51 protein-coding genes (1 of these 51 only partly in view) are annotated in these 57,138 nt (G+C 70.1%); 25 read left to right on the top strand and 26 right to left on the bottom strand.

Annotated elements, in window-relative coordinates:
* The 4 genes from QH470_RS33475 to QH470_RS33460 all read right to left on the bottom strand — a co-directional run.
* Positions 1-221, bottom strand: the beginning of a protein-coding gene (locus QH470_RS33475; protein ID WP_280276387.1) for a DUF899 domain-containing protein. 565 nt of this gene lie to the left of the window's left edge; only the first 221 of its 786 coding nucleotides appear in the window; its start codon is at positions 219-221; the stop codon falls past the left edge of the window.
* Between the two features lie 28 nt (positions 222-249).
* Complete coding sequence (locus QH470_RS33470; protein ID WP_280276386.1) at positions 250-582, bottom strand: ArsR/SmtB family transcription factor; 333 nt, start codon at positions 580-582, stop codon at positions 250-252.
* Positions 572-1,006, bottom strand: coding sequence for an SRPBCC domain-containing protein (locus QH470_RS33465; RefSeq protein ID WP_280276385.1), 435 nt, complete (start codon positions 1,004-1,006; stop codon positions 572-574). Before QH470_RS33465 ends, QH470_RS33470 begins: the two co-directional genes overlap by 11 nt.
* A 76-nt stretch (positions 1,007-1,082) precedes the next feature.
* Positions 1,083-1,463, bottom strand: coding sequence for a DUF1761 family protein (locus QH470_RS33460; protein WP_280276384.1), 381 nt, complete (start codon positions 1,461-1,463; stop codon positions 1,083-1,085).
* 74 nt (positions 1,464-1,537) lie between these two features.
* On the opposite strand from QH470_RS33460, the gene QH470_RS33455 reads away from it, so the two are divergent.
* Positions 1,538-2,158 carry a TetR/AcrR family transcriptional regulator gene (locus QH470_RS33455; protein WP_280276383.1) on the top strand — a complete coding sequence of 207 codons (621 nt, stop codon included), beginning with the start codon at positions 1,538-1,540 and terminating at the stop codon, positions 2,156-2,158.
* A gap of 106 nt (positions 2,159-2,264) precedes the next feature.
* Here QH470_RS33455 and QH470_RS33450 read toward each other — a convergent pair whose 3' ends face one another.
* From QH470_RS33450 to QH470_RS33440, 3 genes are all read right to left on the bottom strand, one after another.
* Positions 2,265-3,098 (bottom strand): alpha/beta fold hydrolase, encoded by an 834-nt coding sequence (locus tag QH470_RS33450; RefSeq protein ID WP_280276382.1) that lies wholly within the window; start codon positions 3,096-3,098, stop codon positions 2,265-2,267.
* Between the two features lie 129 nt (positions 3,099-3,227).
* Complete coding sequence (locus QH470_RS33445; protein ID WP_280276410.1) at positions 3,228-3,953, bottom strand: cation efflux transmembrane domain-containing protein; 726 nt, start codon at positions 3,951-3,953, stop codon at positions 3,228-3,230.
* Entirely contained in the window at positions 3,953-4,291 is a 339-nt protein-coding gene (locus QH470_RS33440) for an ArsR/SmtB family transcription factor (protein ID WP_425302829.1), read from the bottom strand. Before QH470_RS33440 ends, QH470_RS33445 begins: the two co-directional genes overlap by 1 nt.
* 107 nt (positions 4,292-4,398) lie before the next feature.
* Here QH470_RS33440 and QH470_RS33435 point away from each other — a divergent pair, with 107 nt between their 5' ends.
* Positions 4,399-4,767 carry a hypothetical protein gene (locus QH470_RS33435; protein WP_280276380.1) on the top strand — a complete coding sequence of 123 codons (369 nt, stop codon included), beginning with the start codon at positions 4,399-4,401 and terminating at the stop codon, positions 4,765-4,767.
* 1 nt (position 4,768) lies between these two features.
* Here QH470_RS33435 and QH470_RS33430 read toward each other — a convergent pair whose 3' ends face one another.
* Both QH470_RS33430 and QH470_RS33425 read right to left on the bottom strand, forming a co-directional pair.
* Positions 4,769-6,118, bottom strand: coding sequence for a DoxX family protein (locus QH470_RS33430; RefSeq protein WP_280276379.1), 1,350 nt, complete (start codon positions 6,116-6,118; stop codon positions 4,769-4,771).
* On the bottom strand, positions 6,115-6,690 hold the full coding sequence (locus QH470_RS33425; RefSeq protein WP_280276378.1) for a M15 family metallopeptidase: 576 nt from the start codon (positions 6,688-6,690) through the stop codon (positions 6,115-6,117). Before QH470_RS33425 ends, QH470_RS33430 begins: the two co-directional genes overlap by 4 nt.
* A gap of 89 nt (positions 6,691-6,779) precedes the next feature.
* On the opposite strand from QH470_RS33425, the gene QH470_RS33420 reads away from it, so the two are divergent.
* Complete coding sequence (locus tag QH470_RS33420) at positions 6,780-7,475, top strand: response regulator transcription factor (RefSeq protein ID WP_280276377.1); 696 nt, start codon at positions 6,780-6,782, stop codon at positions 7,473-7,475.
* 10 nt (positions 7,476-7,485) lie between these two features.
* On the top strand, positions 7,486-8,547 hold the full coding sequence (locus QH470_RS33415) for a sensor histidine kinase (RefSeq protein ID WP_280276376.1): 1,062 nt from the start codon (positions 7,486-7,488) through the stop codon (positions 8,545-8,547).
* Here the strand turns inward: QH470_RS33415 and arsB are convergent.
* The gene (gene arsB, locus QH470_RS33410) at positions 8,530-9,642 is read right to left on the bottom strand and encodes an ACR3 family arsenite efflux transporter (protein ID WP_280276375.1); all 1,113 of its coding nucleotides are present in this window, start codon (positions 9,640-9,642) and stop codon (positions 8,530-8,532) included. The two genes, QH470_RS33415 and arsB, sit on opposite strands and share 18 nt — an antisense overlap.
* Complete coding sequence (locus QH470_RS33405; protein ID WP_280276374.1) at positions 9,639-9,977, bottom strand: ArsR/SmtB family transcription factor; 339 nt, start codon at positions 9,975-9,977, stop codon at positions 9,639-9,641. Before QH470_RS33405 ends, arsB begins: the two co-directional genes overlap by 4 nt.
* Positions 9,978-10,074: 97 nt before the next feature.
* On the opposite strand from QH470_RS33405, the gene QH470_RS33400 reads away from it, so the two are divergent.
* The gene (locus tag QH470_RS33400; protein WP_280276373.1) at positions 10,075-10,275 is read left to right on the top strand and encodes a hypothetical protein; all 201 of its coding nucleotides are present in this window, start codon (positions 10,075-10,077) and stop codon (positions 10,273-10,275) included.
* On the opposite strand, the gene QH470_RS33395 is transcribed toward QH470_RS33400, so the two are convergent.
* The 3 genes from QH470_RS33395 to QH470_RS33385 all read right to left on the bottom strand — a co-directional run bounded on the left by QH470_RS33395 (position 10,276) and on the right by QH470_RS33385 (position 11,487).
* Positions 10,276-10,650 (bottom strand): SHOCT domain-containing protein, encoded by a 375-nt coding sequence (locus QH470_RS33395; protein ID WP_280276372.1) that lies wholly within the window; start codon positions 10,648-10,650, stop codon positions 10,276-10,278.
* A gap of 120 nt (positions 10,651-10,770) precedes the next feature.
* Positions 10,771-11,052 (bottom strand): SHOCT domain-containing protein, encoded by a 282-nt coding sequence (locus tag QH470_RS33390; protein WP_280276371.1) that lies wholly within the window; start codon positions 11,050-11,052, stop codon positions 10,771-10,773.
* Between the two features lie 15 nt (positions 11,053-11,067).
* Complete coding sequence (locus QH470_RS33385; RefSeq protein WP_280276370.1) at positions 11,068-11,487, bottom strand: DUF6325 family protein; 420 nt, start codon at positions 11,485-11,487, stop codon at positions 11,068-11,070.
* A gap of 244 nt (positions 11,488-11,731) precedes the next feature.
* Between QH470_RS33385 and QH470_RS33380 the strand changes: the two genes are divergently transcribed.
* Positions 11,732-13,426, top strand: coding sequence for a SulP family inorganic anion transporter (locus QH470_RS33380; RefSeq protein ID WP_280276369.1), 1,695 nt, complete (start codon positions 11,732-11,734; stop codon positions 13,424-13,426).
* Positions 13,427-13,438: 12 nt separating this feature from the next.
* Here QH470_RS33380 and QH470_RS33375 read toward each other — a convergent pair whose 3' ends face one another.
* From QH470_RS33375 to QH470_RS33350, 6 genes are all read right to left on the bottom strand, one after another.
* The gene (locus QH470_RS33375; protein WP_280276368.1) at positions 13,439-13,609 is read right to left on the bottom strand and encodes a LapA family protein; all 171 of its coding nucleotides are present in this window, start codon (positions 13,607-13,609) and stop codon (positions 13,439-13,441) included.
* A 296-nt stretch (positions 13,610-13,905) separates the two neighbouring features.
* The gene (locus QH470_RS33370) at positions 13,906-14,202 is read right to left on the bottom strand and encodes a hypothetical protein (protein ID WP_280276367.1); all 297 of its coding nucleotides are present in this window, start codon (positions 14,200-14,202) and stop codon (positions 13,906-13,908) included.
* Positions 14,203-14,334: 132 nt separating this feature from the next.
* On the bottom strand, positions 14,335-14,478 hold the full coding sequence (locus tag QH470_RS33365) for a hypothetical protein (protein WP_280276366.1): 144 nt from the start codon (positions 14,476-14,478) through the stop codon (positions 14,335-14,337).
* A gap of 124 nt (positions 14,479-14,602) precedes the next feature.
* Entirely contained in the window at positions 14,603-15,499 is an 897-nt protein-coding gene (locus QH470_RS33360; protein WP_280276365.1) for a hypothetical protein, read from the bottom strand.
* Entirely contained in the window at positions 15,496-15,759 is a 264-nt protein-coding gene (locus QH470_RS33355; protein WP_280276364.1) for a hypothetical protein, read from the bottom strand. Before QH470_RS33355 ends, QH470_RS33360 begins: the two co-directional genes overlap by 4 nt.
* Positions 15,760-15,957: 198 nt before the next feature.
* Complete coding sequence (locus QH470_RS33350; RefSeq protein ID WP_280276363.1) at positions 15,958-17,634, bottom strand: CocE/NonD family hydrolase; 1,677 nt, start codon at positions 17,632-17,634, stop codon at positions 15,958-15,960.
* A 262-nt stretch (positions 17,635-17,896) separates the two neighbouring features.
* On the opposite strand from QH470_RS33350, the gene QH470_RS33345 reads away from it, so the two are divergent.
* On the top strand, positions 17,897-18,250 hold the full coding sequence (locus tag QH470_RS33345) for a glycine zipper domain-containing protein (RefSeq protein ID WP_280276362.1): 354 nt from the start codon (positions 17,897-17,899) through the stop codon (positions 18,248-18,250).
* A gap of 6 nt (positions 18,251-18,256) precedes the next feature.
* Here the strand turns inward: QH470_RS33345 and QH470_RS33340 are convergent, their stop codons facing one another.
* Entirely contained in the window at positions 18,257-19,906 is a 1,650-nt protein-coding gene (locus QH470_RS33340) for a hypothetical protein (protein WP_280276361.1), read from the bottom strand.
* Between the two features lie 95 nt (positions 19,907-20,001).
* Positions 20,002-24,027 carry a hypothetical protein gene (locus QH470_RS33335; protein WP_280276360.1) on the bottom strand — a complete coding sequence of 1,342 codons (4,026 nt, stop codon included), beginning with the start codon at positions 24,025-24,027 and terminating at the stop codon, positions 20,002-20,004.
* Positions 24,028-24,261: 234 nt separating this feature from the next.
* Here QH470_RS33335 and QH470_RS33330 point away from each other — a divergent pair, with 234 nt between their 5' ends.
* From QH470_RS33330 to QH470_RS33300, 7 genes are all read left to right on the top strand, one after another.
* Complete coding sequence (locus tag QH470_RS33330) at positions 24,262-25,320, top strand: NAD(P)H-dependent amine dehydrogenase family protein (protein ID WP_280276359.1); 1,059 nt, start codon at positions 24,262-24,264, stop codon at positions 25,318-25,320.
* Positions 25,313-25,924: a TetR family transcriptional regulator gene (locus QH470_RS33325; RefSeq protein WP_280276358.1), complete on the top strand. Its 612-nt coding sequence runs from the start codon at positions 25,313-25,315 to the stop codon at positions 25,922-25,924. The genes QH470_RS33330 and QH470_RS33325 overlap by 8 nt, the downstream gene beginning before the upstream one ends.
* 95 nt (positions 25,925-26,019) lie before the next feature.
* Positions 26,020-26,307 (top strand): hypothetical protein, encoded by a 288-nt coding sequence (locus tag QH470_RS33320; protein ID WP_280276357.1) that lies wholly within the window; start codon positions 26,020-26,022, stop codon positions 26,305-26,307.
* 30 nt (positions 26,308-26,337) lie between these two features.
* The gene (locus QH470_RS33315; protein WP_280276356.1) at positions 26,338-28,866 is read left to right on the top strand and encodes an ATP-binding protein; all 2,529 of its coding nucleotides are present in this window, start codon (positions 26,338-26,340) and stop codon (positions 28,864-28,866) included.
* Positions 28,863-29,084, top strand: a complete 222-nt coding sequence (locus tag QH470_RS33310) for a hypothetical protein (RefSeq protein ID WP_280276355.1) — start codon at positions 28,863-28,865, stop codon at positions 29,082-29,084. The genes QH470_RS33315 and QH470_RS33310 overlap by 4 nt, the downstream gene beginning before the upstream one ends.
* Before the next feature lie 57 nt (positions 29,085-29,141).
* Positions 29,142-29,588 (top strand): Zn-ribbon domain-containing OB-fold protein, encoded by a 447-nt coding sequence (locus QH470_RS33305; protein ID WP_425302828.1) that lies wholly within the window; start codon positions 29,142-29,144, stop codon positions 29,586-29,588.
* Complete coding sequence (locus tag QH470_RS33300; RefSeq protein WP_280276354.1) at positions 29,581-30,783, top strand: lipid-transfer protein; 1,203 nt, start codon at positions 29,581-29,583, stop codon at positions 30,781-30,783. Before QH470_RS33305 ends, QH470_RS33300 begins: the two co-directional genes overlap by 8 nt.
* 18 nt (positions 30,784-30,801) lie before the next feature.
* Here QH470_RS33300 and QH470_RS33295 read toward each other — a convergent pair whose 3' ends face one another.
* From QH470_RS33295 to QH470_RS33285, 3 genes are read right to left on the bottom strand one after another with little or no spacing between them, the layout of a single operon-like run.
* Positions 30,802-32,064, bottom strand: coding sequence for an MFS transporter (locus tag QH470_RS33295; protein ID WP_280276353.1), 1,263 nt, complete (start codon positions 32,062-32,064; stop codon positions 30,802-30,804).
* A gap of 10 nt (positions 32,065-32,074) precedes the next feature.
* Complete coding sequence (locus QH470_RS33290) at positions 32,075-33,139, bottom strand: amidohydrolase family protein (RefSeq protein ID WP_280276352.1); 1,065 nt, start codon at positions 33,137-33,139, stop codon at positions 32,075-32,077.
* A gap of 33 nt (positions 33,140-33,172) precedes the next feature.
* Positions 33,173-34,312, bottom strand: a complete 1,140-nt coding sequence (locus tag QH470_RS33285; RefSeq protein ID WP_280276351.1) for a hypothetical protein — start codon at positions 34,310-34,312, stop codon at positions 33,173-33,175.
* Positions 34,313-34,576: 264 nt separating this feature from the next.
* On the opposite strand from QH470_RS33285, the gene QH470_RS33280 reads away from it, so the two are divergent.
* Positions 34,577-37,510: a helix-turn-helix transcriptional regulator gene (locus QH470_RS33280; protein WP_342228479.1), complete on the top strand. Its 2,934-nt coding sequence runs from the start codon at positions 34,577-34,579 to the stop codon at positions 37,508-37,510.
* Positions 37,511-37,618: 108 nt separating this feature from the next.
* Positions 37,619-37,957: a hypothetical protein gene (locus QH470_RS33275; protein WP_280276349.1), complete on the top strand. Its 339-nt coding sequence runs from the start codon at positions 37,619-37,621 to the stop codon at positions 37,955-37,957.
* On the opposite strand, the gene QH470_RS33270 is transcribed toward QH470_RS33275, so the two are convergent.
* On the bottom strand, positions 37,939-38,733 hold the full coding sequence (locus QH470_RS33270; protein ID WP_280276348.1) for an acyl-[acyl-carrier-protein] thioesterase: 795 nt from the start codon (positions 38,731-38,733) through the stop codon (positions 37,939-37,941). The two genes, QH470_RS33275 and QH470_RS33270, sit on opposite strands and share 19 nt — an antisense overlap.
* Positions 38,734-38,853: 120 nt before the next feature.
* On the opposite strand from QH470_RS33270, the gene QH470_RS33265 reads away from it, so the two are divergent.
* From QH470_RS33265 to QH470_RS33225, 9 genes are all read left to right on the top strand, one after another.
* The gene (locus QH470_RS33265) at positions 38,854-39,543 is read left to right on the top strand and encodes a hypothetical protein (protein WP_280276347.1); all 690 of its coding nucleotides are present in this window, start codon (positions 38,854-38,856) and stop codon (positions 39,541-39,543) included.
* Between the two features lie 66 nt (positions 39,544-39,609).
* On the top strand, positions 39,610-40,350 hold the full coding sequence (locus QH470_RS33260; RefSeq protein WP_280276408.1) for a DUF4328 domain-containing protein: 741 nt from the start codon (positions 39,610-39,612) through the stop codon (positions 40,348-40,350).
* Between the two features lie 108 nt (positions 40,351-40,458).
* Positions 40,459-43,005 carry an ATP-binding protein gene (locus tag QH470_RS33255; protein ID WP_280276346.1) on the top strand — a complete coding sequence of 849 codons (2,547 nt, stop codon included), beginning with the start codon at positions 40,459-40,461 and terminating at the stop codon, positions 43,003-43,005.
* Between the two features lie 115 nt (positions 43,006-43,120).
* A complete protein-coding gene (locus QH470_RS33250) occupies positions 43,121-43,300 on the top strand; it encodes a hypothetical protein (protein ID WP_280276345.1) in 180 nt (59 codons plus the stop codon).
* Complete coding sequence (locus QH470_RS33245; protein ID WP_280276344.1) at positions 43,297-45,462, top strand: linalool dehydratase/isomerase domain-containing protein; 2,166 nt, start codon at positions 43,297-43,299, stop codon at positions 45,460-45,462. The genes QH470_RS33250 and QH470_RS33245 overlap by 4 nt, the downstream gene beginning before the upstream one ends.
* Complete coding sequence (locus tag QH470_RS33240) at positions 45,459-46,670, top strand: cytochrome P450 (protein WP_280276343.1); 1,212 nt, start codon at positions 45,459-45,461, stop codon at positions 46,668-46,670. Before QH470_RS33245 ends, QH470_RS33240 begins: the two co-directional genes overlap by 4 nt.
* 388 nt (positions 46,671-47,058) lie before the next feature.
* Positions 47,059-48,462: a hypothetical protein gene (locus QH470_RS33235; protein ID WP_280276342.1), complete on the top strand. Its 1,404-nt coding sequence runs from the start codon at positions 47,059-47,061 to the stop codon at positions 48,460-48,462.
* Positions 48,459-50,024 (top strand): WXG100 family type VII secretion target, encoded by a 1,566-nt coding sequence (locus QH470_RS33230; RefSeq protein WP_280276341.1) that lies wholly within the window; start codon positions 48,459-48,461, stop codon positions 50,022-50,024. Before QH470_RS33235 ends, QH470_RS33230 begins: the two co-directional genes overlap by 4 nt.
* Positions 50,025-50,033: 9 nt before the next feature.
* Positions 50,034-57,138 (top strand): hypothetical protein (locus tag QH470_RS33225; RefSeq protein ID WP_280276340.1); only part of this gene is annotated, 7,105 nt, incomplete at its 3' end.

The raw sequence follows: 57,138 nt of genomic DNA, 5'->3' as shown, positions 1-57,138 counted from the left end.
CGGTAGATGATCAGCTGACGGCGGCCTCGAAAGAGGTCGAGCAGGCTCATCGGGCCTTCGGGCCCCCGGAACGAGTACTCCTTCTCGACTGCCACCCACGGCATCCGGCGTCGTTGCGCCGCCAGCGCGTCGTGGGCCCGCATCACTTCCTTCTCTTTCGTCAGCAGCCGCAGGCGCGCTGCCTCCCAATCGTGCTGTGAGACGATCGGCGGTGTCTTCATGGTGAAACTCCTGGTTCGGATCCGTGGATCAGGATCGGTCGAGGCTGTTCTTCAACGTGTCGAGTGGGCCGTCCCAGTCGCGCGCGAGCGCAGCGAGAAATTGTTGCGCCACCCGCATCGGCGCGGAACGCAATCGGTAGCGCACCCGGCGGCGCTCGCCCGGTTCGGCGGTCACCAGACCGGCCTCGGACAGCAGCGTCAGATGTTTGGCGATCGCCTGCCGGGTGATCGGCAGCCGGGCGGCCAGGTCGGTCGCCGTGGCGGGCCCGGCGGTCGCCAGTGCGGCGAGGATCGTGCGCCGGCTCTGGTCTGCCAGCGCCACGAAGACCTGTTCGGCAATCGCCTCCTGGTCAGGCCGCATCGAGGTAGTCGGCCAGCTCGCCGAGTTCGTTCTGCCAGCCGCGCGTATTGCCCTCGAACGCCGATTTGTAGGCGTCCTCCGCGAGCTGTGCGAAACCGGACTCGACCACGGTCAGCCGGGTACCGGTCGCTACCGGCTCGAGCGTGAACTCCACGTACGTGCGGCGGGGATCGTCCTCGGAAAGGCCGAAGATCTGCCAGGTGAACCCGAAGACATAAGGTTCCTCCACGCGTTCCACCCGCATGTCCGCTGTGTGTCCTGCCTCGTCCCAGCGCATCCACGCCTGACCGCCCGGCCGGAGCTCGATGCCAGCCGCGTTGCCGGCCCAGCTGCTCAATCCCTCGGCGGTGGTCAACGCCGCCCAGACCTTCGCCGGCGGATGTGCCAGCTCGATCGTCCGCTCGATGCGATCGGGAAATCCCATACCCACCTCCATTAGTAGCAACTTGTTGGTTGCGATAATATTGCAACCAACAAGTTGCGTCAATGGCTTGCGGGATTCAGAGAAACAGCCCGAGGACGACGCCGCTGAGGACAAGCTTGAGGACCCAGTCGGTCATGTGCACCAGGGCGGTCGGGATCGGAACGTTCTCGTGGACGATGGCGCCGGAGAGGATGGTCACGGGGATGATCGCCACGATCGCGCCCAGTGCCGCTCCGGCCCCGAGGCCGTGCCGGTCACCGGCGACGAGCAGTGTCGCCAGCACCGCGGCCGTCACCAGACCGCGCAGCAGCACCGACGCCATCTGCACCGGCACCCCGATTCCCGGACGCGGAGTGCTCGTCCGCGACACGAGCGCGGCCACCGGCGGCGCTGCGTACAGCACCGCACTGAGGGCGAACGAGACGATCGCCGCGACGACGACACCTGCAACAATCATGGCCGGCTCCTTAAGTACGATGTAGTACTAAATTAGGCCGCGTGTTCGGTACTGTCAAGTACTAAAGTGGGGCCATGAACTCCGCAGGTGGACGTCGCGGCCGACCGTCCGGGAAGACGGGCGCCGAACTGCTGGCCGTTGCCCGAGAGGTGTTCCTGGAGCGCGGTTTCGCGGGCACGACGATGGATGAGATCGCTTCGCGCGCAGGGATTTCCAAGGCCTCGCTCTACCGCGAACACCCGTCCAAGGCCGGGCTGTTCGCCGCGGTCGTGGAGCACTGGACGGCTGCGGGCCGTCATGCCCTGCGGCCCGCGCTCGCACATCTCGAGGCCGCCGAGGATATCCGCGAAGGGCTGATCGCCTGGGCGCGAACCCTTTCGGCCGGTGTGCTCTCCCCGCCCGTGGTGGAGATGCGCCGACTGGTCACCGCCGAGGCGGCCCGACAGCCCGAAGTCGGGGCGGCCTATCTCCACAAGAGCTGGATCAGGAACATCGGCGACCTCGCCACGACCCTGCGAACCCTCGACGCCCGCGGCGTACTGCGAATCCCCGACCCCGGCACTGCCGCCGAGCAACTCACCTGGCTGGTCGTCGGCGCACCACTGAACGCCCGAATGCTCGACGCCACAGCACCTCTCACCGACACGCCCGACGCGTCGATCGACCTGTTCCTGGCCGCCTACGGCCGGGCGTAACCCCTCGCCGGTTGACGACCGCCGCTCCGAGTCCACGCCGGACGCGCATCGACCGAGTGATGGGTGCGAGGCAGGTCGTCGCCGAGTCGTCGGTGTCGGTGGTTTGTCAGTGCGTGTGGCCGTATCGCCGGAGGAAGTCGGTGACGGTGGCGGCGTAGTCCTCGGGGCGGGTGAGTAGTAGCGAGTGTCCGCCGTCGGGGAAGGCACGCCATTCCGCGCCGGGGTGTAGATCTTGCAGGCGCCGGGTGTGCTGGGCGGTGATGAGCGGGTCGTCGTCGGCCTTGATGAACAGGACCGGTCCCTGCCAGGCCGGGCCGGACTGCCACTCCGGGAGGCGCCGGGCGGCGTCGAGCAGCCGGAGGTAGGAATTTATCGCGCCCTGGTGACCGCCGGTGCGGGTGGCTGCGTCGACCCGGTCGATCCAGAACTCGGCCTCGGTCGCGTCGCTCCACGTGGCGCGCAGCGATTCGCGGATCGCGGCCGATGTCTTGTCCCAGGGCGTGTTCCGGGTGCGGGTGAGCGTGGCTTCCAGGCGAGTGATGTCTTCGGGGCCGTAGAGACCGGTGCCGGTGAAGGTCAGCGACCGCACCCGGTGCGGTGCGCGTCGGGAGAACACCTCGGCGAGCATGCCGCCGGCGGATTGGCCGATCACGTGCGCGGAGTCGATGTGCTCGGCGTCGAGGATCGCGAGGACACCGGCCGCGAGTTCGTCGAGAGTGACCGGTCCGGGCGGGTAGTCCACGGCGAGGGCGCGGAAGCCCGGCCGCAGGGTCGGGGTGAGGTCGAGCCAGCTGATCGCGATCCCGGCGCCCCCGGCCAGCAGCAACACCGGTGTGCCGTCGCCACCGACGTAGTAGGTCCAGTCCTCGCCGCCGGTGTGCAGGGTCCGGGTGTCGTGATCGCGGTCGAACGCGGCGGCGCGCTCGAGGATGGAGGTCATCGCGGGCTCCAGAGGTCGAGTCGGTGTGTCGGATCGCGCCTGCAGGGGCGCAGCCTCGAACCATATGCACACATTGCTATAAACGCAATGGATTGGCGGGTGCGGTCCGGCCGTCCTGGTGCCGGTCGGTCAGTGGTTGCAGCAGTCGCAGTCGTGCCCCGCCCGCTCCTGCTCGCCGGTCGCGGCGAGTGCGCCGGGCGCCGGGCAACAGGTGTCGCCTCTCCAGGCGTTGATGCCCTCGCGGACGGCGATGGCGGCGATGACCAGCGCGGCGATCGGGTCGGCCCAAGTCCATCCGAACAGGCTGTTGAGTAGCAGCCCGATGAGCAGTACCGCGGAGAGATAGGTGCAGAGCAGGGTCTGTTTCGAGTCGGCGACCGCGGAGCGGGATCCGAGTTCGCGCCCGGCCCGGCGTTGCGCGGCCGAGAGCACCGGCATGATCACCAGACTTGCTGCGGCCACACCGATTCCGATCGCCGAGTGCCGGGCTTCGCCGACGCCGAGCAGCCCGCGGATCGAGTCGACGGTGACGTACAGGGCGAGGGCGAAGAAGGAGAACGCGATGACCCGCAGCGCCACTTTCTCCCGCGCTTCGGGGTCGCGGCCGGCGAACTGCCACGCCACCGCCGCCGCGGAGGACACCTCGATCACCGAGTCCAGGCCGAAACCAACCAGCGCGGTCGACGACACCCGCGCGCCCTCGGTCAGCGCGATGACGGCCTCGACGACGTTGTAGGAGATGGTCGCGGCGACGAACCAGCGGATTCGCCGCGCCAGCAACGCCTTTCGCGCCGCCGACGGCCCGGAGACCTGGACCGCCGAAGGCGGGGACGGCATCCCCAGCGGCGCCGACATCAGCAGCACCCCGCGCTGTCCGAGTCCGGGCAGCACGCCGGATCGACCGCCAGCACCAGTCCGAGCAGATCCTCCAACGCGGCCGCGATACGCCGATCGGCTAGTTCGTAACGACTGCGCCGCCCTTCGGGAACTGCGACGACCAGCCCGCACCCCCGCAGACAGGCCAGATGATTCGACAGAATCTGCCGCGACACCCCGATCCGCTCGGCCATCTCCGACGGATAGGCCGGACCGGTGCGCAGACTCAACAAGATCTGGGTGCGGGTCGGGTCCGATAACGCGTGCCCGAACCGAGCCAGCGCGTCGCGCTGCATTACTGCTTCCACGCCTCCCATAATACAGATTCGCGTGTATTCATCGTTATGTGAACTATCCGTCGGCTTCGCCGTAACCGATCGGCTCCGGCGGCCGATCACAGGATGACCCTTCGAAAGGACAACGAATGAGAAAAGCGACGATCGCCGCCACGCGAGTCGCGGCCGGCGTCATGTCGGTTGTGGGATTCGCCGCCGTCATCGGCGCCGGTACGGCGCACGCCGCACCGCAGGACTGTGCCGTCACGCGGGACCTGTTCGGCGCGACAGCGACATGTTCCGACGCCGACGCGCCCGCGGGCCGGGAGTACACGCTGGTCGTCGAGTGCTTCGGCCTGCACGGCGTGCCGAACGCTTTCCCGCTCATGGCCATCGGTCCGTACCGGGGCTCCTGGGGTGGTTCCTTCGCCCCCACCGGCCAGGGCGCGGCCACGTGCCTGGGACCCACCAGCCTCGGGACGACCACCAACGCGTACGTAGCGATATACCGCGACTGACCTAGCCGAAGTACATATTGCCCTGGACCCAATGGAACCCGCGGCTGCGGAGTGTGAAGCTGTCCGGATCCACTCGCTGCAAGGTGATTTCGATCGGGTGGTCGTTCAGCGTCCCGCGCAGTAGCAGCCGGTCCCGGGTGGGTCGCTCGACGGACAGTGTCGCGAATACCGGCCGCTGCCCGGCGTTCTCGCCGGTCGTGTCCGTCCCCGAGGCGAGTTCTAGTTGCCGATCGGGGCCGAACTCGGCGCGCACCGGCACCAGCTCGCCGTTCATCCGCTGATAGGCTGCTTGCTCCGGATCGTCGAAAACCAGTCGCTGCCAACGGTTCTCGTCGGTCGTCAGGGGCGGCACCGGCTGCCCGTCGAGGGCGAAGTCCCGCACGTCCCAGATGCCGTACAGCTCGGATTTGGGGCTGGCGGGGCCGTACTGCTCCTGCCAGACCACCCACCGGTCATAGCCGCTGCCGAACGCCACCCAGAGACCGAGGGCGACCTGAAACCACAGCGCGGCACGGTTTTTCCGGTTGTCGGCGAACAGCGCGGGTTGGGTCAGCGGGGCACAGGCGCGTTGCCGCACGAACACATCGGCCAGCCGCCGCAGATACGGCGCGAGCAGCACCAGGCTGATCAGCAGCAGATGCCCCGCGAGCAGCTTCTCCGGAATATCGAACGTCATGTTCAGCAGGAGGACCTGAGCCATGCTCGCCAGGCTCACCGCAGCGCCCAGCACCGCGGTCCGGGGCACGAACAACAGCAGCCCCGCCACCACTTCCGCCCCGCCGAGGGCCATCTCGTACGGATAGGAGCTGCCGACCTGCAACCACAGCACCGAGGCCGGGCTCATCTCGCCGTACGGTCGCAACAGTTGCGCCAGCGAGGGCGCGGGCATCTGCGTGGGGATCAGCTTGGCCATCCCGAACCCCAGCATCTGCCCACCCAGGCACAGCCGCAGGAACAAGGCGAACCAGGCCCGCAGACGAGGATGGGCGGGGCGGCGGTCGACGATCGTCCACACCGCGGTGACCACCACGGCGACGACCAGAACGCAGAACACCAGCACCCAGATGGCCGCCTGATCCCCGGCTCCGGAATTCTCGTTCAGCACCGCGTCGACCCCGAACACCGTCCGGCCCACCCAGCCGGTGACGGGATCGATCGGGAGCATGGGCCACGGCCCGACGTATCGGCGGATCCAGCGACCGAGAATGCCCAGCAGCGTGAACGGGATCAGCGTGAGCAGTAGGCAGAACAGGCCGAAGTAGACGACGCAGAAGCGAAACCCGATCTGCGACAGCGGATTCCGGACGGACGGCGGGGCGACTGTTCCGGCGGCGGGTGCGTCGGTGCTCACTGCTGCATCCTCGGGTCCTCGGTGGGATCGGCGTACTCGGCGGGGCAACCGTGCTCATCGGCTCGGGGCCGCAGTTCGAAATGCCAGGGTTCGTTGGCATAGATCTGGCACAGCCCGTACCCGGCGCCGTGCCTGGCCAACCAAGCCGCGGCCTCGGTAGGCCCGATGTCGACCGCCTCGCCCGAGACGTGCGCGGACTTGTCGGGCGCGGCCACCCAGCGCGCGGCTTCCTCCGCCGAGCCGTACTTCGAGACCGCCTCGCGCAGCAGGCGTCCCTGGGCTTGCGCGGAACGCCAGCCGCTGTTGACGACGAACGTGACCCCGTCGTCCGCGGCATCGGTCGCGGCCCAGCGCAGCGCGGCGAGCAGATCGGCGTCGAGGTTGGCCACGGCCGGGTCTTCGTCGTCGAAGACCGACACGCCCGGAGAACTGTCGTCCGATCCCGCGGTCGAGAAGGGTAGGTACTGATAGACGAGGACACCGGCAAGCACCGCGCCGACGGCCACCAGGGTGGCGAAGGTGGCCGATCCGGTCCGCCGAGCCACCGTTCGTGCTGGTCCACTGTGGTTCATGGCCTCAGTCAAGACAGCGCGGCGTTGCCGGCACGTATGTGGTTTTCGATACGCCGGCGATATTCCCCGGCTGGAAGAATCGAGAGGCTATGCGCGTACTGATCGTCGAGGACGAACCCTATCTGGCCGAAGCGGTCCGCGACGGCCTGCGCCTGGAAGCGATCGCGGCCGACATCGCCGGTGACGGCGACACCGCTCTGGAGCTGTTGAGCGTCAACGCCTACGACATCGCGATCCTCGACCGTGACATCCCGGGGCCTTCCGGCGACGAGATCGCGAAACGTATCGTCGCCTCCGGCAGCGGCATGCCGATTCTCATGCTCACCGCCGCCGACCGGCTCGACGACAAGGCGACCGGGTTCGGGCTCGGCGCCGACGACTACCTCACCAAACCCTTCGAACTCCGAGAACTCGTGCTCCGGCTCCGAGCGCTCGACCGCAGGCGAGCCCACAACAGGCCACCCGTGCGGGAGATCGCGGGCCTGCGCCTGGATCCGTTCCGCCGCGAGGTCTACCGCGACGGCCGCTACATCGCGCTGACCCGGAAGCAATTCGCGGTACTCGAGGTTCTCGTCGCTGCCGAAGGCGGCGTCGTCAGCGCCGAGGAACTACTGGAACGGGCGTGGGACGAGAATGCCGACCCGTTCACCAATGCCGTGCGCATCACGGTCTCGGCGCTGCGCAAACGTCTCGGCGAACCGTGGATCATCGCGACTGTGCCCGGCGTCGGCTACCACATCGGCATTCGGCCGGATACCGGGCGGGACGGAGACGACCGTGGATAGAGCGCCCGGTGTGAGCGTTCGGCTGAAACTCACCCTCAGCTATGCCGGATTCCTCATGCTCGCAGGCACTTTGCTGCTCGCGGCCGTGTTGGTCTTCTATCTGTACTTCTTGCCCGCCGGTTGGATCCACACCACCGGCAATTTCTGGATCAACCGCTCGCTTCTGATCCGCGCCTTCGCTCCGTTCATGGCTTTCGTGCTCGCCTGCCTGCTGATCTTCGGCCTCGTCGGCGGGTGGGTGCTCGCCGGGCGGATGCTCACCCCGCTGGCCCGCATCACCGATGCCACCCGCATGGCCACGGACGGATCGCTCTCCCACCGCATCCGGCTACCGGGCCGCCAAGACGAGTTCCGCGAACTCGCCGACGCCTTCGACACCATGCTCGCGCGGCTCGAAGCACACGTCGCCGAACAGCAGAGGTTCGCCGCCAACGCCTCTCACGAGCTGCGCACGCCGCTGGCGATCACGCAGACGCTGCTCGATGTGGCCCGCAACGATCCGCAGCGTGACACCGGCGAACTGGTGGCGTTGCTCCACGCGGTCAACACCCGCGCGATCAACCTCACCGAGGCCTTGCTCCTGCTCAGCCGCGCCGACCGGATGACCTTCGCCCGAGATCGCGTCGACCTGTCCCTCATCGCGGAAGAAGCCACCGAGACGCTGCTTCCGCTCGCGGAGAAACGCGGCCTCACCATCGAGACCTCCGGCGAGATCACGCCCGCGATCGGCTCACACGCACTGCTGCTGCAGATGACGACGAACCTGGTGCACAACGCGATCGTCCACAATCTGCCCGAACACGGCACCGTGTGGGTCACCACCGGCGCTCACCGTGAGACCGCGGTGCTGACCGTCGAGAACACCGGCGACACGCTCACCCCCCACATCGTTTCCACACTGGTCGAGCCGTTTCAGCGCGGCACCCAACGCGTCCGCACCGACCACGCGGGCGTCGGCCTCGGCCTGGCGATCGTCAAGAGCATCACCCGCGCGCATTCCGGCACCCTCACCCTCACCCCCCGCCCCGCCGGAGGTCTTCGTGTCACCGTGCAACTACCGGCCCACGCCTGAGCGATCGCTGCCGGCACATGCGCCAGAATGTCGGGTCGTGTTGTGCGGGAATCGTTTTCGCAGAGCCAGGGAGACGTAGACGAGGGCGACGAGGACGGGTACTTCGATGAGGGGGCCGACGACTCCGGCGAGGGCTTGGCCGGAGGTGGCGCCGTAGGTGGCGATCGCGACGGCGATCGCGAGTTCGAAGTTGTTGCCCGCCGCGGTGAACGCCATCGTGGTCGTGCGCTCGTAGCCCAGGCGCAGCACGGCGCCGAGAAGGTAACCGCCGCCCCACATGACCGCGAAATAGATCAGCAGCGGGACCGCGATACGCACGACGTCGAGGGGCCGGGCGGTGATCTGATCGCCTTGCAGGGCGAACAGGACGACGATGGTGAACAGCAGCCCGTACAGCGCCCACGGGCCGAGCCGGGGCAGCACCGCCGTCTCGTACCAGGTTCGGCCCCTTGCCTTTTCGCCGATGCGGCGGGTGGCGTACCCGGCCAGCAGCGGGATACCGAGGAAGACCAGCACCGATCGGGCGATCTGCCAGGGCGAGGCGTCGACGGTGGTCTGCGGCAGGCCCAGCAGGCCGGGCAGCACCGAGAGGTAGAACCAGCCCAGCACCGCGAACATGACGACCTGGAACAGCGAGTTGAGCGCGACGAGCACGGCGGCGGCTTCGCGGTCACCGCACGCGAGGTCGTTCCAGATGATCACCATCGCGATGCAGCGAGCCAGGCCGACGATGATCAGCCCGGTCCGGTATTCGGGCAGGTCCGGTAGCAGCAGCCAGGCCAGGGCGAACATCAGCGCCGGTCCGAGGAGCCAGTTCGAAACCAGCGATCCGGCCAGCAGACGGCGGTCGCCGGTGACCGAGCCGAGGCGGTCGTAGCGGACCTTCGCCAATACCGGGTACATCATCACGAGCAGTCCGGCGGCGATCGGCAGCGAGATCCCATCCACCTGCACCGCCGACAAGCCGTCGCCCAGGCCGGGAATCAGACGGCCCAGCAGCAAACCGGCGACCATGGCCACCCCGATCCACACCGGCAACAACCTGTCGAGCGTGGAAAGCTTTCCGGCCACCGGTTCGGGGGCGGTCGTTGTCACGCGATCACCGACCCGGCCTCGATCGCCAGCAGATGCGAAACCCGTTGCAGCGCTTCGGGAACAACGCGGTAGTACACCCAGGAGGCGCGACGCTCACTGGTGAGCAGTCCCGCTTCGCGCAGCACCTTCAGGTGGTGGGAGACGGTGGGCTGGGAGACGTCGAGACCGTCGGACACGTCGCACACGCACGCCTCCTGCCCGGTCCGGGAGGCGATCGCCGACAGCAGCCGCAGCCGCACCGGATCCGACAACGCCTTGAACACTGCTGCCACCCGAACCGCGGTCTGCGCGTCCAGCGGTGGACGGGTGTACGGCGTGCCCGAGCATTTCGACATCCATCGATATTGATGGATGTCGAAATGAAAGGCAAATCCGGTGCCTGCCCACCAGGCTGTTCGCTGTACCCGCCGAATCGACCCGGGAGCCGCCCGCATGACCACGCCACCACCGGACGACATCGATGCACTCGTTGATTGGCAGCTGGAGCAGGGGCGGCGAAGCGGCGAGTCGCACCCCTCCGGGGCGATGGATCAGACAGCGCTCACGATGCAGCCCGACCAGCTCCGTGCGGCGGCCGACCGAATGCTGCGCAGGAGCGCCGAATTCGTCGACGAGTCGCCCGAACTGGAGTAGTCAGGCCAGCGCCTTGTGCTTGAGCCGGTCGAATTCCTGCGGGGAAATAGCGCCGTCGTCGAGGAGTTTCTTGGCGTCGGCGATCTGTGCCGCGGAATTGGTGCCCGCGGCCGACCGGATGTAGTCCTTCTCCGCGGCCCGGGTGGACTCGATGGCGGCCGCGCTGCGCTCCGCCATGCCACGGCCTCGGACCAGGAGATATACGAGCGAGGTGAGTAGCGGCACGACGAACAGGAACACGATCCAGACGGCCTTGACCCAGCCCGAGGTTTCCCGGTCTCGGAACAGGTCGCCGATGATGTAGAACAGCATGAGCAGGTAGGCCACGAAGGCGAAACTCATCACCAACAGCCACAGCACTTCCCACACCGACATGGTTCACCTCGCGTACTCGGTCGAAATCCGCCGCAGAATTGCGACGATGGCGGCAACGCTAGGACCGAAGCACTGCCGAGGATCACCCGGCGAGGGTGAAATGTGTCGTGCCGGCCGATGTCACCGCAGCAGTTGCGCCTTCGCGGCGGCGAATTCCTCGTCGGACAGCGCTCCCGACGCGTGTAACTCGCCGAGGCGTTGCAGCTTGCCGACCAAATCGTCATCGGGCGGCGGGACATCCGGCGCCTGTTGCTGCGGATATGGCTGCTGTTCGGCGGCGCGCTGCTGGGCGCGGCGGTTGACGGCGTTGGCGGTGGCGCTGGCGGTTCCGGTCACGACGGCGGTTCGTGCGACCGCCCCGAGCAGACCGGGACGGCCGACGCGTCCGGCTCGAAACACCATGGGGTGGTTCCTTTCTCAGGAGGCGGCGAGCGCCGCGTCGACGGCGTCGCGGGGAATCTGGACCTGCAGCACGAGTTCGCCGCCGGCGTCGGCGATGGTGGTGGCCAGCCGCCGAGCCCAGGTTTGCTCGTACACCACGACGAGCGCCGAGGTGGCCGGTTCCATGGTGTCCCGGATCAGCGCGAGGTCCTCGTCGCTCACCAGACCGCGGGGTTCGACGGCCAGGTCCGCGAGACCGATGTCGTGCAGCGGTTCGTCCACTTCGATCTGGTCGACGCGGCCGCTGTCGTCCTTCATCAGATAGACCAGGTCGATGATGGTCGCGTCGCCGCGGTCGACCACCGCGCTCAGCGCATCGACGACCGAGGGCGCTGCCCGCCTGCCGGGGAAGGTGAGGACCGCCAGTTCCACGGGACCGAGACCGTTGTCTGCCATGCCACGATCGTGCGGCGCGGCGCCGGTGCTCGCCTCATCCGATTCGGGTGAACCGCGCCGCGTGACGGCGGGGCATGGGGCGGTTTCACCCTGACGGTGTGACGAGCCGCGGCCCCTGCGGTCATAGCGTGTCGCGCATGGGCACAGTCATCGGTGAACCGCGACGACCGGCGGTGGGCGTGGTGATTTCGCCCGGCAGATCCGTGTCGGCGGCGTGTAAGTCGTTGGGCTGGTGGTGAAGTCGATGGCGGCACGCTGGCCGGTGTTCCTGTCCCTGCAGGGCTATCAGCGCGGCTGGTTGCGTCCCGATGTCCTTGCGGGGCTGACGGTTTGGGCGGTGCTGGTGCCGGAGGCGCTCGCCTACGCCTCGATCGCCGGGGTGCCGCCCGTCACCGGGCTCTACGCGGCCGTCCCGGCGCTGATCCTGTACGCGCTGGCGGGCAGTTCGCGGCATCTGGTGGTGGGGCCGATGTCGGCCACGGCGGCGCTGTCGGCGGCGATCGTGACGCCGCTGGCCGGCGCCGACGGCGGCCGCTACCTCGCGTTGTCGACCGTGCTCGCGCTCGCGACCGGAGTGGCCGGGTTGCTGGCCGGGCTGGCCCGGCTCGGGTTCGTGGCCGCCTTCATCTCGGAGCCGGTGCTCAAAGGGTTCATCGTCGGGCTGGCGTTCACGATCATCATCGGGCAGGTTCCCAAGCTGCTCGGCATCGACAAACATGCGGGCAATTTCTTCGAGCAAGCTTGGGGTGTGCTGTCCGGACTGGGTGAAACGCAATGGCGCACGGCAGTTTTGGGCGTGTCGAGTCTGGCGGTGGTGCTGGGGTTGAAAAGGTGGCTGCCCCTGGTGCCGGGATCTCTGCTGGCCGTGTTGCTGGGCATCGTCGCGGTGGGCGTGTTCGGGCTGGACGGCAAGGGGGTCGATATCGTCGGGCACATCGATGCGGGGCTGCCGTCGGTCGGGCTGCCCGGCGGCGTCGACTTCCACGACTATCTCGATCTGCTCGGGCCGGCGGTCGGCGTGCTGCTGATCGGGTTCGCCGAGGGCCTCGGCGCGGCGAAAACCTATGCGGCCAAGGCCGGTTACCGCGTGGACGCCAACCGGGAACTGCTCGGGCTCGGCGCCGCCAACCTCGGGTCCGGGCTGGCGTCCGGCATGGTCGTCAACGGCAGTCTGTCCAAGACCGCCGTCAACGGCTCGGCCGGAGCGAAGACGCAGGTCAGTGGGTTGGTGGTGGCGGCGTTGACGGTACTGACGCTGCTGCTGCTCACCGGACTGTTCGAGCGGCTGCCCGAGGCGACGCTCGCGGGCGTGGTCATCGCCGCGGTCATCGAACTGGTCGACATCGCCGCGTTGCGACGGCTGTACCGGGTGTGGACCGATCGGCTGGGCGCCATCTACGGGCGGTCGGCGCGTGCCGATTTCCTGGCCGCGCTGGCGGCCATGGCAGGGGTGCTGCTGTTCGACACGCTGCCCGGCCTGTTGATCGGCATCGGCGTCTCGATGCTGCTGCTGGTCTATCGCACGTCCCGCCCGCACGTCGCCCCGCTGGTGAAACAGGGCACGCTGTGGCTCGACGCCGACCGGCATCCGCAGCCGCGGCAACGTCCCGACCTGCTTGTAGTCCGCGTCGAGTCCGGACTGTACTTCGCCAACGCCGACCACGTCCGCGACCGCATCGAGCACCTGTGCACCGCACGCACCACCCTGGTCGTCCTCGACGCCGAGACCTCGCCGACCATCGACGTCACCGCCGCGGCCATGCTCACCGACCTGCGCGACACCCTCGCCCGCCGCGGCGTCGACTTCCGCATCGCCCGCTCCATCGGCCAATTCGGCGACGAACTGGGCGCGGCGAAATCAGGCACCCCCCTCGGCGTATATCCCACCGTCACCGCGGCCATCGCCGACCTACCAGGCGACCCGGCGCAGGACAACTGATCGCTCTACGATTCAGCGCCGCACCCGCCGAAACAGCATCCCCGAGAGCCATCCGACAGCGAACACCACCAGCAACACCAGCCACATCGGCGAACGAATCGTGATCAACAAAAACTCGATCTCGACCCGCCCCCGGTTCTCGATGACGAACACCGCCGCCAACACAGTCAGCACGACAGCCACCCACTGCCCCGCCGAAAGTCGCGACCCCCCTGAACTTCTCACAGTCTCGTCCATCGCTACCCTTCCCACGCGCCGCGGCGAATCGGATACCTTGCACTCTCCGCCGCGGCAGGGAACAGGACATCACCCACCCGGTATGAGCTTCGCAAAGTTGTGTTCAGCATCTGCCAGGGACCGTGCCCATTATGCCGATGCGGCGAGTAATCACCCTCGTCTGCGTAATGACCGCGCTGTTGGGAGCGCTGATCGCCCCGATAGTCATGGGCGTCGTCCGTACCGATGGATCGGATAGGCCGTTACGACAGACCGTCGAAGCTTCCGGTGACCGCGAGTCTGGCGAGGTGGAGCGGGATTTCGGCGTTGGGAACTACGGTGAGGTGGTACACGCCCCGATTGCCGCGATCGCACAGCACGACTTCTTCGCCTGCGCGGTAGGGGGTGCGGGCCTTGTCGAAATTGCAAGCTTGTTCTGCTCCGTAGCCCGAATATGAGCGAATGTTGGTTTCCGCCGATGCGGAGCCCGCAGCGAACGTAGTGAGCCCGCCGATAGCGGCACATGCGAGCACTGCTGAGCCTATGGTTCGCCTGTTCATATTTCTCCTCCTGCATACGAAATATTTCAGGCGGAATCATTCGCTCGATATTCACTGCGCGATAGAGCATTTCGTCACCGTGCACGAGTGCGGCGCCCCCCGGCGGGAATCAAGGTGCGGGCCGAAGCTCGGTTACTCGATGAGTTTGTCGGTCAGGAGGAGGAGAGAGATTATGCCTGCGGCTATCAGGATTCCGTAGTGGCCTGCGGATTGGCTGTAGTCGAGGGTGGACAGGGCGATGATGATGGCGATCAGTAGGAACAGTAGGCGCTTCATCGGGGCTCCTCGGACTTGATCCTTCACCCTATGAGGCGTGGGTTCGGTTGTGCCACAGGGGGTTAGGACACTGGCGGCGGAGGGGCGACGGCAGGGCAGGGGTGGGGCCTGAGCTGCGGCTCCTTCAGGGATGGGGTGCGAGGTCGATGCGTAGTTCGTCGCTCGCGTTGATGACGAATACGCGGTCGCCGTGTCGTGCGCTCCAATTGTGTGGCACGAGAATGTATTTGTCGTTGGAGCGGGCGAGCAGGAGCAGGCCGCTGTACTGGAAGCGGTACTTGTCGCCCGGGGTGGTGATCGCGTCGACCCGGGCGCCGCCGCCTCCGATGGCGAGCCGGTCGACGCTGAATATCACCGCGACCGGCTGGCCGGGCAGGCCGCCTTCCTCCGCCGCCCGTGCGTCTCGCCCGGCCTGCTCGGCGGCGTACGACCCGATAGCCCAGAACGTTCCGAGGAAGCCGAGGATCAGCAACGCCAGGATGAGGACCCAGGACGTCGGTGGCGGTCGGCGGCGACGACCGCGATGCAGCAGGGCGCGATAACCGGTCTCCAGGTGTAGGCGATATCCGACTAACCCCACGCTCGTGAGCAGCATCACCGGCAGACCGAGGCTCATGGCGTGCGGCAGGTGGCCGCGGACGAGCACCCCGACCGCCACCGCCGCACCGAGCGCGGTTCCGGCGACGGCGACGCCGCCCGCCCAGATTCGCAATACCCGCCGCGGCCGCCGGACCCGGGCGGCGACCATGATCGGCACCCGCTGTGCCGCAACGAGACCCGAGACGATCAACAGCGCGACAACGACGGGAAAGAACGCGCCGTTGAGGCTTCTGACCACGTAGTCCTGCGCGCTGAGATCCAGGAATCGCGCGTCGACACCGAAATGCGCGTACCACGACCGGGTGTAGGTGAGCCCGAAGAAGTACAGGACGGTGGCGGTCAGCGTGGCCTGCGAGACCGCGACCGCAACCGAGACGGCCCGTTGAAAAGACGCCGAATCGCCCGGTCGCTCGGAGATCATGGCGACGGTGTGGTTCCCGTGCCGGGCGCCGGTCGCGGAATGCTGGACGGTGGCGGCTCGGCGCTGCGCGGCCGCGGGGGTAGCGGCGTCACGGAGGTCGGAATGCCCGCGCCGGTAACGGGTTTGCCCGGCGAGATGACCGCCGTGGGCGGCAGGTCGTCACCGCCGCCGGGCGCGGGCCGTTCGGCGGGCACGTCCGATCCGGGCGCGGGCGGACCGAAACCCGGACTGTTCGGCCGGGCCGGTCGTGAACTCTGCACCGTCCCAAGGGGACTGGCAGGGACCACCGTCGCCACGGAATTCGTCGTCGGCACCGTTGTCACACCGGGCCCGCTATCGCCCGACTTACAGGCGACCAGACAGCACACCGAGATCGCAAGCAGGACCGGCACGATGCGCATGGTTACCCCTCGGGCAAGAGAACCCTGGACGGTAAGTGTGACACAACCGGCCGGCGCTCATGGGGTCCACACCGGAAGGGTGATGTGCGAGGCGTGCGGCCCCTCGTGGGAGATCTCCTGGCGAGCGGCGCGGATGGTGGCGGCCGTGTCCGCGGGTTCGCCGGTGCCCGGATTGCGCGCGTAGCGCGGATGCGCTCCGGAACTCACCTGCACCCCGATGCGGTGACCGGCCGCGAAGCGATGGAACGCTGGCCACAGCGCGACCTCGACCACTCGGAACCCGTCGTCGTCGGGCGGTGGATCGGTGGCGGCGGAACCGATCGAGCCGATGCGGCGGATGCCGTCGCAGACCGTGATCGAGCGGCCGTCGGGATGGACGTCGGTGAGGCGGACGAAGACGTCGAAGCTCGGCGCGGAGGAACGTACTCGGATGGCGGCGAGCGGTTCTCCGGCGATGTCGAGCGGTGCGCCGAGCGGCTCCGACCGGAACACCGCGACGTCCGCGCGGCGCTCGTGCGCGGCATTGTCCATCGGCAGCGTCTGCGGAGTCAGGCTCGGCCCGCCCACGGCGGGTGTGGGATCGGCGGGATCGTAGGTGTAACGAGTGACACCGGCGGGCCCGGCGGCCGTCGCCAGTCCGCCGCCGGTGTGCAGCAGCCAGTCTCGCGCGGCCGAGCCCGCCGGGGGCCACACCTCGAGATCGTGCCACTGCCGCGCGCCGGTCTGGTAGGCGCGCACCGGCGTCGCCCGCCCGGAGGGCGTACCGGCGAACACCTCCTTCAAGAAGGCGACCGAATCCCTATGCGCGGGACCGGCTTTGCCGCGCGACACGTGCCCCCACGGACCGATGGTCAGCCGCGGCGGATTGCCCGCCTCGACCAGACGCCGGTAGGTCCGTAGCTGCCAGGGGGTGAAGATGTCGTACCAGCCGGTGACCATCAGCACCGGCGCGGTGACATCGGAAACCGACTCGGTGTGCGACTGCCGGGTCCAGTACTCGTCGGTGAGCCGCTCGTGCCGGACCCAGTCCTGATACCAGTGGATGGGATGCCCGACCGCGGCGGTGTCGCCCGCGCTCAACGGCAGCACGTCGAACGCCTTGTGCAACTGTCGATCAGCGAACGGGATGGTGACCAGGCCACGCGGCCCACGGCCCATGCGGTCCATGAGGTTGCTCCAGCCGAGGGCGTTGCGCAGCGCGAAAGCCCCGTTTTCCCAGGTGATCTCGCCGAAATCGGGCATCGTGATCTGCAGGATCAGTGCCTCGGGCGCGTTGTCCGGATCCTCGCGGCACATCTTTCCGGCGACGGCCCACTGGGTGTAGCCCATGTAGCTTTCGCCGAAGGTCGCCAGCCGGCCGGTGAACCACGGCTGGCAGCGGACCCAACGGTGGGTGGCGATGCCGTCGCGCTGTTCATCGATCTGCGGGGTGAACCGGCCGCCCGAACCCCAAGTGCCGCGGGAACTCTGGAAGAACACCGGGAAACCCTCGTAGGCGAGGGCGCGCGCGGCCCCGCCGATGATGCCGCGCCGGCCGTAGGGGCCGCGGATGACGACGGTCGGCAACGCGGGGTCGGGGCCGAGGGGACGGTAGAGATCGCCGAGCAGTTCCACCCCGTCGTCCATGGGCACGCGCAGATCCCGGTCGACGGTCACGTGATAGGGGCCGAGTGCGGTGTTCCCGCGACTGCGGGCATCGAGCGCGCGGGTCAGCCGCTGTCGCAGCGTGGTCATTCCGCCTCCTCGCGGGACTGGGACAGATGCGGGCGGACCTAGTTTTGTCACAAACATATCTCGGGTCAAGGCCCGGCTTCGGCTCGAGGGGATCGTGATCATCCGGTGATCGGCGGCGAGAGACGAGATCGCTTGTCCCCCAGTATGGTTTTCAGATGGGCATCGGCGCCCGCATTCTTGCTGACCCCCGGGGAGCGAGGGGGCGACCGCACCGCGTGTGGTGAGCCCTGGATCGCGCAATGGGTTGGAAAGGTCGGGAAGAATGCTTCGATACACCTTGGTCAAGGCGAGCTGCGTGGTGTCGGTCGTGGCCGCGCCGTTGGTCGCGGCGGCCGTATTCGCCGGGGGCGCCGCCGCGGACACGGGCCGGACCGCCGGTCCCATCGCCGGAATTCCGCTGCAGAGCGAGGATGTCGCGACCAACCCCGACGCCATGATCCCCGATCCGGTGCTGAACGGCGCCTCCGCGGGCGGCTCGATCGGCTCGGCCGTCGGCTCGGCGGTCGGGCTGGCTACCGGCTCGGTGACCGGTTCCGCCGGTTCCCTGATCGGCACGGTGATCGGCGCCTTGGTCGGCGCGACGAACCCGGGCGTGGTTCCGCAAGTGCTGCCCTGACGCCGGTCATACGGCGGTATCGCCGCACAGGTGCACCTCGACGCCCAGCCGGTCGAACATCGCCGCCTTCGCCAGCAGGGCGTCGTCGGCGGTGACGGCGTCGGGGGCATAGGCGATCTGGACGTGGTTGGCCTTGTGGCGGGCCATGAACTGATCGCGGGTGATGCCGTGCAGCACGACGTGCGCGATGGGCCACTCCGGGTTCGTCGCGGCACGGCGGCGCGCGGTCTCCGCGGCGGGCAGCGACACCACGGTGGCGCGCCCGATGTCCAGATGCAGTGCGGCACCGGCGATGTAGAGCCTCGACCAGACGATCTCACCGGGCTTGGACACGCCGGACAGGGTGCCGCCGCCCGCGGGGAAGAACACCGGGCCCTGCCGCAGGCTGGTCGCCCCGGCGTACCCGCCGTCGAGGTGCGAGGCGGGTACCGAGCCGGAGATCTCGTACACCCACACGAACTCCTCTCTGCCGTCCACGACGTACGTGTCGCCCCAGCGGACGTCGTGCAGGGTCGTGGCCGGGTCCAGATTCATGGCCGTCCAGATCCGGTTGGTGACGAGTGCGTCGACCGCGACGCCCTCGTCGGCCTCGTTGAAATGCGGCAGCGGCGCACCGGCGTAGAGTTCGCGGCTGCCGTCGCGGCTGCGCACCGGCGGGCGCGCCACATTGTTGAGCAGGCCCTCGGGGAGATCGGACGCGGGGGTGAGGTCCTTGAGACCCTGCTGGTACTGGATTCCTATTGCGGCACAGCCGAAGTCGTCGGCGATACGCAGCGCCGCGATGTACATCTTCAGCTGCTCGTGCACCTGCCGCTCGGTCAGTTCGGTGGCCTCGTCGGTACCGAACTCGAAACGCAGGCCCGCGTCGTCGAGCCAGCGACGCACGGCCGCGGCCTCCGCGTCGGGCACCTTCAGCATCTCGGCGTACAACGCACTCTGCGACAGCCTTTCCTTGTACACGCCGAGGGGATTGAGCAATTCGTCATCGATGATCGCGTTGTACATGCCCATGCAGCCCTCGTCGAACACGCCGATGACGGCCTTGTCCGCGCGCAGCTGATCCGCCAGCGCCACACCGAGATCGCGGGCGGGACCGGCGGGCAGCGGCGGCAGCGGACGCACATGCGAGTCGTCGTGGGTGATCGTGCCGGTCTCGACCCAGCTCCTGATCCCGTCGAGGAAGAACTCGTCGGTGAACTCCGCGGACCAGATCGTCGAGTACGCCCGCCCCATCTTCGTCAGCCCGGCGTTGAGACCGAGCAGGCCCACCAGACCGGGCCAGGTGCCGTCGAAATTCGCGACGGTGAGGATCGGCCCGCGATGCGAGCGCAACCCGGCCAGCACGTGATGGCTGTACTGCCACACCGCTTCCGCCACCACGACGGGCGCGTCCTTGGGCACCGACCGGAAGACCTCGATGCCGTAGCGCTGGCTGTCGATGAACCCGTGTCCCTTCACCGGATCCACCTCGTGCGCGCGCGCCAGCGTCCAACCGAGTCCGGCGAACGCGTCGTGCAGCGACTTCTCCAGGAGTTGCTGGGTCGGCCAGCCCGCGAGATTGGCGGAGGGGCGCAGGTCGCCGCTCGCCACGAGATACGCGGTCTGTGGCGGCGCGACGGGTTCCGGGGCGAGGGTCGGGATCCGGTAGTCGGTCATGTCGGCTCCAGTACGTCGTCGGGCAGCGGTCGGGGTGCGGCGGGACGAGTTTCAGGATGAGGCATGCGAGCGCCGGAGCGGCCCGTTTCGGGCAGCTACAGGTCGATCGTGCCCCCGCCGCCCAGCGGCGGCATCGGGGTGCGCCACAGGGTGCCGATGAACTCGAGCATGCGATTGCGCACATCGTTGCCGTAGGACGGGTTGTTGCCTGCGATGGCGACGGCGACGAAATAGGCCGAGCCGCGGGCGGTTCCGCGCAGCACGGCCGGGCTGCTCGACATCGGCAGGTAGTGCTTGCCCGCGATGTTGTTGTGCCCGCGGATGGCGACCGCCTGGATGGTTACGGACTGGAACAGCTCGTTCCAGTCGGCGTTGGTGGACGCGGTGGCGAAATCGTCGTCGGTGGCGAGGGTGACGCCCTGGACGGCGAGGGTGGTCGCGAGGTTCTGCCACCGCTGCTTGACGGTGGTGATGTGGGTGTCGTCGCCGGTGTAGGCCCGCACGAACTGCACGATCGGCAGATAGGCCACGCGGCCGGTGGATTGGATCGCGCCGCGCCCGCGGAACTTGTAGAAGTCGGCCTCCTGGAGGAACGCGGTCGCGGCGCCGTCGGGGTCCGTCGACACGCCCGCGGGCCAGGTGGTGCCCTTCCATTCGTTGCGGTCGCGCACGGCCTGCGCGGTCGGCTGTAACGTGCCGAACGCGGCCAGGTAGATCGGGTCGTGGAAGCAGGTGAAGGCGGTGTGGTTGCCGCTCAGCGTGTTGTAGGAACCCTTGGTGAACGCGTTCTCACCGGGCCGCTGGATGACGAACGAGTCGAACGCGTACGACAGACCCGGATGGCCGTAACCACCGACGCCCTCCGCGCCGCGGAATTGCAGCCGCCCGCCGGTCTCGTGCAGGAATTTGGCCATCAGGGTGGCGAATTCGGGCAGCGAGATGCCGGGCAGGCCCGCGCCGCGATCGGTGCCCAGGATGGGCGGGAAGGCGTTCCAGGTCTCTGCGAACCGGATCAGGGTGTCGGTGTCCATCGACATCGACAGTGGCCCCCAGCTGCCGCGCCCGGCCAGCGTGGCGCTGAACCAGCCCGCGAAGGTCTTGCCGGTGACATCGAGGAAGTAGTTGTCGACGTCGGTGGCGTTGAAGAACTCCACGGCGGCGGCCTGGGCGAGCTGGGTATCGGTGGCCGGGGTGACCGCGACCGTCGTTCCGCCCGGCCGCTGCGTGCCGACCTGGACGAACTCGGGATCGTAGGCGCCCTGCAAGACCTTGGTGTAGGCGGACTTCGCGTCCTCCGGCGAGATCAGGTTCTTGGCCTGCGCGTTACCGAGCACGTGCTGCAGATCCTGCAGATCCTGGTTGGTGGTGGAGGAACGATCGCTGGGCGAGGTGCGGCCCGCACCCAGTCCGGTGGACGGTGTGGCGGTGCCCGTCCCGCCGCCCGCGCTCGCCGACCCGCCGTACTTCGCCTGGATCTCGCGGGCCCGGTTGGCGGCCTCGGCGATCGAGATGGTGTTGTCCGACAGCTTCTTCAGCAGATCGGCGACCTCGGCGCGGCCGGACATATCGCGGAAGATGTTCGGCGTGCCGAGCAGTTGCAGCGCCGCGGCCAGGCCCGCGGGATCGGGTGCGGAACTGGGGGATACGACGTTGACCAGCGATTGCGGGAACGCCGTCGGCGTCGGGTTGGTCGGTGTCGGGTTCGGGGTGGTGGGCGTGGTGGGCGCGATCTCCGGCGCCTGGATCGGGATGGGATGCTCCTCCCACTTCCAGAACCGGGTGTTGTCGATCTCTTCGGCGACATTGCAATGGCCCAGCTTGCCCTCGGCGAATACACCGCGGGTGGGCATGGTGATCAGCCGCTCGGTCTGCGCCTCCGGCGGCGGATCGCTCACTGCCACACCGGCGCCCGTGAGCGGATAGGCGACGTGGTTGCCGAACACCTCGAGCGGGTTCGGCGTCGCGACATCGGCCAGCACCTTGCCGTCGGCCCAGGGCAGCGTCTCGAAGGCGACGCTGATGTCGGCGGTCCGGGTGGCGAGCATGATCGCCCGGTTGTAGTAGGCCTTGTTGCTGTTGACGTGGTCGATCAGGCGCTGTGCGGACTGATACTCCTCGGGGGCAAGGGATTTCGCAGGCGACCAGGTCGGCGGGAGGTCGGCCGGGCGCGGGCCGGGCTTGCGGATGAAGGTGACGGTGTTGGACGCGCCGTTGAGCGGGAAATAATAGTCGACGTCGGTGTCGTCGAGCAGGGCCACCGCGCCGCCGGCGTGGAAGCCGCGGATGGCCAGGCGGTCCATGCGCCACTCGTCGTCATCGTGCAGGACGAATTCGAAACCCACCAGGTCATGCCAGGGTACCGGCCCGACCGGCGCCTTGGGCTTGGCGATGAACCAGCCCATCGCCGTATCGTTGAAACGCTCACCGACATCGGCGTTCTCGGTCTCTCCGCCCTTCTCCCACTCGACCAGCAGCGGCCGGGAGATGGTCGAATTGCCGTCCACCACAATCAGATTGATCATGACCAGCTCGTCGGTCTTGTCGCGCAGGCCCTCGGCGGTCTTGATGCCGAACTCGAACAGCGCGAAGCGGAGATCGCCCTCCCAGAACTGCGGGATCGGCTTGTCCAGCGCGCCGGCCGGAATGTTGTGCAGCGCTTGATTCTTGGCCACTCGATCCTGTTCGGCCAGGGCCGCGAAGCCGGGCGCGAGGGCCGGATCGAGCAGGACCGGCTCCAGTACCGCCCGGTGGCGCAGCAGCTCGGCCAGGTCGAACGTGTTGAGCGGCGGCGGGTACTGCACCAGCACCGCGGGACGGCGGCGGAGGAACCGCACCGTGACCCGATAGTGCCGCAGCACCTCGTAGTACAGGATGGTCAGCGTGTGGGCGTGGTTGTAGTTGGAGAAGGTGCGGGTCTGGATGGCTTCCTTCTCCTCTTGGCGTGCCTGGATGACGACGGTCGAATTGAGTTCGCGCGCAGCGGAACTGGCCTGGGTGAAGCTGTCGCTGAGCACCTGTACGTTCTCTGCGGTGAGATCGCGGCTGCCGTCGCTGGTCGCGGTGGACCCGCCCATGCTCCAGGCGTTGCCGACCGCCGCCCCGAGGCCGACCACGCCGACATTGCCGCTGCCGCTGCCGCCCGCCGAAGACGCGACGCCGCCCATGAAGGTGGAGCCGTGCTGCAGTTCGCGGAGTCCGGCCTGCACGGTTTCGGTGATGGTGCGATCACGGTGGGTCCGATGCAAGATCTCCTCGGTGAGCTTGGTGTTCTCGTCGCGCCGTACGAGGCTGTCCCAGGACCAGTCGAGCACCGCCAGCTTCACCGACTCGCCCGGCGCCAGCGGCAGGCTGTAGAGGATCTCGCCGAGCGAGTGCCCCAGCGCGCTCCAGGTGACCTTGTACTCATCGATGTAGGCGGGCCGGTACGGCGCCGGGATGGGCGGTCCGGGCGGGCTGTCGCTGAGCCGGACCACCTGCCGGGTGACGAACTCGTGCAGGGAAAGCGTTGCGGGATAGAGGTTTTCACACCCGTCCTCGCCGACCAGCTGCGTGGGGTTGGTGGCGAAGGACGACGGTGACAGCTGCCAGTCGGTGAGACTGGGATTCTGCATCGAGGCCATGCCGGCCTCGTAGTGCGGCGGGTGCACGTCCGGTCGCGGCACGACGAGGCGTCCGACCACCGCGCCGTCGGTGAAGCGGGCCTGCACCAGCACATCGATCCAGGAGGTCGCGCCGTAGGGCAGTGCCCGGATGGTGATGCGCTCCGGCGAGCCGCCGTCACCGTCCTCGCCGTCCTCGGCCGCGCGGCGGACCGCCTGCCCGAACCGCCGCACCGCGACCTCGGCGTCGAGCCGGTGGCTCACCGGCGCGGGCATGCGGGTCAGATCGTAGGAGACGTAGCCGACGTGATCGGTCCAGAGCACGCCCAGCGGCGCTGCCCACTTCACCGACCGTTCGCAGTCGGCCGCGTCGTCGTCGCCGTCGCGTTCCCCGTCCTGCTCGCAGCCGGGGTCGTAGTGGACCACGACCTCGGCGAAGACGGGATGCCGGACGATCGGTCCGCCGGTGTCCTTGTCGATCAGGTACAGGCCGAGATGGGTGAAGGAGTCCAGGGCGTCCATGGTCGGATCCGTTCGCGTGGGCGATGGGGGATTTCGAACGGTAGCCGCCTGCTATATCTGCACGCCCGCGTAGTGCACTACGCGCAACTCGGGTTGCGGACCACGCACTGCGGGCTGCACCACTCGTACCGGAACGACCCTGATCGGCCGTTGCCGAACCCCGGCGGTTTTGCGAGACTCGTCCCATGAGAGAGTGCCTCTCATTTATAGAGTTCCTATCTTCGAGGAGGGCCCATGTTGCGGGTTGTCCAGTGGGCCACCGGTGGGGTCGGCAAGGCGGCGATTCAGGCCGTGCGCTCGCATCCCGAGCTGGAGTTGGTGGGGTGCTACGTGCATTCGGAAGCCAAGCGCGGCAAGGATGTCGGCGACCTCCTCGGGTCCGAGAAGCTGGGTGTGATCGCGACCGACGACGTCGAGGAGATCCTGGCGCTGTCCGCGGACGCGGTGGTGTACGCGCCGCTGATCCCGAATTCCGGTGAGGTGGAACGCATTCTGCGGTCGGGCAAGAATGTGGTCACGCCGGTCGGCTGGTTCTATCCGGGCGAACGCGATGCCGCCCTGGCGCGCGCCTGCCTCGACGGCGGCGTGACCCTGCACGGCATCGGCATAAACCCCGGCGGGACAACCGATGTGCATCCGCTGGTGCTCTCGGCGATGACGTCGGCGGTCACCTTCGTGCGCACCGAGGAATTCTCCGATATGCGGACCTACGACGCGCCCGACGTGCTGCGCTGGGTGATGGGCTTCGGCGGCACCCCCGAGCAGGCGCGCGAGTCTCCGATGCTCGGCCTGCTGACCGGCGGGTTCGCCCAGTCGGCGCGAATGTGTGTGGACACACTGGGTTTCGCCGAGGCCACGCTGCGCACGACGCACGAGATCGCGGTCGCGACGGCGCCCATCGAGTCGCCGATGGGGATCATCGAGCCGGGACAGGTCGCCGGGCAGCGCTTCCAGTGGGATGCCGTCGTGGGCGATCGGCCGGTGGTCCGGATCGCGGTCAATTGGCTGATGGGAGAGGAGCATCTGGCACCGGCCTGGGAATTCGGGCCCGAGGGGGAGCGCTACGAGATCGAGATCAAGGGCGATCCCGACACCTTCGTGGTCATCCGGGGCTGGCAACCGGCGAGCATCGCGGAAGGGCTGAAACGCAATCCCGGCATCGTGGCGACCGCGAACCACTGCGTCAATTCCGTGCCGTACGTCTGCGCGGCCGCGCCCGGCATCAAATCCGCCGTGGACCTGCCCGTCGTCGCCGGGCGCGCACATCCGGACCTGGGGCCCGCGGGTGGCTGAGTCGCTGCGCGACCGGCAGAAGGCGCTGGTCCGGCAGGAGATCCAGCGAGCCGCGCTGCGGTTGTTCGCTGAGCGCGGTTTCGACGCCGTCACGACCGAGGAGATCGCGGCGGCCGCGGGCATCGGGCACAGCACCTACTTCCGCTACGTCGCCACCAAGGAGGATCTGCTGCTCGGGACGCTACGCAGGGCGGGCGCGGCGATTGTCGACAACCTGCGGGCGCGGCCCGCCGACGAATCGGCCGAAGACGCGCTCTGCCGGGCGAGCCTGCGGTGGAGCCGAGCCTTCCGCGCCGACGAGGAGGCACTCGGCAACTGGCGCACCGCGATTCGGGCCGCACCGCACCTGCTCGACCGCGTCGCCCTGATCGGACCCGACGACCGGGCGCGGCTGGTCGACCTCCTCGCCGACCGGATGGGTGCGCGGTCGGCCGACGACTTCCGGCCCGGCCTGCTCGTCCACACGATGATGGCCGCCGCCGAGTTCGCCTTCCTGCGCTGGCTCGAGCACGACGACCCGCGCGGTCCCACGCTGCACCGGCTCACCGAGCAGGCCTTCGAGGGCACCCGCACCCGATGCTGGAAGGAGCCGCGCCGCGGATGAGTACCGGGCATGAGTAATCCGGCGGACGCGGCCCGCGCCCGCCCGCTCCTACGCTGAGCCGATCACCCGCCGGCACGAGGAGACAGGAACCGCTCATGCCCTACATCCACATCACCCGCAGTCCCGGCGTCGGACTGCGGGAGTACCGGACCGTGCACCAGGCGCTCGGTCCCGAGCCGATCGCCGGGAACCTGCTCAGCATCGTCGGCGAGAGCGACGGCGCGCTGCACGTGGTCGACCTGTGGGAATCCGCCGCGGCCGCAGATCGTTTCGCGGCCGAGCGGCTGTTCCCGGCATTCGCCCGGACCGGCATCCGGCCCGGCCCGGGGGAGACCGTCACCGCTTTCGACGCGGAGGTCGTCATCGAGCACCGACGCGGGTAGCGTCTAGCGTCGGCGAGACGGAGGTGACCGGTGCCGGCGGCGTTGATCGGGCGCGAACGCGAACTCGCCGACCTGCTGGGCCGGTTGGAACCGGCGCTCGGCGGGTCGGCGCAGCTGGTCGTGTGCGCGGGCGAAGCGGGCATCGGAAAGACCAGGCTGGCAGCGGAACTCGCCGAGCGGGCGCGCGTGCGGGGTGTGCGCTCGCTGTGGGCGCGGGCCTCCGAGCTGCCGGATGTGCCGCCGTTCTGGCTGTGGCGGCAACTCGTCGACATCGACGACCTCGACACCGGCGACCAGATCTCGGGCCGGGTGGCGCTGTTCGACCGTTTCGCCGATCGGCTCGACCCGTCCGGGGCCGGCGTGCTGCTCGTCGTCGACGACATCCACTGGGCCGACGAACCCTCGCTGCTGGCGCTGCTGCACGTGGTGCGACACCTGCGCGATCGCCCGATCATGGTGTGCGCCACCGCCCGTGACACGCCGATTGATGCCGCGCCCGGCTGGCGGTCGATCGAACCGAAACTGCTGAGCGAGCCGAATGCCCGCCTGCTCACCCTGACCGGGCTGTCGCCCCGGGACTCGGCGGCGTGCCTGCGCGGCGCGGCCGACCGCCCGATCCCCGACTCGCTCGCCGCTCAGGCACACGCGATGACCTCCGGAAATCCGTTCTATCTGCGGGAATTGGGGCGCTCGCTGGGCACCGCGGTCACCGCGGAGCTGGTGGTGCCCGCCACGCTGCGCGCGGTGGTCGACGGCCGGATGGCGATGCTGTCGCCCCGCGCGCGCGAACTGCTGCGCGCGGCGTCGATACTGGGCGGCGAATTCGCGATCGCGGTGGCCGCCCGGCTGGTGGATCGCCCCGCCTCGGACTGCCTGGCCGCCGTCGACGAGGCCGTGGGCGCGGGGCTGCTCGAACTCGCCGCCGCGGCGGGCGCCGTGCGGTTCGGGCACTCCCTGGTGCGGGCGGCGCTCCAAGACGGAATGCCGCTGCGGCAGCGAGTCCTGTTGCACACCAAGGCCGCCCACGCGATCGAGGAACTGTATCCCGAGGCGCCGGCGGCGCATGCCGCCGCCCTGGCCCGCCATTACGCGCAGGCGGCGGTGGTCGGGCAGCGCGAGCCGGCGGTGCGGTGGGCGCGACGGGCCGCGGAGACCGCGCTGCGCGAGTCGGCGTTCGAGGAGGCCGTACGGCTCTACGGCCTGGCCCTGGACAATGCCGCCGACCTGGGCCCGGCCGAGTGCGGCCGGCTCCGGCTGGCCCGCGCGGACGCGCTGCTGCGCGCGGGCGACCGCACGGCGGCGCGGGCCGACTGTCTCGCCGCTGCCGCTCTCGCGCGGCGGTCGGGAAACGCCGGGCTGCTGGCCGAGAGCGCGCTGGTGCTCGAACCGGTCGGAGATCTGGTGTGGGACCGTGACATTCACGAAGAGTGTGCCGAGGCGCTGGCCGCATCGGGCCTGTCCGACGGGCTGCGGGCGCGACTGCTGGCCCGCTCGACGGAGGCCGCGCTGTACCTGGGCCGCCTCGACGGCATCGAGCAGAGCAGCGCGCGGGCGCTGGCACTGGCCGAGCGGGCCGCCGAGCCGCACATCGTGGTCGCCGCGCTGCGAGCCCGCCAATTGGCCTGCACCGCACCGGAACACCGAGAGACGCGCGCCGAACTGGCGGCCACCATGATCGCGACCGGAGCGCGGACGCACAGCCCGGCCACCGAGATGTGGGGCCGGCTCTGGGCCATCGACAGCCTGTTCGAGCACGGCCGGCTCGGCGCGGTGGCCGCGGAGCTGTCGCGGCTACGCTGGTGTGTCGAGCGCACCGGCGGACCGGTCCCGAAGTGGCACCTGCTGGTCGCCGAGGCCGCTCGCGCCCAGGCGGTCGGAGAATTCCACGAGTCGTTGCGGCTGGCCGGGCTGGCGCGGGAGATCGCCGAGGGACTGTCGATGCCCGCCGGATTCGGCGCCTACCGGTCGCTGCTGACCATGGTGGGCCACCACGTCGGGCATTTTCCGGAGACTCTGGTGCTGCCGCCCGCTCACACCCGCGGCGAGGTGCGTAACCGGCTGTTCTCCGGGCTGGGCACCGCGATGCCGCTGGCCGAATCGGGGCGCCGGGACGAAGCGGCGGCCGTGTACCGCGCCCTCGGGTCGCCCGCGCAGTGGGACGTCCCACCGTATTTCGCCACCATCGTGCTCGCGACGGGCGCCATGATCGCGACCCGGGTCGGGGCGATCGAGGATGTGCGCTATTTCGCCGATCGGCTCGCCGAGCGCCGCGGTGAGCACGTGTCGGCCAGCGGCGGAACCGCCCATTACCATGGACCGGCCGTGCTGTGGCTGGGGAAATGCTCTGCGGCACTGGGTGATTCGAAGGCGGCGCGGACGCAGTTGGCCGAGGCGGCGGCCGTCTGTGACGACGTCGGGGCGGCGGGATTCGCCGTCGAGGCCCGTTGCGAACTGGCGGAGGTGCTCTGCCCGCCGCCACCGCCTCGGCGTATCCCGGGTACGCGTGCCCGGGCGGGACGTTCTGCGGCTGGGACGGCCCGAACGGAACCGGTCCCATGATCGTGCAGGTGGAGTCGGACTGCGCGCTGTACGACATCGGCAACGGCGGTGTCGGCGACCGGCTGACCTCGTACTGGAATCGCACGGGCGGATTCGTCGGGATCTACAACTGGACCGGCCAGGAGTGGCAGTTGCTCGCCGCCACCGCGGACAACGATCGCGGCACGTTGCCGTCCGAGACCGACAACCTCGCCGACGCGGTGTGGGTCTGCCGCTGAGGCCGATCTCGGGGCGGCCCTACCCAAAGTAGAACGTGTTCCTATAACGTCGGGCGTGTGCAGAAAGAACAACGCCCCGCCGTGGCCGACTGGTTCACTGCGGACGACGGCACGGTGCGCCTGCAGGGAAGCCGCTGTACCGCCTGCGGCACGCCGTACTTCCCGCGGAACACGCTGGCCTGCCGCAACCCGCAGTGCACGGCCCCGAAAGACGGCTCCGAGCTGGAGGAGTACCTGTTTTCCACGCGCGGCCGGATCTGGTCCTACGCGGACGCACGCTACAAACCACCCCCGCCGTACATCTCGCCCGATCCGTTCGAGCCGTACATCGTCGCGGCGGTGGAACTCGAGGTCGAGCAGATGGTGATCCTCGGGCAGGTCGTGCGCGGTCTCACCGTGGACGACCTGGCCGTCGGCATGCCGGTCGAACTGACCGTCGGCGTGCTGTACGAGGACGAGGACGCGGAGCACACGGTGTGGATGTGGAGGCCGGTCGATGCCTGACACGAACGAGCGCGATATCGCCGTCCTCGGTGCGGGCATGCACCAGTGGGGCAAATGGGGCCGCAATTTCGTCGAATACGGACTGGTCGCGGCGCGTGCGGCGCTGGCCGACGCGGGGGTGGACCATCGCGACGTCGGCTATATCGCCGGCGCGGACACGATCCGCAACGGCTATCCGGGTTTCGTCTCGGGCGCGACGTTCGCTCAGGCGCTGGGCTGGTCCGGTGCGCGGATCTCGAGCAGTTACGCCGCCTGCGCCTCCGGCGCCCAGGCCATTGCCAACGCGCGCGCCCAGATTCTGGCCGGGCTGACCGATGTGGCGCTGGTGATCGGCGCGGACGCCGCGCCGAAGGGCTTCTTCCAGCCGGTCGGCGGGGAACGCCGCGATGATCCGGACTGGCTGCGATTCCATCTGCTCGGCGCGACCAATCCGATCTATTTCGCGCTGTACGCCCGCCGCCGGATGGCGCTGCACGGGGCCACGCTGGACGATTTCGCCGCGGTCAAGGTGAAGAACGCCAGGCACGGGCTGAACAACCCGTATGCCCGCTATCGCAAGGAGGTGTCGGCCGCGGAGGTCGCCGCGTCGGCGGTGGTCTCGGATCCGTTGCGGCTGCTGGACATCTGCGCGACCAGTGACGGCGGTGCGGCCCTGGTGCTGACGTCGATGGAGTACGCGCGCCGGCACGGCACCGCCGATCCCGTTCGTATCCGGGCGCTGTCGACGGTCACACCGACCTTCCCGAAGACGGTGCTCGATCTGCCGGATTTCGCGACCGACTCCGCGGTGGCCGTCGAGGCGCCGTCGCGCACGTTCCGCTCCGCCATCGCGCACGCCGCCTACGAGGAGGCCGGTCTCGGTCCCGCCGACCTGTCCTTCGCGGAGGTCTACGATCTGTCCACCGCGCTCGAACTGGACTGGTACGAGGACATCGGGCTCTGCGAGACCGGCGGCGCCGAGGCGCTGTTGCGCAGCGGCGCAACGACATTGGGTGGCCGCGTGCCGGTGAATCCGAGCGGCGGGCTGGCCTGCTTCGGTGAGGCGATCCCCGCACAGGCGATCGCCCAGGTCTGCGAGCTGACGTGGCAGTTGCGGGGTCAGGCCGAGGGCCGTCAGGTGGACGACCCGCTCGCCGGAATCGCGGTGAACCAGGGCCTGTTCGGGCACGGCTCGGCGATCATCGCCACGCGCTGACCCGGGTCCGGCGGTCCTTCATCGGATCCCGGGCGGCCCGCTCCTGAGCGCGGTCGCCCCGGCGACGGCCTGAATCACGCACGCCGCCAGCAATATCCAGAGGATCGGCGCCCAGTCGTCCAGGTGCACGCGCAGCATGCTCAGCAGGGCGACGCCGCCACCCGCCACCGCGTACCCCACGCCGTGCGTGACCGCGGACAGCGCGGTGGCGGGTCGCGGTCCGGGTGCGCTGAGCGGTATCAGCGTCAGTATCAGCGAGAGGCCGCCCAACCCGATCGCCCACAGCCAGGGCGCGACGGTGGGCGCCCACCACAGCCCGAGCAGGCCCGCGGCCGGAAGCGCGGTGACGACGAGAATCGGCATGTCCCGCCCCGGCCCACCCCGGACCCGCCGCACCCAGCCGGGCAGGACCACGGCGACCGGAATGCCCGCAGCGGCCGCGAGCCCGAGCAACACCCCCGCCCAAGTCCCCTCCACACCGGCGTCGCGATAGATCGAAGGCAGCCAACTCATCACCGCGAACGCTCCCACGGCCCAAGCCCCGAACAAGAGCGCCATCGCCCACGCCAGCCTGCCCCCCGGCCCCCACAGCACAAGTACACCGCCACCGCCCCGCGCACCCGCGCCCGCCGAGGTGTCGACCACGGCCGGTGTCCGCGCGTAGGCGTCAGCACCTGCATCGTCCGGCTGCCATCGCGCACACAGCCAGAAGGCCAGAGCGAGCGCGCACAGTGGGGCCCAGAGGGCGAGGCCCCAGCGCCATGAGGATGCGGCGCTCAGTGGGGCGGTGGCGAAAGCGCCTGCGGCGCTGCCTATTCCGATGGCGGGGGCGTAGATTGCGGTGAGCCTGGACATTCGGTTGCCGGAGCGTGCCGCGAGGACGGGGAGGAGGGTCGCGAGGACCGCGGTGGCCAGTGCCGTGACGGTGGTGCCTGCCAGCAGTGTTGCCGCGCCGCCCGTGACTCGGACCGCTTGTCCGGCGGTCATGACGGCGAGGGCGGCGGTGGCGGTGCGCGCCGCGCCCCAGCGGGCCGCCAATCGGGGGGTCAGTGCGCCGCCTACCGCGTAGCACCATAGTGGCACGGTGACGACCCAGCCGAGGATCGTGGGATCGAATTCCGCACTCTCCGGGACGAATCCGAGTGCCGCGCCCATGGCGGTGATAGGCGGCCGGAGGCTGAAACCGGCGGCGGCCATGGCGATCGCGAGCGGCGCCCACGGGGGTGCGCCGGAATGGCCGCGCGCCGGGGACGCCGCCGTGTCGTGCGTGCTGCCGGTCACCGTGCCGCTTTCAGTGCGGGACCGGTTGCGGGCGTTGACCGTTCGCGTCCAGCGACAGGCCGAGCAATCGGCTGACATTGCGCCACGCGACGGCCTCGACCAACTCGTCGTCGGCGGCGACGCCGAGGCTCTCGACCCGCCACCGGTTCCGCAGAGCGGCCGACTGCGGGCCCATCTCCTCCATCGGATAGTCCTGCGCGAACCCGACCCGGCTCGGCCCGACCGCCTCGACCGCCGCCCAGAACGCCAGCGGATCGGTCACTCCGGAGGTCGTCACGAACAGGTTGCCGCGCAGATAGTGTGAGGGCAAGTGCCGCAGGCGATATCCGTGCCGCTCGGCATTCGCCACCCGCCACCGCGAATCCAATCGGGACGGCGCGGCGAGCAGGCCCTCGCCCGCGTGCCCGAGGATCACGGTCAATCCGTCGGTCGGCGTGCGATCGAAGACGCCGGCGAACAGCAGCCGCAGGAAATGCGCCGCGGTCTCCACACCCCACCCGAACAGCGGCCCGCGCAACTGCGGATGCCCTTCCGACCACGCGGCGCCGCCGGGCGAGTTCGCCGGGTGCAGATACAGCGGAACGCCCAGTTCGGCCACGGTCGCCAGGACATCCTCATACCGCGGATCGTCCAGGTAGGACCCGCAGGTGTGACCGTTGACCAGCACGCCGACCATGCCGAGTTCGAGCACGGCCCGGCGTATCTCGCGCACCGCCGCCGCGGGATCCTGGAGCGCCACGGTGGCGAATCCGGCGAAGCGATCGGGCGCGGCGGCCACCGCCGCGGCGATCAGGTCGTTGGTGCGCGCGGCGAGCAGGGTGGCCTTGGCGGCGTCGGGCTCGATCTGGATCCCGGGCGCGGTGGGGGAGAGCACCTGCATCGTCACGCCGTGGGAATCCATGTCGGCCAGCCGTTCCGCGCCGACATCGCGTAGTTTCGCCTCCGCCCGCGTCCAGTACGCGGCATCCAGATTGGCGCGCGCCCCGCTCAGATACTCGGCGAGGAAGTCCGGGAGCATGTGCTCCTCGATGGTAATGATCCGGCCGGGTGACCCCGGTTCGGGCGACGACGGCATCGCTGTCCTTTCTGTTCCGATCCGGCCGCGCGGTCAGCCGACCACGGCCTCGTTACGGTGTGCGTCCGGGTGTTCCGCCGCGCTCGCCGCACCGGGCAGCAGCGCGCGTCCGACGAAGGCGTCCATGCCGAAGCCCGGACCGAACCCCGCGCCGAGCACCGGCGCACCCCACGCGGGGCGCAGCTCGGGCCGGGCGGCGATCAGGGCCAGCGCGTCGAGCACCGCCGAGGACATGAGATTGCCGCGGCGCAGCGACAGCCACGCGGGCGCGACCTGGTGCGCGCTCAGGCCGAGCGCCGCCGCGGCATCGCGGATGATGGAGTTCCCGCCCGAGTGCAGCGCACAGATCCCGAGATCCGTTGCGTCCCAGCCCTGCCGCTCGAGCAGGCCGCGCAGCGCCGGCCCGAGCGCGGGGATCGAACGCACCGCATCGGTCGTAAGGCGGAAGCGCAGCCCCTCGTCGGTGGCGGTCCAGGCGATCGCATCCGCCGTGCCGGGTACCTCGTACCGCGTGACGTCGGCTATTTCGAAGCCCGTCGCGAGCGAACGGGACACGACGGCCGCCGCGGCGGCGTCGGAGAACAGCGTGCTGGACACGATGCTGCCCACCAAACCGGCCTCGTCCACACCGGTTTCGAGGTGGAAATGCGGCGCCGCGAAATCGGCGGTGACGATCAGGACCGTATCGCCGGGGTGGGCGCGCAACCACGTGGCCGCCATCGTGACGGCGTGTGCACCGCCCCGGCAGCCCATGCCGAACACCGGCATCGCCGCGCAGTCCGGGCGCAATCGCAGCGCCTGGGCCACCGCGCTCACCGGCGACGGCATCGCGATCAGGGTGGATGTCTCCAGGATCACCACGTCCACGTCGGCGCCGGTCCGTCCCACCGACCGCAGTGCGGCGCGCGCGGCCGGAATCGCATAGGCATGCAACGCCTCCCACGCCGCCCGGTTGCGCGCGGCGAGGCCGCGGTCGGCGACGATCTCATCGATCGGCAGGTGCAGCGGATGGGTTTCGATCGCGAGCCGCTCGGCCATCCCCAGCGCGCGCCGTACTGCCGCCGCCCGGGCGCTGTCCGCGGGGAATACCCCCTCGTACCGCTGACGGACGGCGGCGACCAAGGCGTCGTGGGTGACCTCGTGCGGCGGCACCGCCACCACCGGAACCGACATTCTGGGAGCTGACGCGGGTGAGTTCACGGGTCCGTTCTGTCCAATCTCTCTGCGCTCGGCTCCCGTACCGCGACAGCGAGCGGGGGCGGCGCGCACTCAGAATCGGACGTCCGCCGCGCGGGCGACAGTAGGGATATCCCTACATCTCGCCCCGTCCCGGCGCCGCGAACAACTCGCTGCGACAACGGCTCCGCGGCTGGCTAGTATCCACGCAGCAACGCCCGGAAGATTCGACTGCCGGGCTCGCGATCACCTGGAGGTGACGTGTCGGTGGCATCACCGGGACGAGGTATCCGGCCACTGGTAGGGCGCGTAGCGCCACTGCGCGTGCTGGAGTCGGGTTTGACGACCGTGCGGACCGGGGCGTTCGCGGCGATCTCGGTGGTCGGCGAACCCGGCATCGGCAAGACCCGGCTACTACGGGAGGCGGTGCTGCGCGCCGAAACCCTCGGCTTCCGGGTGATCGGCGGGCGCGGTACCGAATTGGAGCGCGAGATCCCCTTCGGGGTCGTGATCGACGCGCTCGACCAACCCCTGGGCGCGTTACGCCCCGACGAACTGTCCACCCTCGGCACGGACGCGCTGGCGGAGCTGGCGCGCCTGCTGCCGGCACTGGCCCGATGGGCCTCCCCGCTGGCGACGCCGTTGCAGATCGAGCGGCACCGCTGCCATCGCGCGCTCCGTATCGCATTGCGGCAGTTGACGTCCCGGCGTCCGGTCCTACTCGTGCTGGACGATGTGCACTGGGCCGACCACGCCTCGGTGGAGTTCATCGCCTACCTGCTGCGGCACCGGGTGCCGCGATTGGCTCTGGCGCTCGCCCATCGGGCCCGGCAACTGCCGGACGCGTACGCCTCGGTGCTCGCGCCCGCCGTGTACGACGGGACGCTCACCCCGCTCGAACTCGGACCGCTGACCGTGGCGGAGGCTGCCGAACTGCTCCCGGAATCCCGCCTGACCCGCACGGAACTGGCCGAACTGCATGCCGAATGCGGCGGCAATCCCTTCTACCTCCAGGAACTCGCCCGCGCTCGGCTCCGGTCCGGTACGTCCGCCGCACCCGGTCTGCTCACCCCCGACGAGTCGGGGGTGCCGCCCGCCATCGCCGCGGCGTTGGAGCAGGAGGTGCGGGCGCTGACGCCGCCCGCGCGGCTGCTGCTGCGGGCCGCCGCCGTCACCGGCGGCGTGTTCGATATGGAGCTCGCCGTCGCGGTCGCCGAGCTGCCGGACGCCGAATCACGCAGTGCGGTAGATGAATTGGTCCACTCGGGACTGGTTCAGGAGACGCGGGCGCCCGGCCGTCTCGGCTTCCGCCACCCCATCGTGCGGCTGGCCGTCTATCAGCGCGCCGGATACGGCTGGCGGCGGCGCGCGCATCGCCGGGCCGCGGCGGCGCTGGCTCGCCGGGGTGCGGCGCTGTCGGTGCGCGCGCATCATGTCGAGTACTGCGCCGAGGTCGGTGACGAGCAGGCGATCGACCTGCTGACCGAAGCGGGAGTGTCCGCCGCGCCGCGCGCCCCGGCCGCGGCGGCACGGTGGTTCCGCGCGGCCCTGCGCCTGCTGCCCGACGACGCGGCGGCGCATCGGCGGCTGTCGCTGTCGACGGCGCTCGCCGACGCGCTGAGCGTGACCGGTCACCTCGGCGAATGCAGCACCGTGCTACGCGAGGCGCTGGCGCTGCTCCCGATCGGCGAACGCACCGACCGGGTGGCCGTCATGGCCCGCATCGCCCTGACCGAGCAGGGACTCGGCAACGCCGCCGAGGGACGACGACTGCTCACCGCCGCCTTGTCGCTCACCGCGCCCGGCAGTCTCGAGGCCGCCGGACTGCGCCTCGAACTGGCCAAGAACCATCTGATGATGCGCGATTGGCAGGGGGCCGCCGCGGTCACCATGGCGGTGCAGCGCAGCGCGGGGGTACGCGGCGACCGGCGCCTGTACCTGGTGGCGACGGCGGCGAGCGCGTACATGAGCACGATGCACTGCGGGCAGTCGCTGGTGGACGGCCTGTCCTACCTGGACGAGGCGACCTCGGCGCTGGACGGGCTGACCGACGCCGAGGTCGCGCCCGCGCTGCTCGACGGGCTCACCGATGTCGTCTACACCGAGGTATCGCTCGAACGCTGGAAAAACGCTGTGGCGCACTCGGAACGGGGCATCCGGCTGTGCCGCGACACCGGGCACGGACGGCACCTGGTCGAACTCCAGCATCTGCAGGCGCTGGCGCTGTTGATGCAGGGACGGCTCGAGAGCGGACTGTCGGCGGCGGCGACCGCCGTGGAAACCGCCCTGCTGCTGGACAATTCACCGATCGTCGCGCTCACCGAAGCCACCCGGTGCTGGCTGCTGATGCTGCTGGGCCGCACCACCGATGCGCTGGCCTCCGGCGCGCTCGCCATGCGGGTCAACGCGCGGGCGCCGAGCGCGCTGTTCGCCTGGCACGCCCCGCTGGTCTACGGTTGCGCGCTCATCGAGGCGGGCCGCCACCGGCAGGGGCGGCAGGAATTGATCAGGGTCGCGGGCGGGGAGTTGCTCGACGCGATCTTCCCGACCACCATGCCCTACTTCTACCGGTTCCTCGTCGATGCCGAATTGGCGCTGGGCCGGGTGGAGGCCGCCGAGCGGACCACCCGGCACGTCGAGGAGATCGTCGCGGCCATGCCCGCCATGCACATGCGCCTCGGCGATGCCCGGTACTGCCGTGCGCGCGTGCAGTCGGTGCGCGAGGAGACCCGGGCGGCCGCGGCCAGCGCGGAGCAGGCGGTGCTGGCCTATGAGGCGGCGCGGACGCCCGTGGACGCGGCTCGCTCGCGCGTGCTGTTCGGCCATGTCCTCGCCGATCTCGACGATTTCGCTTCGGCGCGAAGGGAATTCGACAGCGCGCTGGCGGCGGCCGAACTGTGCGGGGCCGGACGGCTCGCCGAACAGGCGCGCTCGGGGTTGCGGCGGCTGGGGGAGCACGACCCGGTCCGGTCCGGCGGGGCGGCGACACGCCTGGGCGGGCTCACCGATCGGCAATCCGAGATCGTCGACCGGGTGGTCCTCGGCCGGACGAACCGGCAGATCTCCCAGGAGCTCTACGTCAGCGAGAAGACGGTCGAAGCGCACCTCACGCGCCTGTACACCAAGTTCGGCGTCTCCTCCCGCGCCGAACTGGCGGTGCTGGCGGCCAGTGAACGGATCCGGCCGCAAGCCTGAACTCGCGGTTGCCGTCTCGCGCCACGGCGCGCGGAAGCCGGTCCCGCGACGCCCGCATTGGTAGAGTCGGGACGCTGATCGGTCGGCAATACATGAGGAGACTTAGGGATGGCTGAGGTCGTGGTCGCCGAGGTTCGGTCGGATAGCCAGCCCCGCTCCGGGCAGAAGGGCCGATCGAGCGTGAACTTCTCGCTCGCCGAGGTGCCCGACGGGGCGCGAGAACTGGTGTGGCGGACCGAACCCGACACCGCGGCGATCAGATTCAGTGTGCTGGCGGATGTCCGGGCGAATTACGACCAGCCCGTCCTGTCGAACATCGTCTCCGGGTCGCGGACGCCCATTCCGCGTGAGCGGCAGTCGTTGTCGCGCCGCGGTTTCTACATCGCCCACCCGTCCGGCGCGCCGGAAACCGGCTTCGTCGTGCGGGTCTACGCCCTGCTGCCCTGATCCAGGGGTTCGACGCGCGCCAATGTCCGTGCGCTGCCGTCGACTTCGAGTTGCACATGCAGTGCCGAGTCATCGCGCCAGGCGCGAATCGAGACATCGTCACCGGCCATCACGGCGCCGGCGTGCTCGACGATCACCCGGTGCGCCACCGCGCCGATGCCGGGGAACCGCGCCAGCGCCTCCTCGACCGCTTCCCAGTGCACGGCATTGTTGACGTGCCCGTAGCGGTCGACATCGGTGACGCGCAACGGAAACGGCCACACCTCGGCGTCGACGCCGGTCCCTTCGCGCAGCGCGGCGCGCCACCGCAACCGGTGCTCGGTGGTCGCCGCGAGCATCGGCGCCATGAAGCGGTCGCTCATCCGGGCCGGACGCGCGCCCTCGATGTCCACGTGAATGAGGAACATCTCGGCCTCGATCAGCCCGCCGTTCTCGCTGCGCACTTGAATCCGCATGTTGCACCAGCGATTCGACAACGCCGACGGCCACCGGCGCAGGTGCACGTGGTCGCCGAACTCGATCGGCCGCAGCACGTCGATCACGGTGCGGCGCACGATCCAGCCCGGATGCAGGTCACCCTCCTCGACCACCTGCAGATGGTCGTATCCGATGTCCTGGAGATACCGAGCCACCGCATCGAGCCGCAGCCGCTCGTCGCCATCGGTGTCGCCCAGCCGTACCGGCCACTGTTCGTGGAAGGCCCGGCTCTCGTCCGGGCACGGCGGCAGCGGAAACGCGATCTGTGCCGAACGGTCGGCGGTGCTGACGACGCCCATGCACGCTCCTTTCGCGGGTTCCGCGCGAGCGTACCCACGGGAACCCGCGGCGACACGATCCGACACGGTGCGGGACCGGACAGCCGCCGGGTTGTCGGTGGTCGTGGTTAGGCTGCGGTCATGGTGAGATCCGATACGGCGGTACGCCGCTTGCTGCGTGAGATGGGGAAGTTGCTGCAGCCGTATGGGTTCGAAGGCGCCGAGCCGAGGTGGGTGCGGGTCGAGCCCGGCGGAGTCGCGACGGTGGGCCGTACCCGGGTCTCGCGGACGTGGACCGGCGGGCGGCAGGTGATCGCGTTCGGGCTGGAGTCGAGCGCGACGCCGATCGCGTGGTGGGAGTTCTGCGCTTGGCGCAACGCACGGCTCGGGTTGCCGTCCGTCCCGCTCGCGGAGGCGAGCGGTCCCGGCCTGCTCGGCGCGGAGACGGTGCCGGCGGAGCTGACCACGATGTGGTCGCTGCGACTGGACGCGGACCAACCGGGTCAGCATGTGCTGCAAGCCGATATCGAGGCCGTCCGCGCCGAACTGCCGCGTCGGGTCCACGCCTACGCGCGCCGGGCACTGCGGCTGCTGGAGCCGGAGAGCTATCTCGACGAGTTGTCGGCCCGGCCCGTCGCGGGCAGCCGGTACCGGGAGGCGACGGTCGTCCTGCTCGCCGAGCGGGGTCCCGGCGCGCGACTGGACGCCGAATGCGAGGATTTGCGCCGGTGTTTCACGGAGGCAGAGGCACGGGCCTACGCGGAGGAGGTCATCGGCTACGCCCGCGCCCGCGCCGCCGCGGCGCACACCGACGCCGTACCGGCGGGGTGATGTGTTCGAGGACTGGCGATCTCGCCGATACGACGCGGCATCCCGGCCGATACCGTGGTCGCGGTGATGCAACCACAGCATTCCGGCATCGACCCTGAGCCGAATATCGCGAGACAGCAGGCCGGGAATCCGCCGTCGTTCCGGTCGCTCCGCGGGCTGGCGTACGCGATCCTCGCCGCCGTCACGGTGGTCCTGGTCTTCCGTCTCGTCGAGTGGGGTATCCACGTGCGCAACTACCTGTTGCACGTGGATTTCGAGAACGGTGAGCTGGAACGCGCGCAGTACCTGACCGATCTGGAAGCCGCCCGGTCCTGGCTCGGCATCACTACCGTGACGGTGCTCGCGCAAGCGGTCGCCGGTGTGCTGTTCGTCGTGTGGTTGTATCGGGCGCGGAGTAATGCCGACATGCTCTCGCCCGCGCGGCACCGGCTGCCGCGGGTGTGGGCGGTGCTCGGTTTCCTCCCGTTCCTGAACCTCGTGCTACCGCCGATCGTGCTCGACGACGTGCAACGCGCCGTGTACCCGGAGACGCCCGCCGCGCCGGTGCGGCCGCGCGGCAACGCGACCACGGCCATGGTCACGCTCTGGTGGCTGTCGTTCGTCGTCGGTTCGTTGCTGCTGGCCATCCTGTCCCTGGCGATGTCGCTGGTCGGCACCGAACCCGCCGACGCGGGACGCTTCGGCGGCGCCGTACTCGTCTTCCTCGCCGGTACCGTCCTCATCGGCGCGGCCGCCGTCCTGCTGGCCGTGCTGCTGCGGCGAGTCGAGCGCTGGGAGACCGCCCGCGCTTCCGCGGCCTATCGGTGAGTTGCGTAGCGGCGGTCGGCACATCGGAAAACGTACGAAACGGACATTCGGCGGGACGCGTATCGCGAAGCATGCCGTGGCGGCACCCCGGACGTTAGGGTTGTCGGCATGTCAGCGGGGTATTCCGGCACGGCCGAGAGCGCTGAGCGGGCGGATGATTTCGTCGGACGTGAGCGGGAACTGGACGCACTCGTCGCATTACTCGTGCGCGGCACCCGCCTGGTGACACTGATCGGACCGGGCGGCATCGGCAAGACCAGGCTGGCGGCCCAGGCGTGCCGACGGCTGGAACAGTCGCGGCGCATCGGCGTGCACTGGTGCCGCCTGGCGCGGCTGCCCACGGGTGGTCCGGTGGCGGTCGTCGAGGAGGAGATCGCCAGATCCGTTGTGTCGGCGGACTATTCGGGCCGCTCCGCGTGGGAGGCGTCGGTCAGCACGCTGTCGGGCGCGGCGGCCCGGCCGGTCCTGGTGGTGGACAACTGCGAGCATGTGCTGGCGAGCGCGGGCGCGGTGATCGCGCGGCTGCTCGAGGCGGTCCCGGCGTTGTGCGTGGTGGCGACCAGTCGCGAGGCCGTCGGCTGGGTGGACGAGTACCGGTTCACGGTGCCGCCGCTGTCGCCGGAGCAGGCGCTGGCCCTGTTTCGCCACCGCGCCGAGATGACCGGGCACCCGGTCGTCGGGGCCGACCAGGCGGCCGTCGCCGCCCGGATCTGCCGCCACATGGACGGGCACCCGCTGTTCGTGCGCCTGGCCGCCGGATGCCTGGTCCGCCGGCCGCTCGCGACGATCCTCCAGCAGTTGGGGGACGACCCCGAGACCGACCGCCGACTGGACTGGCCGCCGGGTCCGGCGCTAGGCGGCGAGCCGCGGCACCGCACCATCGGCGAGGTCATCGGCTGGTCCTACGGCTTGTGCGGGGAGCAGGAAAAGCTGCTCTTCGATCGGCTGTCGGTGTTCGCCGGCGGCTACGACACCGGCCCGCCCGCCGCGGCCGCCGGACCCGCCGCGGTCGGCGCCGAGCTGGAGGCGATCCAGGCCATCTGCGCGGATCCCGACGACGCCTCCCGGGAGGAGCGGAAACCCCTCGCCCGCAACGAGATCGAGCCGCTGCTCGAACGCCTGGCGGAGCAGTCACTGGTGACCCGGCACATCAGCACCACCGCGGTGCGGTACTCGCTGTCGGAGAATCTGCGGGTCTTCGCCCGGCAGCGACTGAGCGAGCGGACCGCGGACGGCACGGACGAGTCGACGCGACCGGCCGCCCGGCACCGCGACTACTACCGCGACAAGGTGCTGTCCGCGGCGGCCGGATGCTTCGGCCCGGCCGAACGCGACCTGATGGCCTGGGCATCCGGCTCGTGGAACGACATCGTGACCGCGCTCGAACGAAGTCTCGCCGCGGGCGACGGCGCCCACGGTCTGGAGATCTGTGTCGGGCTGCTGACGCTGCGCCTGCCGTTCGTCCAGGGCTCGCTGCGCGAGATGCGGGCGTGGACCGAACGCGCGCTCGCGGTCACCGGCAACGCGGCGCCGGACGAACTGCGGATCACCGCTCGTGCGCTGTTGATCTGGATCGTGCTGTGCCAGGGCGAGATTCGCGACGCCGAGGCCATGCTCGACGAGTGCGTCCGGGCCTGCGCGCCCGGCCTCGGGCGCGACTGGCGGCAGGATCCCCGGACGGACGCGGGATTGCCCCCGGCCGTCGATTTCGCGTGGGGCGTGGAACTCATGCTGGCCCGCAGGGATCCGGTGGCCGTCACCGTCCTCGAACGCGCCCGCGACACATTCGATCGGGCCGGGAACGTCTCCGGATCGATTCCCAGCGAACAGTTCGCCGCGCTCGCGGCGGCGCTGCTCGGCCCGCCGGAGCAGGCGCGGCAGCTGGCCCGGCGCTATCTGGACCGGACGACCGCCGCGGGCATGTCGTGGACCCGGTCGTGGGCGCAGCTGACCTGGTCCATCGCGTTGACCAGGCTGGGCAAACCGGGCGAGGCGCTGGCCGTGCAGCGCGCGGTGCTGCAGGCCCTGACGCCGTCGCGCGAGCAGTGGGGCGCGTTGTGGGCGGTCGAATTCCGGACCTGGTCGCTGGCCCGACTGCTAGTCGACCCGCCGCCGGGCCCGGCGGGGGAGCGGCGCACACCGGCCGCGCTGGCGACCGAGATCGCGCTGCTGGCGGGCGGCACCCGGCGCCTGCGCGACCGGCTGGGCGTCGACATCGAGCAGCTGGGCCCCTTCGCCGATTTCAGTCGCGAGGCGGTGCGCGCGGCCGAAAAGGTGCTCGGTACAAGGGCTTTCGGAGCGGCCGTGTCCCGCGGAGCGGAACTGCGTCCCGAGTCGAGCGAGGTGCAGCGGCTGGCGATGGGCACTCTCAGCCTCGCCGAGCGGCCCGGCCCGACCGGGCGCGGCGAGGATCCCTCGCCGCGCTGGCGCGCGCTCACGGCCGCCGAACAGGAGGTCGCCGCCCTGGCGGCCGCCGGCTGGACGAACGCGGAAATCGCCGCGCGCCGCGGACGTTCGCGCCGGACCGTCGACGCACAGGTGGCGGCGATCCTGCAGAAGCTCCAGATCACCTCGCGCTCCGCCATCACCCGCTTCGTCCCGGCCTCCTATGCGGGTCCGGAGGCTTCCGGCGGCCCGACGGCGGTGCTCCGTTAGCCGGGATACCGATCGCGGCACCGATGCCGAAACCCCTACCTAGGTAATCATCCTGGGCTCGGCGGCCACCCGCGGTGGGCGGCCGTGTCGGCCGGGTGGTGAGCCAGTGGGAGGCGTGAGCGCGGTGGTGTGCTGTGTGGTGCTCGGTGGTCTGATGCTGTTCGGCCCGCGGATGATGTGGCTGTGGCGGTCGCTGCGACGGCGGGACGGCATGGTCGCGCGCCCGGCCGCGCCCGGCGAGATCGCCACGTCCCGGCATCTGGTGCTGTCCACCGAACCGGAGTGGGCTCGATGACCGCGGCGACCGATTCCGTTCCGGCGGTACGGATGCGGGGCCCGATGACGGCGCGCTGGTTCGCCCGGACGGTGGCCGTCGTGCTCGTGGTCTGGGTGGTCGCGGCGGCCGGTCCCGTGCTCGCCGGGCTGCCGCTGCCGTGGCGGGCCTTCGGCGCCGGATTGATCGTTCCCGGCGCCGGTCTCATCGTGGCGGTGCCGCCCCTGCACCACCACTTCGACACGGCCATGGTCGTCGGTCACGCGGTGCTCGTCGCCGCCGAGGCGGCCGTCCTCGGCTGGGCGTTGCGCAGATTCCGCCTCGGCGTGGTGCTGGCGAGCTCGGTCGTACTGGCCGCGCTGGTCACCGGGGTTCTGGTCGCCCCGGGAGCGGTGGTGCTGACCGGCCATATCGCGGGGTTCGCCGGTGTCCTCGTCGCGTCCGGCTGGGCCTACGCGTTCCGCTGCATCGCCCGCTCGGACTATGTGACGCTGCCGGTCATCGTGCTCACCGCGGCGGTGGCCGGTGCGGGCCTGGCGGCGTACCACGGCGCGATGCCCGGACCGTTCACCTGGTTCTCCTGGGTCGCGCTCGGCGTGGCGGTGGCCGGCGCCGGGATCGCGATGACACGCGACCTGATCCGGCACCGTGCCGCGGTGCGACTCGGCGCCGAGCGTGCCCGATATCTCACCGAGCGGCGGGCGGCGGCGCGGACGAATCCCGTTCCGCTGCAACGCTCTACCGCGTCCCCGCCGGTGACCGAGGCGACCGCCGACCAGCTCGCGCTGCTACGCCATCTGTTGCGCGTCGCCCTGCGGCCGCCCGGCGACTGGACCGGATTCGACGGCGAGGGCCCGGGTCCGTTGCAGCAGTACCGATATCAGGTCAACGCGCTCGGCTGGGCGCTGTCGATGTACGCCTACTCGCACACCCCCGCGCTGCGGGGCCCGGTGCACGCCGCGCAGTCGATGCTGCTCGACCGGCTCCAGGATCCTGCGGTCTGGCAGTACTGGTATTGGGAGAACCTGCTGGGCAACTGGGACTTCCGCAAGCGCCGGACGGACCCGATCGACGTGCGGCAGAACATCATGTTCACCGGATACCTGAACCTGCAGCTCGGCATGTTCGAACAGGCGACCGGCGACGCCCGGTTCCGCGCGCCGGGCGCGCTCGAATTCCATTCGCTGCTGGGACGATCCGCGACCTACGACCACGACGCGATCAACGCGATCGTGGTCCGCAATTTCGACAGCGACCTGTGCCTGTGGCCGTGCGAACCGCTGCCGATCGGGCGGTCGCGGACCCGGGGCCTGGTGTTCCCCTACTGCAACGCGGTGAGCGCAGCGGGCGTCGCGGTCACCGACGCGCTGCGCGGCACCGGCGCGGCCGCCGAGATCACGCCGCGACTGCGGCACGCGCTGGAAACCGAATTCACGGCCGCCGACGGCGATCTGGTGACCTTCCTCGCGTCCGGGCTGGGCCTCACCGCGCGCGGCTTCCGCGGTCCGACGACCACGGCGGGCATCGTCGCCTTCCTGGCGCCGCTGTTGCCGGAGACCGCGTGGCGCGCGTGGGAAGTCCTGCGCCGCGAGTGGCTCGAAACCGGGCAGTACCTGCTGCCCGGGACGGGTGGCTCCGAATCGCCCACCGCGGCGGATTGGGGTTCGCAGGCGGCGACCAACGCCGAACCGCTGGCGGCCGCCATGCTGCTCGCGCAGGAATGCGGTGCGCGGGAGTGGCATTCGTCGCTGTGGCGCGCGGCGGTCGAGCAACTGGAGTTCGGTGAGCACGGGAACCGCACGGGCGCACGAGGTTTCACCGCGGCGTCGGTGCACGCCAACGGCATGCTGGGACTGGGCAGCCTGGGACGGCCGTGCGCGCTCACCGATATGATGTCGCGCCCGCGCCCGGTTGCCTGGGAGCACGGCCCGCGCATCGCCGAACTGCCGCACCCGGATGTGTTGGTGGCCAGGGCGGTCGGGGACGGCGCCGGTCTGGACGCCGTCTTCCGGGCGGGCGTGGCGCCCGGCCGTTACGCCGTGGTGCTGGACCGGCTCAGGCCCGCGCAGACCTACCACGCGCACGGCGCCACGGAAGCCGTCGTTCACGCCGACGCCCGCGGCACCGCCCGCATCACCATCGACCTGCACGACCGCACCGTGATCGAACTGAGGCCCGCATGACCAGCTCACCGATCGACACCGACGGCCCCCGGGTGGCCCTGTACGCGCCGGAATTCGCGACCGAACCGCACCGCGCCTACCGGCGTATGCGGGAGCGCTACGGCTCGATGGTGCCCGTCGAGCTCGCTCCGGGAGTGCCCGCGACGCTGGTGATCGGCTACCGGACCGCGGTGCGCATCCTGCACGATCCCGACCACTTCCCCGCCGACCCGCGCGGCTGGCAGCAGCACATCCCCGCGGAGTGCCCGGTGAAGCCCATGCTGGAGTGGCGGCCCAACGCGATCCGCTCGGCCGGCGCCGAACACGCGCGGTACCGGGAGGCCAATGTCGCCGCGATCACCGCGGTCGACCTGCACGGCCTGCACAGCATCGTGGAGCGGATCGCCGTGCCGCTGATCAACGGCTTCTGCGAGACCGGGTCGGCCGACCTGATCGCCCAGTACGCGACCCCGCTCGCGTTCGAGGCCATCAACGCCATGCTCGGCTGCCCGCCGGACATCGGTCGCCGCGTTGCCGCGGGAATCATGGCGATGTTCGAGGGAAGCGATGCGGCACAGGGCAATTCGATGCTCATCGAGGCGCTGATGGAGCTGGTCGCGCAGAAGCACGCCGACGCCGGTGACGACATCACGACGAGGCTGCTGCAGCATCCGGCCGGGTTGAGCGATGAGGAGGTCGTCGAGCAACTGGTCCCGCTCTACGGCGCCGGAGTCGAGCCGGTGCTGAACCTGATCACGAACACCATGCTCTCGGTGCTCACCAGTGACGGATTCGCCGGCAACGTCCTCGGCGGCAGCCTGCAGACGCGAGACGCGTTGGACGAGGTGCTCTTTCGCGATCCGCCCATGGCGAATTTCTGCATGAGCTATCCGCGGCATCCGATCCTGATCGACGATGTCTGGTTACCGGCCCACCAGCCGGTGGTGATCAGCATCGCGGCCTGCAACAACGATCCGATTGTCAGTGCGGGCGACCACACCGGCAACCGGTCACATCTGGCGTGGGGCGCTGGGCCGCACGCCTGTCCCGCCCAGCAGGCCGCCTACCTGATCGCGCAGGACGGGGTGGACCAGCTCATCGATGCCCTGCCGGACATGACCTTGGCCGTCCGCCCAGAGGCCCTGACCTGGCGCCCCGGCCCGTTCCACCGTGCCCTGACCGCGCTGCCGGTCACCTTCCCGCCCTCGCCCCCGTTCCCCCTCGAGTAACCACGGCCCCGCGGAATCACCCGCCCGTCTACGCGATGTACCGATGACCGGGAGATACTGAAGCAATCAGACTGGTAAGGCCCGGTATGCCCCGCCGGGCGGTATGCGGCACAAGCGAACGCCAAGATTTCCGCAAGGACCGGCGGTGAAGGTTGGCGAGCGTCGCCGCGGCGCTCACTGTCCCTGCTACCGGAACGGGTCCCCATCGTTGGCAATATCGACTTGCGCCGGCACCGGCGCGGCGAAATCGTCATGTCGACGGCATGTGTGCTGGTGACGAACCGATCGAGGCTATCCAGGGGAATGTCCATGAACTTCGCGTGGAGCGTGCGGCGCGCCGATGATCCGGCGCCTTCGACGATCGCGTCGCCGAGGTGCGGAGGATGGCGTGGCCGGCCCGAGTGAGTCCGAGCAGCTGGTCGCGGAGATCGCCGCCGGGCTGGCGGAATTCGTGCCGGCGGGGTGGCAGCGGTTGGAGGCGTGGTTCGCGATGACCGTCGTCAGCGAGTCGGCGTCGTTGCTGGCCCACGACGGCACGCGGACCGTCCGGTGCCGGGTTCCGGAGACGGTGTGGGCGGCGGTGCGGCGGCATCGTGCGGTCTCGGCCGGGTCCGGTGACGGGCCGTGGTGGCGACTGCTGGTGCGCGTGGATTCCGATGGCGCCGAGGTCTTGCCCGACCATGGCGCGGAGCCGTTCCCGGGAGAGCAGTTGTTCGCGCCCGAGGCCTATCTCGCCGACCTGGAAGTGCATCGGCGGGAACGCCTGCCGGTGTGGCTGGCGGCGTACATCGGACGGGTGGCATCGGCGTCGAGGCCGCCGCGGGAGGCGGCGGTGGCGGCGCGTGCGGATCGTGCGGCGGGGGTGCGGGCGGTGCCGGTCGACGGCGAATTACCGGACCTGGCGGTGCTGTGGGTGCGATGGACGGTGCTGGCGGCGGTGTTCGTGGCGGCCGGGTCGCGGCGCGGGCCGCGAGTCGGGCCGTCGACGGGGGTGTTCGAGAGCGCGGGACGCAGCGGCTCGACGCTGACCGTGCTGCCCGGTGACCGGGCGGTGCTCTCGGGTGGCGTGTGGGAGTCGCCGGTGCTGGACGCCGTCTACAACACCGGGTCGGCGGTGCCGAAATTCTTTGCGGGAGCTCCGGGGTGGGTGACGGACCCGGTGCTGAACCCGCGTGCGCTCACCGGTTTGCTGTCGTTCTGCTACTGGTGGGAGGCCGGACGCTGGTATCGAGGCGAGTCGGCGGCGATGGCGGAGTGCGCGCCGGCGATGCCGGCGGTGTGGACGGTCGGCAGCGTGGCCGGTGTGGCCGCGCAGCTGGCGTCCGGGCACGCGGGCGCGGCGGAGGCGGCCGCGGAGTTGGTGGCCGCGGCGCAATCGGGTGCGGTGACCCGGGCGGGGCTCGCGCGCGTGTTCGGTCACGACGACGGCATAGACCTCGACGGAGCCATGTTCCAATTCGTGGCCGCGGGCCTGGCCGCGGACGAGCCGGACGGCGTCGCCGAGCCCGAGGCGGTCGCCCTGGTTCGTGCGCATATTCTCCGGCAGGGCTACGACACCGAGGGATATTCGCTGTCCGGCTTGCACGCCGAGCGGCTGGGTGTGGGGTGGCTTGTGAGTTCGCCGGCGCCAGCGGGTGAGACGACGCTGGATCGCGCGGTGTTCTACGTGGCCGACGACGGCGTGGTGGAGCGGTCGACGTCGTCGGTGCCGCGGGCGGAATTCGTGGCCGGGTTCGAGCGGCGATTCCGGTGGCGGCGGGACCACCGTGGCGCGGCGGGGGAGTCGGCGTGAGCGACGAGCTTCGGCTGGATCCCGACACCCTGCGGAACGACGGCGCGCGCCTGGCCGACCTCGGCGAGCGTGTCGGCCGCACCTACGCCGACCTGCGACGCGGTTTGGCCGAAGCCCAAGGTGCCTGGGGCGACGACGATCTCGGCGAGGCGTTCGCCAAGGACTTCACGCCGCACGCCGATCAGCTGCTGGCCGGTCTGCGGGCGATGGAGGAGAGCCTGCGCGGGACGGCCCGGCAGGTCGCGAACGCGGCCGAGAACTTCCAGACCCAGGATCTCGGCGGGGCGCGGCTACTCGCGGGCGGAGGCGAGCCGTCGGGTCCGGGCTGGAACTACGCGGGCGGGGTGCAACCCGCCGCCCCCGCTTCCTGGCAGACGCCGGAGAACGGCACTGTCCCAACAGGTTCCGGGTTTGCGGATGGCGCACAGCCGCCTTCCGTGCCCGGCACGGTCCCGCCGGCGTCCGGCACCTCGCCGGGCGCTTCCACCGGGCCGTCCTCGCCCGACGGCCGATCGTCGCCGAACGGTCCGCAGTCGCCGGAGGGCCCGCAGTCGCAGGATCCTTCAGGCGCACCGGGTGGCCGAAACGGCCCGCAGTCTGCCGCGGACCCGAACCGCCGGCCTCCTGCCGCGGGTGTTTCACCGCCCACCGGTGCCTCGCCACCGGCGACCGGACGGGAAGTGCCCCGCAAGCCGGCCACCGCCGGTCCCGGGCCGACCTCCTCGCGGAACAGGGGCTCCGCTGCCGCCGCGAGACCGGAAACGCCGTGGTCCGGGCCGTCTTCGGGGGCGCCACGCGGTGCCACCGCCGACCAGAATCCTTCGAGTCCCCGCTCGAACACCCCGCCGCGCCCGCCGAGAGCGGCCGAGGACAAGAAGGATCGAGCACGCGAGACGCGACGGCCGGCGTCCGAACCCGGCACCTCCCCACTGTTCGCCTGGCTGGCGCGGACGTTGGCCGACCGACACGGTGTCACGGTCGTCGGGTTCGATCTGCTGGGCCTGCACGAGGTTCCGGTGCGCCAGTTCGCGGCGGCGGTCGATCGGGTGCTCTCCGACTATCCGGCGATCGAACTCGACGTCGTCGCCGTCGCGGAGCTGGACGACGACGCCGAAGGGGTGCGGTGGCACAGCGAGCCCGGCGACCCGGCCACGGTCCGATCGATCACGCTCGATCAGCGGGTCGCGGGCGATCCGGGCGCGGGCGCCGAAACATCGGAAGCCGCAGTGGATTCCGATGATCAATTGGTCTACGAGGCGACGGTGCGGGAGCTCGGTCTCGCGTTGAACAGCGCGGGGGACGACGCCGCCCGCAGGGCCGCCCAGCGCATCCTGATCGTCGAGTACATGCGGGTGGCGGCGGGCCGGTACACCACGTTCGGCGAACTGCTGCGCGGGTACCGGGACTGGCGTGCCGAATTGCCCGGCGGCACAGGCGAAACCGGGTTCGACGCACGCCGCGCGGTGGCCGCCGCGTTCGCCGAGGTCGTGCTGCGCCGCGAGCGGGCCGCCGCGCCCGCCAAGGCGCTGCACGCCGCGCTGGTCGACGCGGCGGCGGGGTAGGCGGTGCCGATGGGAGACGGGATAGCGCTGAACCCCGTGGAGCAGGCGCGGCAGGTGTTCGAGAGCCTGCCCGACCCGGCGCGGGGGGTGGTCGAAGCCGTGGTGTTCGGCGGCAACCTGCCGCGCACCGAGATCACCCGGATGCGGGAGCTGGCCGATGGACTGCGGGCGCGGGCCGGTGCGCTGGGCGAGCACGCGCAGGACGCGGGAAGCATACTGGCGCAGCAGGATTCGGTGGGCGCGTTCGCCGACGGGCTGCGTGAGATGCTGCGATCGCACGAGGACGGCGCGGGCAAGCTGAGCGAGCAGGCGCTGACCCTGGCCGACCAGGCGGACGGCGCCGCCAACGAAGCCGAGAAGACGATCTGCGTGATGTTCGCGTTCGGCGTCGAATTGGTCTTCCGGATCATCAGGATGCTGGCCGCCGCCTCCGCCGCCGGTCCCGCCGGTCAGATGGCCGCCCTGCCGGCCGTGGAGGCGACCCTGGTGGAGGGCCGAGCCGAGGCCCAGCTCATGCGCGCGGGGCTGAAGGAGGCCTATGGTCGGCTGGCGGCGAAGACGACGGCCGCACTGTCGGCGATGGGACCGGTCCGCTTCGCGGTGACGGCGGTACAGAGCGCCGCGCTGCCGATGATCGTCGACGGTGGTGTGCAGGTCCTGCAGGTCGCGGCCGGAGACCGGAATTTCGACCCGATCGGCGACGAGCGGGAGAACCCGACCGGATTCGACGTCACCTCGATCCTCGTCGCGGGGGCCGCCGGGGCCGGCGGTGCGGCGGGCGGCACACTGGCCGCCAAGGTGGGGCCGAAGCTGATTCCCCGCATGGAGACCAGCCGCACCCTGGCCGGACTGGTGCACGGAACCGCGGGCGCGGCCGCCGGTCTCACCGCCGCGGCCATGATCACCGGGTGGCCGGAGGACTACCAGCACATCCTGGCGCCGATGCTCAACGGCGCCTTCGCCGGAACCGTGCACGCGCAACCCGGCGCGCACTCCCGGCCCGGCCCGGCCGCCGGCCCGGTGGTCGACGGCGGTGGCATGTTCACCCCGCCCGACTCGCTCCCGGCCGGGCCGCCGATAAAGATTTCGGGGGAGTCCAGGCAGGCGTGGGAGACGGCGCGCGCGGCGTGGAAGGCGCAGCCCGCCAACACGACTGCGGGCGGGGCGGGGGACCCCGGCGCGGTTGCCGCGGGGCGCGGTGCCGCGCCGGTGCCGTCCGTGGCGACCGCGCCGTCGGTCCTGGCGGCTGCGGCGCTGGCGCCCGTCGCCGCCGCGGCCCACCCGAGCGGGACGACGCCGGCGTGGTCCGGTGCGGTGGCGTCCGCTCCCGCCGCCGCGCCGCGCGCGCCGGGCGGTGACGAGGTTGCCCGCGGTGCGGCGCCGGCCGGGCCGCGCGTGACGTCCGGCGCGGAAACCGCTGCCCCGCCGAAGGTTCCGACGTCGACCACGACGCGTGCGGGCGATGAGGCGGTCGCCGTCCCCGCACAGCCCCGGGACGGCGAAGGTCAGGGCTCCGCCGCGGCGCACGATGCGCGGGGCGGAGAGCAGGCGCGCGGCGAAGGCGAGAACGCCACCGCGCCCGGCGGCGAAGGGGAAGGCTCGGCCACGTCCGGGCGGCGTCCGGGCGAGGGCGAGCAAGGTGACGCCGACGGCGGCACGCGGAGCGAGCAGCGTGGGGAAGACTCCGTCGCGAATGACGATGCGGCGTCCGGGCACCCTCGCGGGAGCAAAGGAGAGGGTTCGGCCCCCGCGCGACGTGCGGCAGACGAGGGGGAGGGCACCGTCGCGGAGGACGGTGTGGCGGCCGGGCAGCCTCGCGGCAGCGCGGAGCCGAGTTCCGTTGCGGAAGACGGCGTTCGGTCCGAGCACGGGGCGCGAGACGAGCAGCGTGCGGAGGGCGAGGATGCCACCACGCGGGACGGTGCGCACAATGGGCAGCGCGAGGAAGGCTCGCAGCCCGCCGACGGATCCGAGGACGGCGCGGCGGGCGGGCAGCGGCCGGGCAACGAAAACCCCGGTGCCACAGCCGAAGACGGTGCGCCGGCGGCCCAGGCCGGGGAGCGGGCCGGAACGTCCGGCGACGAAGGGGCGGCGGGTTCTCGCGATCGAGCCGACGAGGTGCTGGCCGACTTCCATGCGCGGTCCGGGGAGGATGTTCCCGAGGCGCTGAAGTTGTCGAATATGCCGGACGAGGTGTTGCAGGCCGGGCTGTTCCACGAGGACGCGCACGAATCGCTCATCGCCGGAATGGAAATCATCCGGAGGCAGACGGTCGACGCCGCGCCCGGAGGGATGGTGCTGCGGACCCCGCAGCTGGAGGGCGGGTTCGAGATGGCCCGGCGGCCGGTGCAGATGCTGCCGGGGCAGGGCAAGACGTTGATGTTCATGTCGTACTCGCTGCATCAGGCGGTGCGTTCGCTGCGTGAGCCGGGCGGAGACGGCTCGGTGCTGCTGGTGACGACCGCGGATGGGCTGGCGCATCGGGAATTCACCGAGTACAAGCGGGTGCTGAGCCGCTACGGGGTCGACGTGCTCCGCGCTGATCAGAACACCGGATTCGGTCGGATGACACCCGGTCGGCCCGCGATCGTGGTGGCCACCGGGGAGACGGTCGGGCACCTGTGCAACGCCGGCCACACGCCGCCGCGCCGGGCGGTGATCGATGAGATGGACGCGATCGTCGACCGCGGGGAGAAGACGTTCATTCGTTCCGAGTCGGCCGCCGCCGAGGCGCCGGAGGCGACCGCACGGGAGGTATTCGCCGCGCATGACTTCCTCGCCGACGCGCTCGCGAAAGGCCAACTGTCGCATGAGGATTTCGGCCTGAAACAACTCGCCGAGGAAGTCGACGTGCAACTGCCCGACGGCTCCTTCGAGGTGGGGACGGAGTATTGGTACGACGGTCAGCCGGCGCTGACCCCCGCGGGCCGGGCGAAGGTCGAGGCGCTGCCGGGCGGGCAGCAGTGGCTGGACCGGATGGGGTCCTCGCGGCTCGACATGGCCGCCGCCGCGGAGTTCACCACGCGCAACAAGACGCACTATGTGATGGATCAAGGCAAGATCGTCATCGTCGACCAGGGCGAGCACGGTCTGCAACGCAATCCGAAGACCTCGAGCGAATCGCGGTGGAGTGCCGAGGAGGGCAAGGCGAGCCTGGCACAAGCGGTGGAGGCCAAGGAGATTCGCGCCGCCGAGGCCATCGGGATGAGCGCCGAGCAGCACGGGATCGTGGTGCGGGCCGACACCGATTCCGCCAAGAGCATCACCGCGGCCGAGATCTACGGCACCGACCGCTTTTTCGATCACATCACCGGCGCCTCGGGCACCCTGACGGACCTGGGTCACGTGCTGAAGACGGTGTACGGGCTGGAGGCGCCGCACGCGGTCGATCCGTTCAATCCGTCGCGGTTGATGGAGGGCCAGCCCGATGTGCACGAGAACACTCGGGCCAAGCTGAACGCGCTGGCCGGCTACGCCCACGACATGTGGGACGGCGGGCAAGGCCGGTTCCAGGAAATCCTGTGTCACCGTAACGATCTGGTGGAAAAGCAGGTCAAGGCGCTGCTGCGGGCGGGGGTGCCGCGCGAGGCGATCGAGGCGGTCGACGCCGACCGGATCGCGAAGTGGGGCGCGGAGGCGGAAAGCAAGCTGCAGGAGATCTTCGACGCCGCTGGTGAGCAAGGCAAGATCCTGGTGATCAACCGGCAGGGCCAGCGCGGCGTGGACATCTCGGTGTCCGACGCGGTCGAGGCCAAGGGCGGCATGCATGTGTGGATGACCGAGGTCCCCGAACACGAGTACATCTACGACCAGGCAAAGAACCGTACCGCCCGCAACGGCAAATCCGGGACGGCACAGGCGTTGATGTCGCCGCAGGACGCACTGATCCGCCAGGCCATGCACCTGCGCGGGGTCCGCGAGGCGGTCGTCACCTACCAGGACGCCGTCACGGCCCACCGTGCCGACCCCACATCCGCCACCCACGACAAGCTGGTCGAGGCCGGCGAGAAGCTCGGCTCGCTGGTGCCCGGACTGCAACAACGTGCCCACCACCTCGCCACCGAGGCCTTCATCCGGACCTACGCGCCGATCACCAATCCGTTTGCGATCCTCGACCCGACGCCGTCCTCGGCACCGAGCGATTCCGGCCAACTCGACAACCTCACCGACCGCTCCGCGCGGCTCGCCACCCTGCTCGGCATTCACCGCTCGACGGCGACCGCCCTCGCCACAGCGCTCGACCAGGACGACGCGCAGAGCCGCGATACCGCGCCCGATCAGCGCGGCCGGGACGACACAAGCGGCCGAACCGATGCACTGGACCGAGACTCCGCTCCCACCCGGGACCGAGCCCGAAGCACCGCACTCGACGGGAACGAAGCGACCGCTCACCACGACGGCGACGCCCTGCCGAGATCTCTCGCGCAGGCGAACCTCCCGGCCTCCGCCGTCGAGACATTGCGCCAGTACCTCGACGCGACCGCGCCCGGAAAGGCACTGCAGCAGGCACTGTTCACCGATGAGCAGGCACGAGCGCACCTCACGCCGCTGCGCGACCGGCTGGCCGGAACGCTCGGCTGGGATCCGGCGGAGATCGAGGGCGCGGAGGGAATGCGTCATCTCGGCGCCGCGGTGTCGGCCGCTCAGGTCGAGCTGGCCCGTGCCCTCGGCGACGACGCGACCCGGGACCCGGCTGTGCCGCTCTCCGACATCACGCCGGCCAAGGCCCGGGATGTGCTGGGCGAGGCCATATCTCGGAATCTGCTCGTAGACGGCACCGTCCCACTCGCCGACTCCGATGACGTCGTCGCCGCGGCATCGCTCTACCTGGCCACCACCGCCCTGCTCGATCTGGTGACCGAATTACACCGGCGCAGCCCCAACAGTTGCGTCAACAACGGTGTGACCGCGATGCGCGTGCTGTGCAAGGCCAACGCCGACCAATTCACCATGCCGCCCGGCGGCATCCCGCTGCGTGGCCACAACTGGGCCACCGTCCGAGGGTCGTTCCGCGGCGGCTCGGCGAAGTACTCCCGAACGCTGGACGAGGCCGTCGAATCGTTGAAGAACCGCCCCGGCGGTGCGCAGGTCCTGGTCTACAAATGGAAGAACACCGAGAGACAAGGCAGCGGTGACGCCGACAACCACTTGGTGGTGCTGGTCAACGACAGTAAACCCGGCGAAGAACCGAAACTGGTGGTGGTGGACCTCGCGGCGTCCCGCGACGGCAGAACCGACGACGATTTCGACGCGACGGACCTGGCGGACCGCCGCACCTTGCTCAACAAGGCCGTCGATTTCGAGAAATGGCAGCGCGAACAGCAGAAGTTCCTCGACCGGCTGCCTGAGTCCGAACGCCTTTTCCGGACAATCGATTTCGACGAGCACGGGGATCTGGTCACCGATACGGCCGTCCGTGACATGCCTCCCGAGGAAACACTGGATCAACCGGTGCCGGTGGACGAAGGTTTGTGGCGTCAGGTCGACGAGGCGTACGAGGACCTGCTCGAACTCGCATCCACCGGCAGTCACCCATCGGGCACCCCGGACTCCGACGCCGCCGCTTCCGGTGTCCCGCGAATGCAGAAGGAATTGCGCGACGCTCTCAGCTATATAACGCCGACCGACCGCGACCCGGCGGTCCTGCGTGACGCGCGAAAATTCGTCATCGGATGCTATTGGGAGTACCAGCGGCGAGGACAGACCGAGTCGTCTGCGGCGCGCCGCGCGCGCCAGGTCACTGTCAATATCCGGCGGCTCGCCAAGAAGCGTGACGTCGTTTTTCCTGACCTGCTGGCCGACCTGTATCGGGCGGGAGCGACCGCGGCGACATGGAAGGCGGTCTGGGCGGACTGGCGAGTCAAGGGTTCCGACAGCATCGGCAGCCGGCCGCCCGCGGACACCGAAAGCCTCGACGCCGACGTCGGTCTCGAGGGCACCGTCGGCAGTAGTCCCTCGAGCGAATTGGACTACGCCGCACTCGCGCCCATGGTTCGCGGAGACCAGTGGTCCACCGACCCCGCGCTCGGCGAAATCTGCAAGCAGCGTGGATTCGACGGGTTGCCCGTCGTCGCCGGGGCGGCCGAACTCGACGGGCTGATCGCCGCGGGCGGTCGCGAATTCTTCCGCGGAATGAGTGCGGCCGAGCATGTGGAGTTGTTCCGCAGCGGCCCGTATTTCCCCGGACGATGGCAAGGCGTCGACCACGGCAACGGCACCTACGTCACCACCAGCAGGAAATCCGCGCTGGAGTACGCCGACGACCGCCCGGAGCGCGTGCTGCGCATGGTGATGAGGCCCGAATCGCTCGCCCGGGCTGTGGATTACAGCCGGGTGCGTGCCGAACAGCGTGCCGAACTCGACGCCATCGATGCCGAACTGGAAGACCTGGCCGCGCGTCCGCGAGGGCCCGAGGTGCTCGCCCGCCAGGAGTACCTCGGACACCGCCGGGCCGTGCTCGCGGACACGGGCCGGTTCGCGGCCGCGATGGGCTACCCCGGCTACCACGCCGTCGATCCGGGCGGACACTACGGTGAGGTCTGGGTGATTCTGGACCGGACGTCGGTCACCGTGGACGAGGTTCCGCACGTTCCCGCTCCGGCCCCGCGTCCGACCGCTCCCAAGGTGACCGAGCCCGTGATGCGCGCACCGGACGAGATCGCGAGGATCATCGCAGGCCTGAGCGGTCCGCACACGCCGAAGTCGGACTCCGCCGAACAGGAGCGCGACGAGACTGCAAACGCGCCGATGCGACCGGACCCGGCGCGCGCGACGCGAGAGGAGCTGCGGCACTGGGCAACTCGTCTCTCGGACGACGCCCTGCGGACCCACCTCGCCGAGGCGCACACCGAGACTTCGGCACGCCTGGTCGCCGTGCGGCGTGGACACCCACCGGCCCGCGTGGCGACCGTCGCCACGGCTCGGGTGCAAACCGCGCTGGCCGCCGAGCAATGGCGTCGGATCGCCGGCGGCGGTTCGGGATCGGCGACGGCGGTGGGGGGGGCCGCCCCCCCGGTTTTTTTGGTAAAAGGGGGGGTAGAAAAGGGCGGAACGCGGTTAGCACCACAACGAAAAGGTGTTTTTGGCCGCATAGAAGGACCAGGGGTAGCCCCCG

The sequence above is a fragment of the Nocardia wallacei genome (assembly GCF_029868745.1).
GTDB classification, from domain to species: Bacteria; Actinomycetota; Actinomycetes; order Mycobacteriales; family Mycobacteriaceae; genus Nocardia; species Nocardia wallacei_B.
This window is presented reverse-complemented; position numbering and strand designations above follow the sequence as displayed.

Excerpts from the sequence above, each read along its gene's own strand:
- QH470_RS33360 (WP_280276365.1), bottom strand. The coding sequence starts at position 15,499 with ATGATCTCCGAGCGACCGGGCGATTCGGCGTCTTTTCAACGGGCCGTC.
- QH470_RS33435 (WP_280276380.1), top strand. The coding sequence starts at position 4,399 with ATGAGAAAAGCGACGATCGCCGCCACGCGAGTCGCGGCCGGCGTCATG.
- QH470_RS33450 (WP_280276382.1), bottom strand. The coding sequence starts at position 3,098 with ATGACCTCCATCCTCGAGCGCGCCGCCGCGTTCGACCGCGATCACGAC.
- QH470_RS33455 (WP_280276383.1), top strand. The coding sequence starts at position 1,538 with ATGAACTCCGCAGGTGGACGTCGCGGCCGACCGTCCGGGAAGACGGGC.
- QH470_RS33290 (WP_280276352.1), bottom strand. The coding sequence starts at position 33,139 with ATGCCGTCGTCGCCCGAACCGGGGTCACCCGGCCGGATCATTACCATC.
- QH470_RS33240 (WP_280276343.1), top strand. The coding sequence starts at position 45,459 with ATGACCAGCTCACCGATCGACACCGACGGCCCCCGGGTGGCCCTGTAC.
- QH470_RS33405 (WP_280276374.1), bottom strand. The coding sequence starts at position 9,977 with ATGTCGAAATGCTCGGGCACGCCGTACACCCGTCCACCGCTGGACGCG.
- QH470_RS33425 (WP_280276378.1), bottom strand. The coding sequence starts at position 6,690 with ATGAACCACAGTGGACCAGCACGAACGGTGGCTCGGCGGACCGGATCG.
- QH470_RS33390 (WP_280276371.1), bottom strand. The coding sequence starts at position 11,052 with ATGGTGTTTCGAGCCGGACGCGTCGGCCGTCCCGGTCTGCTCGGGGCG.
- QH470_RS33465 (WP_280276385.1), bottom strand. The coding sequence starts at position 1,006 with ATGGGATTTCCCGATCGCATCGAGCGGACGATCGAGCTGGCACATCCG.
- QH470_RS33420 (WP_280276377.1), top strand. The coding sequence starts at position 6,780 with ATGCGCGTACTGATCGTCGAGGACGAACCCTATCTGGCCGAAGCGGTC.
- QH470_RS33380 (WP_280276369.1), top strand. The coding sequence starts at position 11,732 with ATGGCGGCACGCTGGCCGGTGTTCCTGTCCCTGCAGGGCTATCAGCGC.
- QH470_RS33300 (WP_280276354.1), top strand. The coding sequence starts at position 29,581 with ATGCCTGACACGAACGAGCGCGATATCGCCGTCCTCGGTGCGGGCATG.
- QH470_RS33350 (WP_280276363.1), bottom strand. The coding sequence starts at position 17,634 with ATGACCACGCTGCGACAGCGGCTGACCCGCGCGCTCGATGCCCGCAGT.
- QH470_RS33330 (WP_280276359.1), top strand. The coding sequence starts at position 24,262 with ATGTTGCGGGTTGTCCAGTGGGCCACCGGTGGGGTCGGCAAGGCGGCG.
- QH470_RS33275 (WP_280276349.1), top strand. The coding sequence starts at position 37,619 with ATGGCTGAGGTCGTGGTCGCCGAGGTTCGGTCGGATAGCCAGCCCCGC.
- QH470_RS33265 (WP_280276347.1), top strand. The coding sequence starts at position 38,854 with ATGGTGAGATCCGATACGGCGGTACGCCGCTTGCTGCGTGAGATGGGG.
- QH470_RS33400 (WP_280276373.1), top strand. The coding sequence starts at position 10,075 with ATGACCACGCCACCACCGGACGACATCGATGCACTCGTTGATTGGCAG.
- QH470_RS33320 (WP_280276357.1), top strand. The coding sequence starts at position 26,020 with ATGCCCTACATCCACATCACCCGCAGTCCCGGCGTCGGACTGCGGGAG.
- QH470_RS33245 (WP_280276344.1), top strand. The coding sequence starts at position 43,297 with ATGACCGCGGCGACCGATTCCGTTCCGGCGGTACGGATGCGGGGCCCG.
- QH470_RS33310 (WP_280276355.1), top strand. The coding sequence starts at position 28,863 with ATGATCGTGCAGGTGGAGTCGGACTGCGCGCTGTACGACATCGGCAAC.
- QH470_RS33370 (WP_280276367.1), bottom strand. The coding sequence starts at position 14,202 with ATGAACAGGCGAACCATAGGCTCAGCAGTGCTCGCATGTGCCGCTATC.
- QH470_RS33365 (WP_280276366.1), bottom strand. The coding sequence starts at position 14,478 with ATGAAGCGCCTACTGTTCCTACTGATCGCCATCATCATCGCCCTGTCC.
- QH470_RS33345 (WP_280276362.1), top strand. The coding sequence starts at position 17,897 with ATGCTTCGATACACCTTGGTCAAGGCGAGCTGCGTGGTGTCGGTCGTG.
- QH470_RS33385 (WP_280276370.1), bottom strand. The coding sequence starts at position 11,487 with ATGGCAGACAACGGTCTCGGTCCCGTGGAACTGGCGGTCCTCACCTTC.
- QH470_RS33395 (WP_280276372.1), bottom strand. The coding sequence starts at position 10,650 with ATGTCGGTGTGGGAAGTGCTGTGGCTGTTGGTGATGAGTTTCGCCTTC.
- QH470_RS33440 (WP_425302829.1), bottom strand. The coding sequence starts at position 4,291 with ATGGGAGGCGTGGAAGCAGTAATGCAGCGCGACGCGCTGGCTCGGTTC.
- QH470_RS33285 (WP_280276351.1), bottom strand. The coding sequence starts at position 34,312 with ATGTCGGTTCCGGTGGTGGCGGTGCCGCCGCACGAGGTCACCCACGAC.
- QH470_RS33335 (WP_280276360.1), bottom strand. The coding sequence starts at position 24,027 with ATGGACGCCCTGGACTCCTTCACCCATCTCGGCCTGTACCTGATCGAC.
- QH470_RS33270 (WP_280276348.1), bottom strand. The coding sequence starts at position 38,733 with ATGGGCGTCGTCAGCACCGCCGACCGTTCGGCACAGATCGCGTTTCCG.
- QH470_RS33260 (WP_280276408.1), top strand. The coding sequence starts at position 39,610 with ATGCAACCACAGCATTCCGGCATCGACCCTGAGCCGAATATCGCGAGA.
- QH470_RS33340 (WP_280276361.1), bottom strand. The coding sequence starts at position 19,906 with ATGACCGACTACCGGATCCCGACCCTCGCCCCGGAACCCGTCGCGCCG.
- QH470_RS33445 (WP_280276410.1), bottom strand. The coding sequence starts at position 3,953 with ATGTCGGCGCCGCTGGGGATGCCGTCCCCGCCTTCGGCGGTCCAGGTC.
- QH470_RS33255 (WP_280276346.1), top strand. The coding sequence starts at position 40,459 with ATGTCAGCGGGGTATTCCGGCACGGCCGAGAGCGCTGAGCGGGCGGAT.
- QH470_RS33460 (WP_280276384.1), bottom strand. The coding sequence starts at position 1,463 with ATGATTGTTGCAGGTGTCGTCGTCGCGGCGATCGTCTCGTTCGCCCTC.
- QH470_RS33470 (WP_280276386.1), bottom strand. The coding sequence starts at position 582 with ATGCGGCCTGACCAGGAGGCGATTGCCGAACAGGTCTTCGTGGCGCTG.